The sequence below is a fragment of the Providencia heimbachae ATCC 35613 genome (assembly GCF_001655055.1).
GTDB classification, from domain to species: Bacteria; Pseudomonadota; Gammaproteobacteria; order Enterobacterales; family Enterobacteriaceae; genus Providencia; species Providencia heimbachae.
Window position 1 is genome coordinate 1 of the sequence record NZ_LXEW01000047.1, and the last position, 57,671, is coordinate 57,671.

The following is a 57,671-nucleotide window of genomic DNA, read 5'->3' on the forward strand; positions in this document are numbered from 1 at the left end:
CGGATGCATAAAGATGATATTGCAAAAATGCTAGGAATTAAAATTCGTAAGCAAAGAGAAAGTCATAAAATGACACTAAAACAAACGGCTAGCTTGATTGGTGTTTCAGAGGATGAAATGAACCGCTTTGAAAGTGGGGAAAGCTGTATTGATGTAGACTCATTATTTCAGTTTGCACATCTATTTAATTTAGAACCAACAATATTTTTGTATGGTGTTGTTAATATCAATAGTGGTACTCGTAATACCATTCATTAAAAGAATAATTGATTAAAAACAACGTGTAATTAATGACTTGTTTAATAGTAGTTACTACCGTTATTATTTTAATTAAAAGGCAGGCTATTGAAATTTATTCGAAGAGCGTTCAAGCACAAAAGAGACATTATGAACATATTGATTTAACTGGAAGGATAATTTAATCATAATATAGATCATTTTACCTTCCAGTTTTCATACTTAACCATTTAATATAATTAAATAAAACTCTCAGTTTTTAGCTGTTCTAACAAACCTTCAGTTATCCGATTTGTATCCATAAAATGAGATGTTTTCGCTAATTTATTTTCGCTGTGTAATTGTAAAATAAACTGGTCTAATTGCTTGATGACGGGATCCTCTTCTGAAAGCACAGGAGACGTTTGCTCTATAATGAGGTGGCTTTCTAATTGAAAGTGATGGTTCCGTTGCTTAAGCGATAATTTATCTGAGATATTTCCAGTATTAAAAAACAGCTCGAAAGAAATCAGTAATCCATTTTTATTGCGTAGATTAATGATAAGAATATCGGCATCTTCCCGTTTTGAAAAAGGGTGTGAATACTGAATAGACGCTGTGTTTAAGGAAAAGTCAGGTTGTATAGTCAATAATAGTGAGACTTTTTCTGCAATAGCGGCTCTTAATGTATTGAATGGAATACGATCTTCTTTTTCTATAGTACGATGAGCTGTTAATCTTAATAAACCAGTATCTGGGCCATTTTCTGAGAATAAGATATCGCTTAAATCTTTAAATTGATTTTCAAAACTAAGGGTTGGGGTGTAACTAATATTAACTTCATTATATTTAGCCAGTTTGAATAAATCAGCTAACTCCTCTTCGCTATAGTTTGGAATATTATTGAGTAATACATTTTTTCCTGCATCCACAGCACTATAAACAGCATATTTGAGTAAGTCATCACTGCAAACCGATGTGATGATAACACTGCTAATATCTTCATTATTAATCAGATTTTCAATTTTTCTTTTTTGACACATAAAATAAGATGCAGATGGAATAGGGGAGTCAATATCACAAACTGACTTTAATTCACAATGATGCGAACTGTAATCAATCGCCTGCATATAGCGCTGGTTATAAATGGGTGAGCCGATTAATCCGATCCCTGCTCGATTGAGTGAGACAATGGAATGTTGCTCTTCCAATAAGCGAAGATGGCCTATTAGGTAGAGAAAGTGGGTGTTTATCATTATCGTTCCTTATACCCTTCATTCTTCAAGTTGCAGGGGTGTTGGCTTCACTGTGCTACTCAGGTCACATACTTATGTATGCTCCCCGAGCTATCTTCGTTTGCCGCCTACCTGCCACTCGAATTATTTTGGGTATCCATTCGCCATTCTTCAAGTTGCAGGGGAGTTGGCATTACGGTGCTATTTCAGATCACAAATTCACATAATCTCAACATAGCAGGATGAAATGATAATTTCATTCTGTAATTTTATTGAAATTTGTATTTTCTGATGTCACTCACAAATTGGAGAAAATGATAGAATGAAATGGTCTATTGAGTGTCGGATTGCGAGTTACACAATAATGGTGTCAATATTGAGGGGAAAGTAGACTCTGTTATAACGGAGGTGTTTATATTAACAGAGTCTTATACAGACAATAGCTATGTTGCTAAACGAGCTTACGCCCTTGTCGATATGCTAGCGCTACAGTGAGTGATTGAGCCAAGCACAGTGTTGCAGATTGCGAACGAAATGCATCGACCTGAGCTTCTTTTATAACAAAACAGACATCACTAAAACTGGCTAATGGACTTATTTGGCTATCAGTAATGACAATTTGTTTTGCGCCTGTTTGAGCCGCTTTTTCGCTGATCATAACGGTTTCGGCTGCATAAGGTGTAAAGCTAATCGAAATAACCACATCATTCTCGCTGATACGGCTGATTTGTTCTTTAAACATACCGCCAAGACCGTCAATTAATACCGGGTGGCACTCTAAGTGACTTAAGGCATAGCTTAAATATGTTGCTACACTGAACGAGCGACGCAAACCAATAATGTAGACATTTTGCGCATCAGCGAGCAGAGATACCGCTTTTTCCATATCTTCTTTCGGGGTTCTTGCTGCCATTTGTTGTAATGCTTGGGCATTTGAATGGGCGAACTCTTTCAAAATTTGAATAGGATCATCGCTGAGTTCTTGGCCACTATCCATTTCGCGAAACAATCTTGCTCTGTCGGTATAGCTAGCAGTTTCTTCAACTAGATTCATTCGAAATAACTGTTTCATCTCATTGAAACCGCTAAAGTTAAATGCATTAGCAAAACGGATTAACGTTGAAGGTGGAACATCTGCTTCTTTTGCAATAACAGCAACAGTATCGAATGCCACACTATTAGTGTTGTCGAGTACATAGCGAGCAACTTGTTGTAACCGTTTACTTAACTCATCATAACGGGAGCGAACTTGCTCCTGAAATTCATTTAAATTTGATGCTGTTGACATATAACCTCCGTAAATTGGCTATTAATTGTAGTTGTTTTCAGCAGTTAGTCGAATCTTTTTGAAACATATAGTTCAAAAAAGTCTGTGTTCTTTTTTTATGCTCGAAATAGATCGAATTTTTATTTGCAGATCAACACCCATACAGATCTATAACAGCCTGTACAGGCGCTATCATTAACACCGATAGCACATGAGTTGCAGATGAAAATGCTTTTGAAGCTAAAGTGGTTTTATTGAATTATTAGTTTCATAAAAGTTCTGTCTGGATCACATAAATTGAATGTCATTTCAATTTAAGTTGAAAATGAAATGAATATTTCATATATCTATTACTAATAAAGTAACTCTATCAGCTAAAGAGAGGCAACATGAAACAGATTCAGAATTTCATTGGTGGCAAAACAGTATCCAGTCAAAGTGGGCGTTTTGCGCCAGTGTTTAACCCTGCAACGGGCGAACAGATTGCACAAGTGGTACTGAGTAGCGCTGATGAAACGAAAAAGGCAATAGAAGTTGCTCATAAAGCATTCCCTAAATGGTCTAAACTTTCACCGCTTAAGCGCTCTCGTGTCCTATTCAAATTTAAAGCATTGTTAGAAACGAACATGGATGAGCTTGCTCGGTTAATTTCAACGGAACACGGTAAAGTTTTCTCTGATGCGGTAGGTGAAATAACGCGTGGACTTGAAGTTGTTGAATTTGCATGTGGTATTCCACATTTGCAAAAAGGTGAGCATTCTGCAAACGTCGCAACGGGCGTTGATAGCCATTCATTAATGCAACCACTAGGTGTTTGCGCGGGTATTACGCCATTTAATTTCCCAGCGATGGTACCGATGTGGATGTTCCCTGTCGCGATTGCAACTGGGAATACCTTTATTTTAAAACCATCTGAAAAAGATCCTTCTTTAGCATTAGCTCTTGCTGAGTTACTAAAAGAAGCTGGCTTGCCTGACGGTGTTTTTAACGTTGTACAAGGTGATAAAGAATCGGTTGATGTCTTATTAACAGCACCTGAAGTTCAAGCGGTAAGCTTTGTTGGCTCAACACCCATCGCAGAATATATTTATTCGACGGCATCTGCACACGGTAAGCGTTGCCAAGCCCTTGGCGGTGCAAAAAACCATTGTATCTTAATGCCTGATGCTGATATGGGGCAGGCCGCTAATGCCATTATGGGTGCCGCATTTGGTGCCGCGGGTGAACGTTGTATGGCACTCTCTGTCGTATTAGCCGTCGGTGATGAAACCGCAGATGCTCTGATTGCCAATCTTAAAGGTCAAATCGCGAAAATGACGATAGGCCCGGGTATCAAAGAAGGTAAAGAGAATGATATGGGGCCGGTTATTTCTGCTCAGCACAAAGCGAAAATTTGTGATTACATCACGAGCGGTGAAAAACAAGGTGCTAACCTTTTAGTTGATGGTCGTGATTTTAAAGTCACGGGTTTTGAAAATGGTTATTTTGTTGGTCCAACATTATTTGACAATGTCACACCTGAAATGGCTATTTATCAAGAAGAAATTTTTGGTCCAGTACTTGCAGTTGTGCGTGTTCCCGATTTTGAGACCGGACTAAAACTGATTAATAAACACGAGTATGGTAATGGGACGGCTATTTTCACACGTGACGGCGAAACAGCACGTGAATTCCAAGAAAATGTGCAGGCAGGCATGGTTGGTATCAATATCCCAATCCCTGTGCCAATGGCATTTCATAGCTTCGGTGGCTGGAAGCGTTCTATCTTTGGTCCCTTAAATGTTCACGGCAATGATGGCGTTCGCTTTTATACTCGCATGAAAACGGTAACGAGCCGTTGGCCTGCCAGTGTACGTTTAGAGCACCACGAAAGCAGTTTCACAATGCCGACCATGGAATAATTGGAGAACCCGTATGAATAAGCAGAAAATGACAACAGCTCAGGCGTTAGTTAAATTTCTTAATCAGCAATATGTTGACGTCGATGGTGAGCAGTATCCGTTTATTCAGGGAGTATTTACGATTTTTGGTCATGGCAACGTGGTTGGATTAGGTCAGGCACTTGAAGAAGCGCCTGGTCACTTACGCGTTTATCAAGGGTGTAATGAGCAAGGTATGGCGCATATTGCGACGGGCTTTGCGAAGCAAAAAAAGCGTAAACAAATTTTTGCTGTTACTTCCTCTGTCGGTCCTGGTGCGGCGAATATGATCACCGCAGCGGCGACTGCCACGGCTAACCGTATCCCTCTATTATTATTACCCGGTGATACTTTTGCCTCACGACAACCAGACCCTGTATTACAGCAGGTAGAGCAATATGGTGATGGTACGCTCAGTACCAATGATTGCTTTCGACCCGTTTCAAGGTATTGGGATAGGGTATCGCGCCCTGAACAATTAATGGCAGCAATGATTAATGCCATGCGTGTTTTAACCGACCCTGCGGACACTGGGGCTGTGACCATTTGTTTACCTCAAGATGTTCAAGGGGAAGCTTGGGATTATCCAGATTACTTCTTTGAAAAACGCGTGCATCGTATTGAGCGTCGTCCAGCCACAACCGTGAGTTTGGAAGAGGCGGTTAGCCTTATCCGCAGTAAGAAAAAGCCATTATTAGTGTGTGGTGGTGGGGTTCGTTACTCTGAGGCACACACGGCTTTCCTTGAATTTGCAGAACATTACGGGATCCCTTTTGGTGAAACTCAGGCAGGAAAAAGTGCCGTTGTTGCCAGCCATCCATTAAATGTAGGCGGGATCGGTACAACGGGTGGACTCGCTGCAAACTTACTCGCCAAAGAAGCTGATCTTGTGATTGGGGTTGGAACACGCTTTACTGATTTTACCACGGCATCTAAATCTCTTTTTAGTCACCCTGATGTTAAGTTCTTAAATATTAATGTCGCTGAATTTGATGCTGGAAAATTAGATGCATTAAAAGTGGTTGCCGATGCTAAAGAAGGCTTATCTGCTATCGATAAATTAATGCACGATAGTGGCTATAAAACGCAGTGGGGCGATGCCATTGCACAGGCCAAACTACAATGGCAAAAAGAGTTAGAACGTTTATTTTCAATTCAATATAAGCCATTAGATTTTGTACCTGAAATAGCAGGGCATCTCGATGATAAATTTGAAGAATACAGGCGATTTTTAGGTACGGAACTGGCGCAAACTCGTGTTCTTGGGCTTATGCAACAGCATATGGAAGACGATGCGATTATTGTGGGGGCTGCGGGTTCTCTACCGGGAGACCTTCAACGAATATGGTTGCCAAAGTGCCCGGATACTTATCATCTTGAATATGGTTATTCCTGTATGGGCTATGAAATAGCCGCCGCCGTGGGGGCAAAAATAGCTGCACCTGAGCAGCCGGTTTATGCGATGGTGGGAGATGGCTCTTACCTAATGCTACACAGCGAGTTGCAAACGGCTATCCAAGAAAATCTTAAGATCACCATTTTATTATTTGATAACGCAGGTTTTGGTTGTATTAATAATCTGCAAATGAGCCAAGGAATGGGTAGTTTTGGAACAGAAAACCGACATCGAAACCCTCAAACAGGAATGATGGATGGGCCGTTAGTGAAAGTTGATTTTGCTAAAAATGCCGAGAGCTATGGCTGTAAGAGTTATCGAGTCAATGATGAGGTTCAGCTGATTGATGCGCTTAAAAAGGCAAAATTAGATTCAGGCTGTGTATTAATTGATATTAAGGTTTTACCTAAGACGATGACGAATGGCTATGAGGCATGGTGGCGTACTGGAACGGCTCAGGTTGCTAAAAATCCTGAGATAGTTGCAGCGGCGGACAAAATTAACGAAATGGTTAAGAACCACGCTCGTCAGTACTGATACATAGCTCATGATCCAAGTTACAGAATACAAGTCAGATTATGTACGGCCTGTATCTTGGATTATTGAGCATGTAGATAACCTAAATTCAAAACAGTATTAAATAGGATGGTTGTTAACTATATTAATTGGGAACTCGATGTGATTTTTCTTCGAGTAAGACCTGTTGTGTTTTGGATAGGTAGAAATACTGATAGGGATTGTATTAGGGTATTATTGGATCTGTTATGGCTAATTAATATGAATAGTTTATTATTTATCGCTCAGCTTATGCTGGGCTTTTTTATAGGTTCAAACAGTGCGTAAATTTAAAAAATGAAATAATTGTTTCGATTTATCACCAAAAATGATTGGAATGATGATGATTTATTTAAAGTGATTTTATGAAACACACGCTTTATTATTTAGTCTAAGCAGTTTTCATTATTATTTTGTGATCGAAATAACACTAAACATCCACTTTAATGTAACATTTGTTACCTAGCGCTCAAAAATATAATTTTCAAATAATTATAAATTGAAATGAATGTTTTATTTGGTATATTTCAACTATCCTAATAGTGGATTTTAAGTATCAAGGAGCATCTGAATGTTCAATATAGCACTATTTGGCGCAGGACGTATCGGACAGGTTCATGCTGTCAATATCGCCGCCCACAAAGAAACTTCGCTTTATTCTGTCATTGACCCCTATCAGCCTAATGCTGTCGCGCTAGCGGAAAAATATCAAGCCAAAGTACAGACCGCAGAAGAAGCAATGCAAGATCCTAATGTGCATGGTGTTCTGATTGCTTCGGCAACGGATACACACGCTAATTTAATTGAGCTTGCAGCACAACACAAAAAAGTTATTTTTTGTGAGAAGCCTGTTCATTTAGATCTTGAGCGTGTTAGGCAGTGTCTAAAAAGCGTAAAACAGCATAATGTTCCACTATTTATTGGTTTTAATCGCCGCTATGACCCTCAATTCCGTCACCTGAAAAATTTATTCGAACAAGGTGCAATTGGTAAAGCGGAGTCTTTGATTATCACGTCTCGTGACCCATCACCACCGCCTGCAGAATATGTCAAAGTCTCCGGTGGCATGTTCAGAGATATGACAATCCACGATTTTGATATGGCTCGCTTTATGATTGGTGAGGAGCCATGTTCAATCTTCGCTCAAGGTAGCAATGTGGTTGACCCTGCGATTGGCCAAGCGGGCGATATTGATACCGCGTTTATTATCTTAAAGTTCCCATCAGGGGCAATGGCAACCATTTCAAATAGTCGCCGTTCAGGCTATGGGTATGACCAGCGTATTGAGCTACACGGCGAAAAAGGTTTATTAACCGCAGGTAATATCAAAGAGAATAGTGTTGAGTTACTGAGTGATGTGGGCTGTTTGTCTGCTAAACCTGAGTACTTTTTCTTACAGCGTTACAATGAAGCCTATAAAGCAGAGTGGAATCACTTTGTTGATATCTTAGCTGGCCGAGCGGAATCTGAAACAACAGGAACTGATGGTGAGTTAGCGTTATACCTTGCCGATAAAGCCCTTGAGTCTTTAAAAACGGGTAAAGAAGTCAAATTATAATCGAGACCCAAGCAACTTGAATCATGACGAGTATAAAGTTTTAACTCGAATATATGAATGAGAGCTTAGGTTCTCATTCATAATACAAGTCTGTATGCATTAACTCTGTAATTTAAAGGAATTAAATTCGGAGAAACAATATAGCATTGTACTTAATTTATCTCGGTATGAAGTGGTTTATACATCAGTATAAGTCAAGGATTTCTACATTTTTAATTTAATAAAAATGATTAAAATTAAACATATGTGATTGTTTTTATGAAAAATAAATAGTGCGCTACATGATAGACATTTTTATTTCAGGCTTGAGCTTACCTAAACAACAATTCAAACCAGAGTGCCAAAAATTCATTATTTAATACCCTACGCGCTAAATAATTTTTAAATATTGTGACGTTTTTTTGGCAGACATAGTGATTCAGATAATAAGGTAATAATAATATGTCATTAATAATGAATCTCAATGAACAACAGAGAAAAAGGTTGCACCAAATAACATTGGTTGCAACCTTTGGCGGATTGCTTTTTGGTTATGACACCGGAGTTATCAATGGTGCTTTTTCATCTCTAAAAGAAAATATGGGATTAACACCAACAACAGAAGGCTTAGTGATGAGCGTTCTGTTAGTGGGAGCTGCATTGGGTAGCGTTTGCGGTGGGCGGGTTGCCGACTATATAGGGCGCCGTACTTATTTGCTGTATCTTTCATTTCTATTTCTTGCAGGTGCATTTTTATCGGCCGCTGCGCCTAATATTGAAATTCTACTCGTTGCACGTTTTCTTCTTGGATTTGCGGTCGGGGGGGCATCCGTCACCGCGCCCACTTTTATCTCTGAGGTCGCACCCACCGAGATGCGAGGGAAGCTGACAGGGCTAAATGAAGTTGCCATTGTTATCGGTCAGTTAGCGGCATTTGCGATTAATGCGGTTATTGGACTCGTTTGGGGACATTTACCTGAAGTCTGGCGTTATATGTTATTAGTGCAGGCAGTTCCAGCTCTGTGTTTGCTCTTCGGTATGTGGCGAGCACCTGAGAGCCCACGTTGGCTAATGAGTAAAAATCGTCGAGAAGAAGCGTTAAAAATCCTCAAGCAAATTCGCCCCGAAGAACGCGCCATTCAAGAATACCAAGATATTGTGACACTTCTTGATGTTGAAGCGGCAGAGCTCAAGAAAAATCCTGAAGCGCATAAAACAAATTTAGCACTGATTTTTAGTACTCCATGGATCTTCAAATTAGTTTTGATTGGTATGGTGTGGGCGGCATTGCAGCAAACCACCGGTGTTAACGTTATTATGTATTACGGTACTGAAATTCTTAAAACCGCAGGTTTCTCAGAACAAACCTCACTCGTTTTTAACGTGCTAAATGGTGTGTTCTCGGTTGGTGGTATGGTATTTGGGGTACTTTTCTTAGTTGACCGTTTTAAACGTAAAACGTTGATTGTCGGTGGTTTTGCCTTAATGGCTTCCTTACACTTATTGATTGCGGCAACTGACTACTTCTTAACCGGTGATGTAAAAGCGACATTAATTTGGTTACTCGGTGCGATTTTCGTTGGTGTAATGCAAGGTACGATGGGCTTCTTAACTTGGGTCGTGTTAGCTGAACTATTCCCGCTCAAAATTCGGGGCCTTTCAATGGGAATATCGGTGTTCTTTATGTGGATTATGAATGCGATTGTTAGTTATCTATTCCCGGTATTACAAGCTGAACTTGGTTTAGGTCCAGTATTCCTTATTTTCGCGGTGATAAACTATCTAGCCATTCTCTTTGTGGTGAAATTACTTCCCGAAACATCGAATAAATCATTGGAACAGCTGGAAGAAGAATTGTCATCAATGTAGCTATACCCGTCAGACTTCAAGTTGCTTGGGTGTTACCTTTAAAGAGGGTTGTATATGATTGAACAACTGACTGCAAGTAATCTTCACTTAGGTTGTCATGCAAAAAATAAAGCCGAAGTTTTAAAAATGGTCGGAAGTGAATTCAAAAATAAAGGATATGTAGACCAAGATTGTGTGCATTTTCTTAATGAAAGAGAATTACAGATCTCAACCTTTTTAGGAAATGGAATTACTTTACCTCACTTACCGAAGTCAGCTAACGATATTATTTTAAAGACCGGTGTGGAAATATTTCAGTTTCCAGATGGTGTAATTTGGGATAGAACCAATGTGATGTTTATTGCAATTGGCGTTATCGCAAAATCAAGAGAGCATATTGATGTTCTTAGAGAGGTTGCTGTCATTTTCAGTGATGAATTTATTGCAAATGCACTTTCTATCACATCAAGTGAGGAAGAGTTTCTCAGTATCCTACATCGCTAATACGAAAGCACAATGGGTACCATAAAGTATCCATTGTGCTTAATTCAGGTTATTCCATTTTAAAGCCATTTCATTTCATTAGTTTCCTTTTCATTCCATTTTTCATTTCATTTAATGGCTTCTCAGAGGTGATGGGAATAATTTATTTCTTTATATATTAAATGATTACAAAGAAAATTAACGCCAGATCACATAATGAAATTAATATTTCTTGTTTTGTTGAAAATGAAACAAATATTCCGTATAACATCAGTATCAAATTAAAAATATCAAGCACAGTTATCGGAAGCACAGGGTGTTAGAGATGACGAGCTTTATCTTCATGAGGGAGAGGACATAATGAAAGAAATCCGTATTGGTATGATTGGTACTGGTTATATAGGGCGTGCTCATGCCATTGCTTATGCACAAGCGTCGACCGTGTTCCCTCTACAAGGGAAGCTCATTCGTGAAATGATTGCAGAAATTACCCCTGAACTTGCGCAAGAGCGTGCAAAAGAGATGGGATTTAATCGTTCAACAGATGATTGGCGCAAACTGGTTGCGGATCCAAATATCGATGTGGTTGATATTTGTTCCCCTAATTTCCTTCATAAAGAAATGGCCATGGAAGCCATTAAACATGGAAAACATGTTTATTGTGAAAAGCCCTTAGCATTGAACTCAGCAGATGCCAAAGAAATGGTAGAAGCCGCTGAAAAAGCAGGTGTCAAAACACTGGTAGGCTTCAATTATATGAAAAACCCAACCGCGCAGTTAGCAAAAGAAATTATTGCTAACGGTGAAATTGGTGAGGTTATCCATTTTTACGGTACGCACAACGAAGATTATATGGCAGATCCTAACGCACCGATCCATTGGCATTGTTTTAAAGAAAAAGCAGGACTGGGTGCGCTTGGGGATTTATCCGCACACATTATTAATATGGCGCAATTCTTAGTCGGCGATATTGAAACGGTGTGTGGTGACATGGAGATTGTGATTAAACAACGTCCGGAAAAAGCCGGGTCTTCTGTGATGGTTGATGTTGAAAATGAAGACCAAGCACATGCCATGGTTCGTTTTGCGGGGGGGGCAATGGGGGTGATTGAAACATCTCGTATCGCATCTGGACGTAAAATGGGGCTGACTTATGTGGTGACGGGGACGAAAGGTACCTTATCTTTTACGCAAGAAAGAATGGCAGAGTTAAAACTCTATCGCCACGATGAGCCTTCAAATCGTCAGGGATTTAAAACAATTTTAGTTGGGCCGGAACATCCTGATTACGCACCATTTTGTAATGGGGCCGGCCATGGCATTGGATTTAACGATCAAAAAACAGTTGAAGTACGTGATTTAATTGATGGCGTAGCGGCAGACAAAAAAATGTGGCCAGATTTTGAAGAAGGCTGGAAAGTGTCGCGAATTTTAGATGCTATCGCCCGTTCTTATGAAGAACAACGCTGGGTTAAAGTAACTGAAATCAACTGATTTTGTTGTAGTTAAGGGGTAATTAATGGATAAGCAGAAGAAGTTAGATGTTATCTGTATGGGCCGTATTGCCGTTGACCTTTACGGACAACAGATAGGTTCTCGTTTAGAAGACATGAGCAGTTTTTCTAAGTATTTAGGCGGCTCATCTGGAAACGTTGCATTTGGTACCGCTATTCAAGGGTTGAAATCATCGATGCTGGCGCGTGTTGGCGATGAACATATGGGACGCTTTCTTCGTGAAGAGTTACAGCGAGTCGGATGTGATACTAGTCATTTGATCACCGATAAAGATCGTTTGACCGCATTGGTAATTTTAGGCATTAAAGACCAAGATACGTTCCCGCTCATTTTTTATCGTGAGAATTGTGCGGATATGGCCATCACACCGGATGATTTTACTGAAGAATTTATTGCTTCCGCTCGCTGCTTAGCCATCACGGGAACGCATTTATCGAATCCGAAAACACGAGCCGCAGTATTAAAAGCATTAGAGTATGCGAAACGTAACAATGTAAAAACAGCCATTGATATTGATTACCGCCCTGTATTGTGGGGATTGACCTCGCTCGGTGACGGGGAAACACGTTTTATTGCTTCAGAAAAAGTGACTGAAGAACTGCAAGAAGTATTATCAATGTTTGATCTGATTGTTGGCACCGAGGAAGAGTTCCATATTGCAGGCGGTACCACAGATACTATCCAAGCATTGAAAAATATTCGTAAAATCAGTAACGCCGAATTAGTTTGCAAGCGAGGTTCACTCGGTTGTTCAGTTTACAGTGCTGCAATCCCCGAAACATTAGATGAAGGGGTGACTGTGCACGGTGTTCGAGTTGAAGTACTCAATGTTTTAGGGGCTGGTGATGCCTTTATGTCAGGGCTATTACGGGGTTATCTGAACGGTGAAGGTTGGGAAAAAGCCTGTGCTTATGCAAATGCGTGTGGTGCTTTGGTGGTTTCTCGTCATGGTTGCGCTCCTGCAATGCCATCTAAAATTGAGTTAGATAACTACTTAGCCCGTGCAGCTGCCGTTCCCCGCCCAGACTTAGACCCAATGTTAAATCATTTGCACCGTGTGACAACCCGTTCTGTGCAGTGGGATGAGCTTTGTGTGATGGCGTTTGATCACCGTATTCAGTTTGTCGATATGGCGCGCACTGCTGGAGTGGATATTTCATGTATCCCACAATTGAAAAAGCTTATTTTCCGCGCTAGCCGCGAAGTTGCAGATGAAGCTAATCTACAAGGCAAGGCAGGGCTATTGTGTGATAGCACCTTCGGGCAGGATGTATTGAATGATGTGACTGGACGCGGCTGGTGGATTGGTCGTCCTATTGAATTACCCGCCTCAAGGCCATTACGCTTAGAGCACGGTAATATTGGTTCGCAATTAGTGAGCTGGCCGAAAGAACATATCGTGAAGTGTTTAGTGTTCTTCCATCCTGAAGATAACCATCCGTTGCGTCTTGAACAAGAAAAAACGGTTCAAGAAGTCTACAGCGCTTGTTGCCAATCGGGTCATGAATTACTGCTTGAAGTGATTTTACCGCCGAATATGGAGCGTAATGATGCACTTTATTTACGGGCAATAAAGCGTTTCTATAACCTTGGGATTAAACCCGATTGGTGGAAATTACCGCCATTAAAATCAGAGAATTGGGATGCGGTTGATCGCTTAATTCAAGAGCGTGACCCGTATTGCCGTGGTGTCGTTTTATTAGGCCTCGATGCGCCACAAGCTGAGCTTCAAGCTGGGTTTAATGCCGCAGCAGGTAAATCCATCGTTAAAGGATTTGCAGTAGGCCGTACATTGTTTGGCAAGCCTTCACTCGAGTGGATGCAAGGTGAGCTTACTGACGACGAACTGGTCCAAAAAATCAAAACCAATTACCTCAATCTGATCGCTTTATGGCGTCAGCGTAAATAATATTATTCTTACCTACATAGGAGCTTCATCATGGCAATCCAACTTGGTATTAACCCTTTGACATGGACGAATGATGATTTACCCACTCTGGGGGCAGAAACGTCCCTAGAAACGTGCTTAACAGAAGGCCGTCAGGCAGGTTTTGTTGGCTTTGAATTAGGCAATAAATTTCCACGTAAAGCGGAAATTCTAGGACCAATTTTAGAAAAGCATGATGTAAAACTGGTTTCAGGCTGGTATTCGGGCGAATTACTGACTCGCAGCGTGGAAGAAGAAATTGAAGCGGTACAAGGGCATTTGGCATTATTACGTGATCTCGGTGCTAAAGTGATGGTATTTGCGGAAGTCACTAATTGCATTCATGGGGATCAAGATAAGCCTGTTCATATGCGCCCCTTATTCCCAGCAGATAAGTGGGAAGAATACGGTAAAAAATTAACTGAATTCGCTAAATACACTTTATCTCAAGGGGTTAAAATTGCTTATCACCATCATATGGGAACGGTAATTGAATCAGCAGAGGATGTTGATAATCTGATGAAATATACCGGTGATGAAGTTGGTTTATTACTCGATACCGGTCACTTAACTTTTGCAGGCGCCGACCCAGTTGAAGTTGCGAAGCGTTGGGCAAAACGGATTAATCACGTCCACTGTAAAGATGTACGCCCTGATGTGCTGCAAGATGTGAAAAACCGTAAAACAAGTTTTTTAAATGCAGTATTAGCGGGCGTATTTACAGTACCGGGTGATGGCTGTGTGAATTATCCAGAAGTTTTTAAAGTGCTAAAAAATAGCCAATATGAAAATGGTTGGTTAGTGGTTGAAGCGGAGCAAGATCCTGCTATTGCACATCCATTAACATATGCAACACTGGGATATAATAATCTGCATAAATTCGCTAAAGATGCAGGATTAATTTAATTCGTTGAGTCATCAAACGTTATTAAAATCACATTAGTAAGCATAGCAGTTAACGTAATTTGAGTTGCATGTCGGTGACAAACCAAAATAAATGTCGTTAACATGCAACTCGAAGAATAAAGGAGATTGGAGGAAGAAAATGTCTAAATTATTATCAAAATACCATGCTCCAGATGCTCAAAAACGTACTCAACATATCACACCAAAATCTGCAAATTGGGGTTATGTGCATTTTGATGTATATGAATTACAGCAGGGTGAATCGATCTCGTTACCTGCAACAGATAATGAAATGTGTTTAGTCTTAGTGGCGGGTAAAGCGACCATTAAAACTCCCGCGCAGACATTTGAAAATATTGGCGATCGTATGGATCCATTCGAGCGCAAAAAACCCTACGCTGTTTATGTGACAGCACAAGAATTTGCAGAAGTCACCGCTGAAACTGCACTTGAATTAGCCGTTTGTCGAGCAAAAGGGAAGGGGACATACCCGACTCGTTTAATTGGGCCTGATGATATCGGTGCAGAGCAGCGTGGTCATGGATTTAATAAACGTTACGTTCATAATATTTTGCCCGATGATAAAGCCGCCGATAGTTTATTGGTTGTCGAAGTGTTTACCGATGAAGGTTGCACAAGTTCCTATCCGAGTCATAAACATGACACCGATAACGAACCAACAGAAACCTACCTGGAAGAAACGTATTATCATCGCCTGAATCCTTCTCGAGGATTTTGTATGCAACGCGTTTATACCGACGATCGAAAGTTAGACGAGTGTATGGCGGTTTATAATAAAGATGTTGTCATGGTACCAAAAGGGTATCACCCAATGGCGACCGTAGCAGGTTATGATAACTATTACCTCAATGTGATGGCAGGACCGACACGTAAATGGCTATTTACATGGGAAAAGGATCACAATTGGGTAAATAGCGAAGTGTATGCGGCTAAGCATCGTGAAAAGTAAGTCGTAAAAAAGTAAGTAATGAAGAGAACCAACCAAATCTGTTATCTATCTTTTGCCGGTAATCTATTTACCGGCTTTTTTCTTATCATAATCAAAGTATTTTAAGCTAGTAGGCTGCGGTAAATTGCTGCCGAATAAATTGCGCATGTTCAGCTTCATCAATAATTGCAACGGCAAGATCTTCAACAGAAATTTTTGCTGGTACATTACCATTCATCAGTAATTTTTTGCCACCCAGACGGAATGTTTCGGTTCTTTCTCCTGGTTCCAACACGGCAGCAGGAGAGACAAATGTCCAATCAAGATCGGAAATAGTTTCTAAGTGTCTTTTTAATTCTCTCACCGCTTGTGCCCCAGGTTTAATCGCTGCGGGGAAATCGGGGGAATCGATCAATTCCATTCCTGGTGCAATTTCAAGACTACCTGCGCCCCCCACGACAATAAAGCGTCTTACCTTAGCATTTTGCACGGCTTGTAAAATAGCGTGGTTACCCGCAACGGTATCTTGATAAAGATTCGGGTTTTGCCAGCCGCCATTAAAGGCGCTAATCACCACATCTTGCCCTTTCAATCGAGAGGTTAACCAAGAAATATCGGTGATATCTCCAGTCACTGTAATCAGGTGGGCATGTTGTGCTAATTGATTACTATGCCGAGAGATAGCAGTAACTTGATGACCGCGCAATAAAGCTTCATTAACTAATGCTTTGCCTACAAAACCTGTTGCACCAATGATTGATATTTTCATTTTTAGCTCCGCTTCGTTTTCGCATTTTTAGTTATAGTCTATAAAAGTATAGACCCATCATTCTTCTCATTGCAGATTTTGTGTTGTAAATATCGGTATGACATTTAACGACCCCTATTTTGCATCTCTAAATAGCTTCAAAATAATACTCGTTACAATGGCAATCGCACCACCAATAGCGGTTTCTGTCACTCTATCAAATAATAGGACATAGGCAGGGTGGCGCCAGTAAATTACTTGCTCGAGTATGGATAATATTAAGCTGGTGACAATAAAGGTCATAAAGGTATAGCCATGATGAAAACTCATCGGCATCAGAAAGGCAAAAATAACAATCGCAACTAACCCTACATAAGGCATGAATGGCGTATTAAATAAGAAATAAAGAAGCAAAACAGAGATTAAGCTTCCTGCTACTCTTTGTAATGTGATGCGAATAATACTTTGCGATTTAGGGTGTAAAACGAAAACGAAAGTCAGTAGCGTCCAATAAAAATGGCCAAGATCCAACATGCGAGGAATGGCTAATGTTAATAATAAGCCGATAGTATAGGTCATCGAGCGGGGAATAATATGTTTTCGCAAAGTAAATAAATTTTGCTCAACCAGTGCGCTTGTAATGATGGCATGCCGATAAACTTTATGGCTAAGAACATAGTTTGTGATGAGTGTAATTCCACTGCCAATGACAAAACCAAGGGCCAAACTTTTTGAAATATCAGGCAGTATTGTGCCGATAGTTGACATAATTATCATAAACTTCATGGTTAAATCCATCACAGGATCAGTACCATAGAGTTGATAATAAATAAAAGAAAATATAGCGAGATAAATATAAAATCCCGTGCCTAAACGCAGTGTGTCGCCGATAAGAATTGCGACCAAAATCATCACTAACCAAAAAGCAGTATAAAAATAGTTTTTATACTCTTTTGCGGCATTGAATAAATTGAACGAATATAGAGTTGAAAATGCCGCCCACATGGCAGCTTGGACATCTAAAATTGCAAAAGCTGCGCCCGCACTAAGCAACATGCAGCTACTGAAAATGATCCCATCATGGATACCCGGTACCTTTCTCATAATAAAATGCTCATAATTAGATGCTCGAAAATTGTATTGTAACTCATTAATTAATAAGAGTATTTGATGATAGCATACATATTATCATCATACTTCAAGTTGTCGGGAATGGCTGAAACTTGAATTATTTTAAGTATAATTAAGTCATATGAAATTGGGTTGTTGGTAAATGAACAATTTTATTCAGTCACTTAGTAGTAAGATATTGTTATTCAGGCCATTGTATTTTTATGACGTAAAAAATGCATAATGGTTATCGATGTCGTAGATATGAAATTTATTGTGGAAACAATGGAAGAAAAAATGCAAATAATAAATCCTCACGATTTTGTTTGGGTCGGTAGCACTAGCGACGTGCCCATCGAATCACTTCCTGAATGGGTGCGTTCTCAATGGAATCATCGCCTCCCACTAACGGTTTATAGAGAAAAAGCGGAAGAAAATAAATTAACCGTCGCGATTAGAGGCATTAAATCTTTTCAGCGAGTCACTACACAAATCGATAAATCTGCGATCACGCATATTATGAATATTGAATCTTTAGTGGCAAACTCGATTGAATTACAACGCTCTATGTTTATCGCATTACCCCCTGTACAAGTTTTATTATTAATCTCACAGCATAATTGGCCGTGGAAGTGGGGGGTGACTGGGAGCTGCGCTTATACATTGGCAACGGATATTCAGAGCATGCTTTCCGATGGCGATCTTGATGTGGTGATCAAATGCCCAACTCGCCATCAAAAAGAAGATTTTGCTGAATTTGCCATTAAAGCCAATACCCCTTATTGCCCAATTGATATCTATGTTGAAACGCCAAAAGGTGGCTTCTCTTTAGCTGAATGGTTCAAAAATGAGCAAGTTACCTTACATACCCCTGATGGGGAGGTAATGACGGCAGACCCTTGGGATGAGAGCTTATAAGACTTAAATTGAATATTGAATGAACGGTTATTGATTGAAAGCTAATCTTATTGTTCGAAAAGTAATTTTGATGTTCGAGCAGGTGATTTTTTACTAATCGATTATGACCGATACAGTGAATTAAAATAGTCGGGCTACTGATAGCGCGACTATTTTAGGTTAAGTGATGTGAAGCTGTATTATATGTCGCTGTACCGCTTAAAATTAAACCCGATAGCACGATTATGGATGTTCATGAATGAACATGTCCTAAATAATCACTATGTTATCAATAAACATGAATTTCGTGACAAAATATTTCAATTTATCACGATAATATTATTTCATATCTCTGGTTCACTTAAGCAGGAAATTAATGACAATTTTAGATACTGAAAACTATATCTTGAGGTTTATTGGATATTTTAAATAAACACAAGAGCTAACATGGCATTTTTAGACATGAAGTATTTATATTTTATATAAACAAATCAAATAAAATTGAATAAAAAAACTGGTTATGTAAAACAAAAAACCAAAATAAAAGAATGCTTAATAATTTATAGTAAATGATTAATTTTATTTAGTTATTTTTAATTTGCCGTTTGATTTAAACGCATAATATGAATATCAAATAATCAACTTGTATTTAAATTATTTTATATGATAGAGTCGAAAAATACTTACAATTGTAGGTATCCTACATGTGAATATTTCACACTATAGTGAAGTTATATATTGAATCATTAATTTAGGTTAAGTTATTTTGTGGCATTAGATACTAGTAAGGGCGATGGAAATGCTTACAACAATGATTAGATAAGTTTAATTAAATAATTTAGTTAAAATTTCATCTAGTGCATACATATTCATTTCATTTAAAGAAAAATAGATTTGCTTATATTGCACTTATTCTGAATTTTACTTCTTAATGTAATGTCCACGTAGAACATTATAAAAACAGATAAATTAACGACAAACACAATATAGGAATCCATTATGACTAATCAATTTTTAGAACACGAACCGGCCATGCTAAAACTACTGGAATATGTTGTGAATATCGAATCAGGCTCTTATGATAAAACTGGAGTCGATAACCATGCTGCAGTTTGGTGTGAAAAGTACCGTGAAATGGGGTTTGAAATTGAAGTCATTGAAAATGAATCATTAGGCAATAACTACCGTATTTATTACCCGTCTGTTAAGGCTGATATCTTAATTTTACTGCACTTAGATACTGTTTTTCCTAAAGGCACTGTTGCAGAACGCCCATTTAGTATCGAAGGTAATAGAGCCTATGGTCCAGGTGTAATCGATATGAAAGGTAGCCATGTCATGGTGTACCAAGTCATGAAACAATTGTATGACAATCAAGATACTCGTTATAAAAATATCGAAATATTGCTTAATTGTGACGAAGAAATCGGCTCTATTTCATCTCGAGAGGTGATTGAGAAATGTGCATTGGGCAAACGTTACGCATTGGTTATGGAGCCTGCTCGTGCTAATGGTGCTATTGTCAGTGCGCGCCGCGGTGTCGGTACCTATGTATTAAACATCGAAGGCAAAGCATCCCACTCAGGGATCGCCCCAGAAGCCGGCATTAGTGCCATTCAAGAGTTATCCCATAAAATCCAAAGCCTGCATTCCCTTTCCGCTCATGACAAAGGTTTGTCCGTTAATGTCGGTTTAATTTCAGGTGGAACCTCAGTCAATACCGTTGCACCGAATGCAAGAGCAGAAATTGATGTGCGGATCTCCTCTGAAGAACAGGGTATTGAGATCGATAAAAAAGTCAGAGAAGTGTGCAGCGAACCAGTATTAGATGGCATCAAGTTGACACTAACGGGTGGTATCAATCGCCCGCCGATGGCGAAAACCGATGAAAGTACCGTACTTATCGACATCATCAAGCAAGAAGCGACGAAATTAGATATCGAGTTAATCGATGTTTCAACCGGTGGTGGTTCAGACGCTTCCTTTACTGCAGGTGTTGGCACTGCCACTGTCGATGGTTTAGGCCCAATTGGCGGCTACCAACACAGTGATAAAGAATATTTAGAAATTCCATCATTAACTGAGCGAGCGCAGTTATTTTTCAATGTATTACAACGCATTACACAATAAATAATAATCCAACAGGATAATAATATGGCAACAACGTCAACAACACCAACAAAAAAACGGTCGGAAGGTTTAAATCCTTACGTTTTATTGTTTTTTATTTTAGTCATCGCGGGTATTGCCACGTGGATCGTTCCAGCTGGGCAATATGCATCAGAAACCAAAGTCATTACCATGGTCAAAGATGGTATTGAAACTAAAGTTTCTAGCTCTTATACCATACCGGGCAGTTATGAGCGATTGCCAGAACAACACGGCATTTTACCGGGGCAAATTTTCACTTCTATTGCCGATGGCTTAGTTAAAGCCGCCCCAATTATCTTTTTAATTATTTTTACTGGTGGCGCGTTATATCTTCTCGAAGAAACTGGTGCTATCAAAAAAGTATTGAATAACATTTCGCGCAGTAAAAAGCTAAATGATTTCCTGTTAATTACGATTTTCTTTGTGGTGTTTTCTATTTTAGGTACCACAGGTATTGTCGTTAACTCAATCATTGCATTTGTTCCTATCGGGTTGCTAGTCGCAAAATCCGTCGGGATGGACGATAAATTTGGTGCTGCATTAGTCTATGTTGCTGCCTACGCTGGCTTTAATGCCTCAATTATGGCACCTATGACTGTTGGCTTATCGCAAGGCTTAGCGGATGTTCCACTGCTATCTGGCCTTGGTTTTCGAATGGTGATTTATATCGCCTTCGTTATTGCGGGTATCTTATTTTTAACTTTCTATACCAAAATATGCCGTAATCAAGGCATGGTACGTCCTGAAATTGCTGCCGATGATTCTGAGCACCAAACGTCAAAAATTTCGGCTCTACACATCATCACCTTGTCATATAGTGCATTCTGCTTAGTCGGCTTTATTTTTGGTGCTGTTGAGTGGGGCTGGGGTGAAAAAGAGATGATGGCGATGTTTATCATCTTAGGCGTTGGTGTAGGTGTGTTAAACCGTATGTCACCAAATAGCATTGCAATAGGCTTTTTAAAAGGCTGTGCGGGTATGGTTGGCGGTGCATTTATCGTTGGTATGGCACGTGCAATTGCGATTGTGTTATCTGATGGCATGATCTTAGACACTATTGTTAATGCAATTATTTCGATGATGGATGGTTTACCAAAAACGCTTTCAGCGCTATCAATGTTTGGAACTGCTGCCATTATGCACTTCTTTATTTCTTCTGGTTCTGGTGAAGCCGCAGTATTAGTGCCAATCTTTACACCTATGGGCGATCTGTTAGAAATTACCCGCCAAACTACGGTACAAACTGTTCTGTTAGGTGAAGGTGTAGTGAATTGTATTAACCCAACATCTGGGATTTTAATGGCGGTATTGGCTACGGCAAAAATCCCTTATACCAAGTGGGTGAAATTTATCTGGCCATTAGTATTTACATGGATTGTTATTTCTATTGTGGCATTAGTTTATGCCGTAATAACCAATTTAGGGCCGATTTAACCCTTTAAATAATAGCCAATGACACTGAAATAACACCACCTTACGCGGTGGTGTTATTTTTTATAGCTTTAGCTAGTTTAAGTCGCGTTAGCGTCTTAAGTATAACCCCACAGAGCGGTTGGTTATGATTGCTTAGTGTTCAATATGAGGCTCTTCTAAACTGGCTTCACGCCATGCTTTCATCGCAGGCAGCGTTAAAATACGGTCAACCCATTGTTTAACCATATTATTAACCGGTAGCTGGTAGCCGTAGATTCTAAATGCGACAGGTGCATAAAATGCGTCAACAGCGGTGAATTCATTGCCTGCCAGCCATGGGCCTCCGAAAGCTTCAAATCCTTCTTGCCATAATTGCTGTAGGCGATTTAAATTGTCTTGTAATTCAGGCGAAATTACCGCTAAAGGTGCTTGCCTTGATACATCCATTGGGCATTGCTGACGTAAGGCCATAAAACCAGAGTGCATTTCAGCGCTTGCGCTACGAGCCCATGCTCTTGCCCGTTTTTCTTGTGGCCAAACTTGAGGAAACTCTTCGGCGACATATTCACAAATAGCCAAAGAATCCCAGACGGTTTGTTGACCATCAACAAGACAAGGGACTAAACCTGATGGTGAAAAATGTCTAAATTTATCATGGCTACTTTTACCATTTTCAAAAAAACAGAGATTTTCTTCAAAAGGAATATTTAAAGTTTTTAGAAGAATCCAAGGGCGTAAAGACCATGAAGAGTAGTTTTTATTTGCTATCCAAAGTGTATACATAGAGTTAAACCTGCCAATTGGTTGAGAAAGTACGCAAGGAATAGATTATCAATCTAAAGTGGATAAAGCAGGTCGACAAATGTTTTTTGAAAAAACAAGTGAAAATCTATATTGTTATATCTTAAATATCAATATTTCTGACTGTTTTTTAGTTATTAAATCCATATAAAGAGTGATGTTGGAGAACATATTTCTATCATTTAATTATAATTTGATGAGTATGGAGCATATAAAAATTAATTATAAGATAGACTTTATTGGAATTAAGAAAAATAAATATTTCTACGGTGATGACTATTTACAAAACTGTAGGAATCTTTATTAAACTTTGATTGTTTTTGATGGACAAAATCGAATTTTCATCTATTTGTTTAATATGTTGATACTATTTGAATATCTTCAACAAAATATTTGTTTAACTTTGGGATAGGAATAAAAGAAATTTCACCTTATCATTGTTACGGCTTAGTTAATTAAATAATTACCTTTAAATCTAAATGGTTTTTTATCATGCAATGGAAAAATAATTCAACTCGCTATGGGCATTTATCTTTGCTCATACACTGGTTGGTCGCAATCGTCGTATATGGAATGTTTGCATTAGGTTTATGGATGGTCTCTTTGGGTTACTATGACAGTTGGTATCACCAAGCACCTGAAATTCACAAGAGTATAGGAATATTATTATTTATTGTTATGGCATTTCGTGTGATTTGGCGATTTATTTCCCCACCACCGAAGCCATTAGCAAGCTATAGTAAATTAACTAAGATCAGTTCCATTATTGTTCAAATTTTAATTTATATTATTTTGTTCAGTATTTTGATCAGTGGTTACTTAATTTCAACCGCTGATGGAGACCCCATTAGTGTATTTGGTTGGTTTGATGTTCCTGCCTTGTTTACGGGTGCAGCAACACAAGCGGATACCGCAGGTGAAATTCATCTGTACTTAGCTTGGGCAGTTGTTTTGTTATCAGTACTGCACGCTTTTGCGGCATTTAAACATCACTTTTTTGATCGTGATATCACTTTAAAAAGAATATTAGGGTTTAACCCTGACAAGTAATTTGGAGATAGTTATGTTGAAGAAAACAGTTCTTGGTCTGGCTTCCGGTGCTTTATTATTATCAGCAACCTCAGCATTAGCAGCAACTTATCAATTTGATAAACAAGGTCAGCATGCTTTTATTGAGTTTCGTATTCAGCATTTAGGTTATAGCTGGGTCTACGGCAGCTTTAAAGATTTCGATGGTAACTTTACTTATGATGAAAAAGATCCATCAAAAGATAAAGTTGAAGTGACTATCAAAACTGGCAGTATTGATACTAACCACGCAGAACGTGATAAGCACTTACGTAGTGGTGATTTCTTAAACGCAGCTAAATTCCCTGAAGCAAAATTTGTTTCGACTGAAGTGAAAAAAGAAGGCGAAGCGTATAAAATTACGGGTGATTTCACCTTAAATGGCGTAACTAAACCAATTACTTTAGATGCGAAATTAATGGGTGAAGGAAAAGATCCATGGGGTGGCTACCGTGCTGGTTTCGAAGCACAAGGTAATATTAAGCTAAAAGACTTTAATATTAAGTCTGACCTTGGACCTAAATCCCAAGAAGCTGAACTGTTAATTTCTGTTGAAGGTGTACAAGCTAAATAAATCAATGATTAATTAACAGACAATCCTCGATGTTTTTTACATCGGGGATTTTTTGTTTGTGTACTCCAATTAAGGAATTACCTTTATTCCTATAGCTAGACGGCTTTGTTACAGGATAAAATAGCTTTTATTTTCTATGGTGGCTCAGTAACTTCATGACATGATGGCTTGAAGTATCATAGTGGTTACTTGTTATATCGATAAAGGCAGGGCAATCTTGAATACAAATAGTTCACGTAAAACAGCATTGATTGTAATCATTGTTTTCATTGCATTTGCAGTGGGTTTTTACTGGTTGAGTAAAGATAATAATGAATTATCAACAAACAATAATGCAGTTATTCACTCAGAAGCGCTTGCTCAAGTTGAAAAAGAATTACCAATCATCGCAACGGTTAAAAAAATAAGTCCAGAAACCTACCAAAGTTTTGAGCATTTAATTACTCAATATGATCCTGATAATGTGGATTTGCGTCGACAGCTTTTTGACCAAGTTGTTGGTAACGTGATGAAGTTAGTTTTAGAGCGTATGGAATATGCGTCAGACGAATCGGTCATTAATTTCACCGCTCGGGTCAATGATTATTTAAAAGTATTACTTGAAGAAGACCCTTCAGGTAAAACGTGTTTTTATTCTTTATTTCCTCATATGAGAGAAACCGCTGAGATTATTCCACCACAAAAAAGCCAAACGGTTTTGCTTAAACAAATTCAAGCGACAAACGAATTATTAATTTCGAGCGAAGCCGGAGTAAAACAATCACTATTATCTGAATCAGAATATAAGAATATTTTGACTCAATTAGGTTCTGGCTTAGTTGAAAAGTATGGCAATGATGCGGGAATATTAGGGAATTTACAGGCAGGTAAGAAAGCGCCAGCAACAGCATGCCGTATTTCAATTAGCTTTTATGATGAAATATTAGCCATGCCTGATAATGATAAAAAAGCAGCATTGTTGCGTTCTTTATTTTCCTCTGCTAATAATTAATCCTAATATTCTGCGTAAGAATAATGGCCAGTGATAAAAGCACCCTATAGGGTGCTTTTATTTTATAACATCAACAAGACAGGTATTGTTGTAAGATACCGTAACATTCACAGATCACCAATTGGAGATAACATGCAATTAATCAAAAAAAGCATTGTGACATTATTAACCATCGCGGCGGTATATATCCCAGCGATGGTTTCTCAAGCTTGCACCCGAGTTGTGTATCTTGGTGAAAATGAACAAGTGATGACTGGACGCACCATGGATTGGAAATATGATATTGGTACCAATTTATGGATATTTCCACGTGGTATGGAAAGAGACGGTATCGCAGGGCCTCATTCTTTAAAATGGAAGTCAAAATACGGTAGTGTTATTGCATCGGGATATGATATTTCAACGACTGACGGTATTAATGAAGAAGGATTAGTTGCTAACTTATTATGGTTAGCTGAATCAGAATATCCGCAATTAAATGATAAACAGCCGGCGCTTTCTATCTCTTTATGGGCGCAATATATGTTAGATAATTATGCGACGGTGGCTGAAGCAGTAGCGGCATTGGAAAAAACACCATTATTGGTTGTTACGGATAATGTGCCGGGACAAGATCGTTTAGCAACACTGCATTTATCACTATCAGATGCGAGTGGTGATAGTGCGATCGTTGAATATATCGATGGTAAACAAGTTATTCACCATAGCCGAAAATATCAGGTGATGACTAACTCACCGGCTTATGAAAAGCAACTTGCGATGCAGGAATATTGGCAAGGAATTGGTGGAACAGTGATGCTACCGGGAACAAACCGCTCTGCAGATAGGTTTGCTCGTGCCCAGTTTTATATTAATGCTATCCCTCAACAAACAACAGCCAATAAAGCTGTCGCTAGCGTTTTCGGGGTTATTCGTAATGTTTCAGTTCCTTATGGGTTAACCTCTGAAGCATCACCTGAAATATCCTCAACCCGTTGGAGAACCTTGGTTGATCATAAACGCCAACTCTACTTCTTTGAATCAGCATTAACGCCAAATATTTTTTGGACAGATTTGACTAAAATCGATTTTTCACAACAAAGCGGTAAAGTAAAAAAATTAGATTTGGGTGAAGAGCAAAGCCATATTTATTCAGGTGATGCGACAAATAGCTATGTCACAGCAGAACCATTTGAGTTTTTAGGTTTGAGTGCTAAGCAATTAGGCTATTAAGTCTTTATTATTTTATCTCCTGCATGGCAGGAGATTGACTATGATTAAAGTATTTTTTTAGGCATATCTGGCAATGAAAGCTTTGCAGATTTCAAATTAACGTTATAAGATTCATTTAAAATGCAACTTAATGGTGATGCTATGAATGAGTTAGTGAGTTATAAAACAATGCCTGTTTGGAACAAAGCCTCTCTTCCTTTGATGTTTCAAGAACGCCATAACACGAAAGAAGATACTTATGCTCAACTGCGTGTTTTACAAGGATCATTAGATTTTATTATTTTTAATGATGATGGCAGTGAACAGCATTTTACTTTTGATGTTAACAATCAACCGCCTATCCTTGAACCTCAAGTTTGGCATCGAATTTCATCTTGTAGCGATGACATGCAATGCCAGCTTTCATTCTTGTGTCAGCCAGAAATGAAGTTTTATAAAGAGCATGGGTTAACGATCCCACATTCTGAAGTGCGTTATTTATGTGAGCAACAGCTTGCAAAACCTTGTAAGGTGCTTGATTTAGGCTCAGGCAGAGGACGTAATAGTTTCTATCTTGCTTTACAAGGCTATGATGTTACAGCGGTTGATATTAACGAACAACACATTCAAGCTATCGAATTTGTTAAAAAACAATCAGGTGTTGAAAATATTCAGACGGCGCTATATGACATTAACCGTCACCAAATTGAAGGTGAATATGGGTTAATTATCTCAACTGTAGTATTGATGTTTTTGCAAAGAGAAAAAGTGGCAGATGTTGTGACAAATATGCAAGAACATACGGTGTCTGGTGGGATTAACGTGATTGTTTGTGCTGTTGAAACACCAGATGTCCCACTCGATTTAGTGCCATTTAAGTGCTTCTTAAAACCAGATGAATTACAAAATTATTATAAGGACTGGGATATTTTAAAATACAATGAAAATCCAGGCCACTTACATAGAACAGATGCACAAGGTAACCGAATAAAACTTAATTTTGCGACCTTAATAGCTAAAAAGAAATAGACTGGCCATATTGATGGTTGTAGGTAAAAATAGGTTGCATGAGCAACCTATTTTTATTTTATGCTTAATTTTAATTGGTTGTATTAGTGGCAGTTTGCTCCGCTGATTTATCTTTCGCACTACGTTGAAGTGTTTTCTCTAATAGGACGGAATAAAGCGGTCTACCGCCTAAGAATTGAGCCACCATTGTTGCGCCGATACAGGTAATAATCATCGGTAAAATAAGCTGGTAATTACTCGTCATTTCAAGAACTAATACAATACCAGTGAGTGGCGCTCGTACGGTTGCAGCAAATAATGCGCCCATCCCCGCAATGGCAAAAGTGCCTACCTCAATATGATACTCGGGAAAAATTTCTAAAACGGTATAGCCATAAATTCCACCAAATAATGTCCCTAATGCTAATAAAGGCGAAAAAATACCCCCCGCAGCACCAGAACTAAAACTAATCGTCGACGTTAGAAAGCGTAATGCAAAAAAGACTAATAACAATGTGACGGTAAAGCTGTTGGCTACCATTTGATGAATAACTGAATAACCGCCACCTACAATTTCAGGGGTATAGACGCCGATCGCGCCACAAGCACCACCGATCAATCCGCCCATTAAAACGAATCGAGAGATTTTATTTTGATAAAAGGCAAGGAACTTATCTTGTAAAAATAATAAAAAACGGTTGAAGCAAATACCGACAATACCAAATAACAACCCTAAGACTAAATAGAGCCAAAGTGTATTCATTGGTGCCGAGGAAAATTGGCCGATATTTAATAGCGCGGCTTCGCCATTTATTAGCCTAAATACGATAGTCGCTGTTACTGCGCCGATAAATACAGCTTTAATCGAAATTAAGCTGTATTTAAATTGAGGTCTCATTTCTTCAATAATAAATAAGATACCAGCAAGGGGGGCATTAAATGCAGTCGATAAACCGGCAGCTGCACCCGCAGCTAATAAGGTATGCCTTGATTCATTATCTTTTAGGCGGAAAATATCATAGAACATCTGGCTAATATTTGCGCCCAACTGAACCGTTGGGCCTTCTCGTCCCAATACCATCCCAGATCCAAGTGTCCCTAAGCCACCAATAAATTTTACTGGAATGACTCGCCACCATCTGACTGGGCGTAGGTCTTGTAATGCACCTTCAATTTCAGGGATCCCAGATCCGCCTGACTCCGGTGAAAAACGTTTAACAAGGTAATAGCCGATCATAGCAAGGATAGCGGAGATAACAAACATGGCCGGAACAGCCAGCCATTTATCGACAACAAGATCCCCGACAGACTGAACGCGATAGCTGTTAATCCAAGTGGTAGCTAACATAAATAGAGAGCCAACAAGCCCGACAGCAGCACCAATAATCGCAGCTAATAATAGGATCTTGAGAGGTGTCTTATCAGATTCTTTTAACCGTCTAAGTACTCCGAAACGATATTTCATTGCGGATTTACTTGCTGAGTTTTCCTGCATCATCTTTATTTGACTCTCTTTTTGCGATTAAATAACAACAGCTTACACCTACAGTATAGCAAGGGATAAAACAAACCTTATCATAGGAAAATTATATTGAAATAAATAGTGATTATTTTTCAAAAATAAAGTGGATAGGCTTATTTATATTGGAAATAGTAATAACACTGCAATGACGACGGTTGACGATTTAGCATACTTTTAATATTGATAATAGTTCTCATTTATATAAAACATTAATATAGATCAATAAATGGTTAGATAGCCTTTAAATCCGCTTTTCTATTCTATAGAAAGCGGTAATCTTAATGATGTATATAAAATACAACTTTAAGAGGCAAGCAACATGTACTGTGTGCAATGTGAACAAACAATGAAAACTCCAGCTGGTAATGGCTGTGCATACGCGCAGGGTATGTGCGGTAAAACAGCAGAAACATCTGACCTACAAGATCTACTCGTTGCTGTACTGCAAAGCTTATCAGCGAGCGCGGTGACTGCACGTGAACTTGGTATTATTGATCATGATGTTGATAGTTTTGCGCCACGCGCATTTTTTTCAACTCTCACCAATGTCAACTTCGATTCAGAACGTATTATTGGCTATGCACGTGAAGCTATTTATTTACGTGACAAGCTCATTAATCAATGCCAATCAGTCAATAGTGCGGTTGCATTTAATCATCCACTGATTAATTTGCAATTAGAAGGGCTCGATATTCCAACGTTACAAAAACAAGCGGCTAAATTTGGTCTTGATATTGATAAAGCACAGATTGGTGAAGATATTCACGGTCTACGCATGCTTTGTCTTTATGGTTTAAAAGGCGCAGCTGCTTATATGGAGCATGCCCATGTATTAGGCCAATATGATAATGCAGTGTATGGGCAATATCATGAAATTATGGCATGGCTGGGCACATTACCTGCGGATATGAATGAGTTACTTGAAAAATCCATGGCGATTGGCTTGATGAACTTCAAAATCATGGAAATATTAGATGCAGGGGAAACCGGAGAATTTGGTCACCCAGCACCGACTCAAGTGAATGTTCGCCCTGTTGCAGGTAAATGTATTTTGATTTCAGGCCATGACCTAAAAGACCTGAAAATGTTGCTAGAGCAAACCGAAGGCAAAGGTATCAACATTTATACCCACGGTGAAATGTTGCCTGCGCATGGTTATCCAGAACTTAAAAAATATGCACACTTAGTCGGTAACTACGGTAGTGGTTGGCAAAATCAGCAAGTGGAATTCGCTAAATTTCCCGGTTCTGTTTTGATGACGTCCAACTGTATCATTGACCCAGATGTTGGCCAATATAAAGAGCGGATTTGGACGCGTAGTATTGTCGGCTGGCCGGGCGCTAAACATCTTGAGGGTGATGATTTTACCCCGATGATTGAGCAAGCACTTGCGCTGGATGGTTTCCCGTACACTGAAATTGAACATAAAATTACGGTTGGTTTTGGTCGCCAAACTTTATTAGGTGCAGCGGATACGGTTATTGACTTAGTTTCACAGAAAAAACTGCGTCACGTATTCTTAGTGGGTGGATGTGATGGTAGCCGTGGTGAAAGAAGCTATTACACTGATTTTGCACGTAGCGTCCCTCAAGATTGTCTGATCTTAACCTTGGCATGTGGCAAATACCGTTTCAATAAATTGGATTTCGGTACGCTTGAAGGTTTGCCTCGTCTTCTTGATGTTGGTCAATGTAACGATGCCTACTCAGCGATTATGTTAGCGGTTAATTTATCTCAAAAACTCGGTTGTGGGATCAACGACTTACCACTTAGCCTAATACTATCTTGGTTCGAACAAAAAGCGATAGTGATCTTACTGACATTATTAGCGCTTGGTGTGAAGAACATTTATACCGGTCCAACTGCACCGGCATTCTTAACAGAAAATTTATTAAATGTTCTGAATGAGAAATTTGGTATGCGTAGTATCACCACAGTTGAGCAAGATTTGGCAGAAATCCTGCCTGCATAATTTTGATTTAAAATATAGCCAAGATAATGAGCGAGGGGAGGAAACTCCCCAGTAAAGGAGTGATGCGATGACCATGCCAAGTAACTTATGTCCAAATAGAATGCAGGTGCATTCAGTAGTGCAAGAAACGTCAGATGTTTGGACAATCAATTTAATCAATCATGATTTTTATACGTATTCACCGGGGCAATATGCCTTGGTCAGTATTAAAAATAGTGATGATGTTATGCGGGCATACACATTATCGTCATCTCCGGGGCAAAGTCCTTTTATCTCGATTACTGTCAGGCGATTAGAAGATGGAACTGGTTCAAACTGGTTAACTCGAGCAGTAAAACCGGGTGATTACCTGTGGCTTTCCGAAGCGCAAGGGGAGTTTACTTGTGCGAATGTTAGCAGTAATCAATATTTAATGTTGGCAGCAGGTTGTGGTGTTACCCCTATCATGTCAATGACGCGTTGGTTGATGGCTAACCGACCAGAAACTAACGTGAAAGTATTATTTAACGTCCGTGATGATAAGCAGGTTATATTTGCTGAGGAATGGCAGCAGTTAGCTAAGCAGTTCCCACATAGACTACAACTGTGTGTGATGGCAGAGACGCCGGATAACGGAAGTATTGCACAAGGGCGCTTAGATGAAGACAAACTTATTGCTCTCGTTCCAGATATTAGTTCACGCGTTGTAATGACGTGTGGTCCAGTACCTTATATGCAAAATGCCCAAAAATTTGCGGCTAATTTAGGTGTGCCGGCTGAACATTTCTTTATGGAGCGCTTTTCAACAGAGCCTGAAGCTGTTGATAGCGCAGATATACTTACACTAAAAATTCGCCATCGCTTGGTTGATTTTAACGTCCCTGTAGGAACGTCTTTGTTATCGGCGCTAGAACAAAATAAGCAACCGATAATTGCGGCGTGTCGTGCGGGTGTCTGCGGTAGTTGCAAAACAAAAGTATTATCAGGCAATTATACAACGACCAGTACCGCGACGTTAACTAACGACGAAATAGCAGCAGGTTATGTTCTTGCCTGTAGTTGTCAATTACAAGGTAATGTTGAAATCGCTTAAAATAAAACTGATATAAATTACTGTCTCATTATTTAATATAGCGAGGCAGTAATACTAGGGGCTGTTGATCTTTAAAGGTCAATTTTTATTCGAATTAAAGACCTTTTAGGCAAGGCGAGAGGTTCGCCGCTTAGTGAACTAAGCAAGAGCCACTCAACGTAGAATAAAATGAGTGAAACGTTCTTTAATCGAACCCGGAGGGCAGCTTTTGGTGTCCTTTTTTAGTTGAAGAAGTGATTATTGTTAATAATCAATATAAACCTTAGTTTAATTGGTTTTTTATTGCTTTTTTATGCTGTAAAAATAAGCAGCAAAGATCAACAGCCCCTAATCATTAATGTTCTGACAGATATTCCGGAATAAAATAAACAGACAATTTACTGAGCGTATTAATTGCGGAAACAGCCACTTCTTTATTAGGATCTTGGCATAAGTCAATAATTCTAACAATAGCATCATTGTATTCGATGGTAGCTTTAAAATCTCCCAAAGCAGAAATTGCAGCAATTTTTATTTCATCATTCACTCTGAATGTTAAGCTTGTTAACATACCAACAATTACTTTATCCATAATAAAAACTTCACTGTTAAGTTAATTAGTATATATTCTAAGTGAATTACGCTGATATTTAATTTCAAATTAACGTTTTGAAATGATATTTTTCGTGGCTTTAATGTTGTATTGACGTATTTTTAGTATTAAATATTAACATAAGTAAACTTCCCTATTGATTGTAAATAAATAATCACCCTTTAAAGGGGTAAATTTTTGAATTCAAATGGCGATTTGCCTTTTATTTACCCTGAAAATATGTATGAATTTTATTTTATTATTCTTTTATATGAAAATATTTGATTTAATTTTTATTGATCATTCAAATATTTTCTTTGAATGGATATCGACAATATGGCTAATCTATTATTTTAAATGCAATTTAAAATTTGAATGAAATAATCATTTGATTAACTATTTAATTACTCTTTGGAAGGGCTGTATATTAGCATTACATTTTGTTACATGGTGTATTTTTATTACATATTAACTTAAACAAAAGCTAAACAAAAAAGTCTCCTGCGTAAAATGACTTATTTAAAGAGTGGTAATTAATTCCTCAATGGGTATAATTCGCGCCGCATCCAAAGTGCAGTAACTCGTTAGGCGAGGCTCCTATACAAACATAGGTTACTGATCTGACGACGTCGAGAGACGCCCAAGATCAGGACAGGATATATCGACCGAAGGTATATCCCCATGTAACTTCCTGTATTAAACAGGATACGTTGTATAGTGCTAAAACCGAGACGAAGAGATCGCAATCGCATTCTCTCATCTGGTTTCGCCCCTATGTGAGTACTGTTTGAGTAACCAACAGTAATAGGGACTAAAAAATGACATTCACTTCCCAGAACAAAGCGGGCGCTGTAGCTATTGCACAGTCCGCAATGAAAGGCTCACGCCTCAAAGATAACAATACACAGCAACCAAAAATTGATGATGCAACCGTCAGCGCTTATATGAGCCAATCATATTTGCCTGTCTCCGTTGCCGATTCTGTTAATTGTGTGAAAAGAAACTTAATTGAACATCTAGAGGGTGAGCAAATTCCAACCTATTTATTCGTTGTTGATAGCGACAACTATTTAAATGGTATTCTTTCCGTTAAATCACTCCTCGCCGCATCCGAAGATTTGCTGGTGTCCGATATTATGCGACACAATTACTTTTCTGTTGCGCCAGTGCAATCGCGTCATGATGTTTATGACCTGATTAATCATAGTGGTTTAGATATGATACCGGTTGTTCAATTTGGCAAATTAATGGGTGTTTTGCGTCCGCAAGATATCGCAGAACTGATCGAAGATGAGAATACCCTTGATGCACAATTACAAGGTGCAACAACGCCACTTGATGAACCGTATTTAACCACAAGCCCAGTAACGTTATGGCGTAAGCGTGTGGTTTGGCTGCTGATGTTATTTGTTGCCGAAGCTTATACTGGTACGGTTTTAAAAGCATTCGAAGAACAATTAGAAGCGGCGATTTCACTCGCATTCTTCATACCATTATTGATCGGAACGGGTGGTAACAGCGGTACACAAATTACGTCTACTTTAGTCAGAGCAATGGCGCTGGGCGAAGTTAGCTTGCGCAACCTTGGAACTGTACTGAAAAAAGAAGTTTCTACTTCATTTTTAGTGGCGATTACTATCGGTGGAGCAGCGCTTATCCGCGCTTGGATCTTAGGGGTTGGGCATGAAGTTACGATTGTTGTTAGCTTAACAATTGTTGCAATTACGGTTTGGAGTGCCATTGTTTCTTCCATTATTCCAATGGTATTGCAAAAATTGAAAGTAGATCCAGCGGTTGTTTCTGCACCGTTTATCGCAACGTTCATTGATGGTACAGGTTTGATAATTTACTTTGAAATCGCTAAATCAGTGATGACGGAGTTTGCTTAAAGACACACCTCAAACTTGATGCGGCAGGAAATTAACCTTCTGCCGCAGCGATATTTTCCCACTTTAGAATTTCCCCGCATTTCCTGCACAAATATTGATTTTCCCCCCGAATTATCTTGTTATGCCTTCTAATCGTTAATTCATGTGTTGAAGAACAAGCACAATGATAGATAAATGTACGGCTTTTTACTGTACTGACAGAAAAGTTATGGGTGCGACTCGCGGTGACTTCGAGAACGTGCTGCATCATCCACTTCCATTCACTGCCGTGAGGGGCGATGCCTTTACGGCCGAAAACACGATAGACCAATAAATGTGCCAGTTCATGGGGGACAACTTCATCGACAAACGTTTCTGTATTTTCTATCAATAAAGTTGGATTGATACGAATTTCCCATTCTTTTAGGTATGCACTGCCCGCAGTTGTACCCCGTTGCTTGTAGCTAATCGACGGTTCTGGGAATTTTTGCTCTAGTTTTTGTTCCGCTAAGGCCAGTTTTTCACGCAGCGTACGCATAACGTTTTGTTGTAAAAAGATAGGGACTCGAATTGTTTTCATCATTGTTTTCATATTCATAATAGAGAGAATACGCGATACAAACTAACACAAGCAATAATTGACTTACATTATATTAAATAATATATTGTGTTTGAGTATATTATGGTCAATTATTAGTGAATAAAATGAATAATAACACATCAGAAGCATTACTTTTAGCAATGAAGCAAGCAGCAACACAAACCGCATCACTATTAAAAACACTCGGCAATCCAGATAGATTAATTCTCCTATGCCAACTGACGCAAGGGGAAGCTTGTGTCAGTGAGCTAGAAGAGAGTTTAGGGATCCAGCAACCCACATTATCGCAACAACTCACGGTGTTACGAAATGAAGGTTTGGTGACAACTCGTCGTGAAGGAAAACGTATTTACTATGCAATAGCAGATGAAAAACTATTTACCTTATTAAATACGCTTTATCAGCTCTATTGCCCTGCTAAGGAGAAATAAAATGGTCATTGATTGGATGAATTTTACCCCTTGGTCTGCTGCGATAGGGGGGGTATTGATTGGTTTAGCGGTGGCATTACTATTGGTATTCAATGGCCGTATTGCTGGGATCAGTGGCATATTAGCGGGAATACTGAAACCACTAAAAGGTGACACAGCTTGGAAAATTGCCTTTGTCTTAGGTATTATTGTTGCGCCATTATTGTTTACTTTTTTTGTGTATAGCCCAGAAGTTAAAATTACCACGAGTATACCGGTACTTATTGTCGCAGGATTATTTGTTGGTTTTGGTACTCGCTTAGGAGGAGGCTGTACTAGCGGTCATGGTATTTGCGGTATGGCGCGATTTTCCCGACGTTCAATTGTCGCGGTATTGATTTTTATGGTTGTCGCCTTCATCACTGTGGCGCTTTCCAACCTATATGGATTAAGGGGGTAAACGCTATGCCAATACTTATTGCGCTTATTTCAGGTTTATTATTTGGTTTTGGATTGATTGTTGCGGGGATGGGAAATCCAGCCAAAATTCTCGCTTTTTTAGATATTACAGGTCATTGGGATCCATCACTGCTAGTCACGATGGCCGTGGCGATGGTAATAAGTGGGATCGCTTTTTTATGTGTGAAAAAACGTAAAGTGAGTGTTTTAAAGTGCCAGATGCAAATACCTACGACTCAAAAAATTGATAAAAAATTAGTCACAGGGAGTTTACTTTTTGGCGTAGGTTGGGGACTTGCCGGCATTTGCCCAGGCCCTGCATTGGTATTGACTGGTCTGGGAATTATACCGGGCATAATATTTACGTTAGCAATGATAGCAGGGATGTCTATTTTTCAGTTCACCCAAAAAACATAGGTATACCTGTCATACTTCAAGTTGAAAAGGCATTGAATAAATATGAGCGACAAAAAGCCCTTCAATTTGAAGGGCTTTTGTTAGGCAGCAAAATAAAATGGCGACTCGATATAGCTCAGTTTTATAAGCCGGCTGCCGAACGTAAAATTTCTGCTTTATCTGTTTTTTCCCAAGGGAATTGGGAGCGACCAAAGTGGCCGTATGAAGCGGTTTGCTTATATATTGGGTGTAATAAATCCAACATTTTAATTAAGCCGTAAGGGCGTAAGTCAAAGAATTCGCGTACCAGTTTCACTAGCTGCGCTTCTGATACTTTACCTGTACCGAAAGTTTCAACCATGATTGAGGTTGGCTCAGCAACACCGATAGCATAAGAAACTTGGATTTCACAACGGTCAGCAAGACCCGCGGCAACAATGTTTTTAGCCACATAACGTGCCGCATAAGCCGCAGAACGGTCAACTTTTGATGGATCTTTACCTGAAAATGCCCCACCACCATGACGAGCCATACCGCCGTAAGTATCAACGATAATTTTACGACCCGTTAAACCGCAATCACCCATTGGCCCGCCGATAACAAAACGGCCTGTTGGGTTAATAAAGTATTTGGTCGCAGAAGAGAGCCATTCAGCAGGAAGAACCGGTTTGATGATTTCTTCCATGACCGCTTCATGTAAATCTTTTTGATGAATATCTTCAGAATGCTGGGTGGATAAAACAACCGCATCGATACCAACAACTTTGTTGTCATCATATTGGAAAGTGACTTGGCTTTTTGCATCAGGACGTAACCAAGGTAGCGTCCCATTTTTACGGACTTCAGCTTGGCGCTGTACTAGACGATGTGCAAATGTAATCGGTGCAGGCATTAAAACGTCAGTTTCATTGGTTGCATAACCAAACATTATACCTTGGTCACCAGCGCCTTGCTCTAATGGGTCAGCACGGTCAACACCTTGGTTGATATCAGGGGATTGTTTACCAATCGCACTTAATACCGCACAAGAATTGGCATCAAAGCCCATATCAGAACTGGTATAACCGATTTCACGAACGGTTTGACGTGTAATTTCTTCAATATCAACCCAAGCGCTGGTGGTGATTTCTCCCCCAACCATCACCATGCCTGTTTTGACGTAGGTTTCGCAGGCAACGCGAGCTTTTGGGTCTTGTTCAAGAATCGCATCAAGCACTGCGTCAGAGATCTGGTCCGCAATCTTATCCGGATGCCCTTCCGATACAGACTCAGAAGTAAATAGGTGTGTAGCCATGAGATTAATTCCTTAAAAATTCGCAGAATTATAATTGGATGTTTTAACATCTAGACGTCTATTTTAGTCTCATAATGTAAAAAATTCTACCTGTTTTTATACTAAAAACGAAGTGAGGCATAAAACGACAATTAACAAAATATTATCGCAATTACGGTAATTTGGTTTTGCATTTTTGGTGCAATAGATGTATAAACTGCCACCGTAACGGATGCTTCTTTTTTCCCGTTATATACCAGCAGATCCAACTTACAATCTGCTATCTATCAGGAATGTTTATAAGCTATTGAATTTCAATTAATAATGAAGTGGTAAAGCGTTACCTAAACGGTAAATTAGCTATATACAACGCTGCTAAATTGAGGTTTTGAAGCATAAACAGTTATATTGGGGGTTAATGGGCTATGATCCATAATCTACTGAATAACAGTATCCAACCGTCATATGCGGATCGCCGCGTGACTTTGGCTTTTACTTTCCTATCTTTCTTTACTTCATCACGAAGTTACCGTCACATCTATAGTACGCCCTTGAACCTGAGCCATTAATTTGCCAGTTTCAGGCTGTATATTGTCACCGTTTAGACATTCTAAGCACTTTAAATTTAAATCTGAGTATAGCTGTTTCCCTGACAATCACGTCTTTGACTGATATTTGTCTGCAAGAATAATGCGTCACTCACCCCTCCATACTAGGAGTTTATTATGAATGATAATATCGCTCGCAAAATGCGCCAGACGTACAACATCGCGTATTGGGGCGGAGGTTACTATCAGGTGAATGAGCGCGGAAATGTCTGTGTTTGCCCAAATCCTGAAAGCCCTGATACCTTTGTTGATTTAGCGGATCTTGTTTACCAGGTTAAAGAAGAACAAGAACATTTGCGTCTACCTGCGTTATTTTGTTTTCCTCAAATCTTGCAGCACCGTTTACGTTCGATTAACGCAGCATTTAAACGTGCTCGTGAATCTTATGGTTATAAAGGGGATTACTTTCTGGTTTATCCCATTAAAGTTAACCAGCAGCGTCGCGTGATTGAATCTTTAGTCAACTCGGGAGAACCTTTAGGACTGGAGGCTGGTTCTAAAGCTGAGTTGATGGCAGTTTTAGCCAACGCCGGACGTACGCAGACCGTGATTGTTTGTAATGGTTATAAAGACCGTGAATACATTAGATTGGCGCTTATCGGTGAAAAATTAGGTCACAAGGTTTATCTTGTTATCGAAAAAATGTCCGAAATTGAAATGGTGCTAAAAGAAGCTGAAAGCTTGAATGTAACGCCTCGCTTAGGCGTTAGAGCGCGCTTAGCATCTCAAGGTTCAGGAAAATGGCAAGCCAGTGGCGGTGAAAAATCAAAATTTGGTTTGGCGGCGACACAAGTTTTACAATTGGTTGAAATTTTACGTAATGCTAATCGTTTAGATAGCCTGCAATTACTGCATTTCCATCTGGGATCTCAGATGGCGAATATTCGTGATATCGCGACTGGTGTTCGTGAGTCGGCACGTTTTTACGTTGAATTGCATCGTATCGGTGTGAATATTCAGTGTTTTGATGTGGGCGGGGGACTTGGTGTTGACTACGAGGGAACGCGATCGCAATCCGATTGTTCAGTGAATTACGGGTTAAACGAATATGCCAATAACGTGATTTGGGCGATTGGTGATGCGTGTGAAGAATTTAATTTACCCCATCCAACGGTGATTACGGAATCAGGCCGCGCATTAACCGCACATCACACAGTATTAGTGTCTAATGTGATTGGTGTTGAGCGTAATGAATTTACTAAAACCACGCCACCACATGAAGATGCACCGCGTTCGCTGGTTTCATTGTGGGAAACTTGGGAGTCTATGCAGCATCAAGGTAACAGCCGTTCTTTGCGTGAATGGTTGCATGATAGCCAGTTCGACTTACAAGAAGCTCATACACAATATGCACATGGTGTATTGGATTTGACACAACGTGCGTGGGCGGAAGAACTGTATTTAAATATTTGCCGTCGTATTCAGCAGGATTTAGACCCAAGTAATCGCGCTCATCGCCCGATTATTGACGAATTACAAGAGCGTATGGCCGATAAATTCTATGTGAATTTCTCATTATTCCAATCGTTGCCAGATTCATGGGGAATTGACCAAATATTCCCGGTACTGCCGATTGAAGGCTTAGATAAACCTTTAGATAGACGTGCGGTTGTTCTCGATATTACTTGTGATTCTGATGGTATTATTGATCACTATATTGATGGTGACGGTGTTGAAACAACTATGCCAATGCCAGCGTATGATCCTGAAAACCCACCGATGATTGGTTTCTTTATGATTGGTGCGTATCAAGAAATTTTGGGTAATATGCATAACTTATTTGGTGATACAGCCGCAATTGATGTGTGGGTCGATAGCCAAGGTAACGTGCGCTATCTGCAAAGTGAAGAGGGTGACTCAGTTGCTGACATGCTGCAATACGTTAAACTGGTTCCAGAAGTGTTATTAGAAAGCTTCACTGAGCAAGTTAAAGGTACTGGGCTGAGTGAGCAACTGCAAAAAGACTTTGTTGAAGAGTTTGAAAACGGTTTGTATGGCTATACTTATTTAGAAGATGAGTAGGCGATTAATTAAATAGAAATTTAATTAAGCCGAGGTTTGCAATAGGTAAACTTCGGCTGAGGAAGAGTGATGATTAATAGTACATTAGGCAATCAAGTTGATAATTCATTGGTTTCTAACGCATTTGGTTTTTTACGTTTTCCATTGAATTTTCAGCCATACAGCTCAGATGCAGAATGGGTGATTACAGGTGTTCCTTTTGATATGGCAACATCAGGGCGTGCAGGAAGCCGTCATGGGCCAGCCGCTATTCGCCAAGTTTCCACTAACCTTGCATGGGAAAGTCACCGCTGGCCGTGGGATTTTAAACTTACTGAACGCTTAAATGTTGTTGATTGCGGTGATGTAGTCTTTGCTTTTGGTGACGCGCAAGATATGTGCGATAAACTTCAAGCACATACTGAAAAATTATTGGAATCAGGCAAACGCTGTTTAACTTTTGGTGGGGATCATTTTGTCACTCTACCTTTGCTTCGCGCTCATGCGAAACACTTTGGTAAAATGGCGCTGGTTCACTTTGATGCGCATACTGACACCTACGGTAATGGTAGTCAGTATGATCATGGTACGATGTTTTATCATGCACCAAAAGAAGGGCTGATTGATCCAAACCACTCAGTCCAAATTGGTATTCGTACTGAGCATGATAGTGACAATGGTTTTACGGTATTAGATGCAGGTCAGGTTAACGACCGTGGCGTAGAAGATATGGTTGCTCAAATCAAACAAATCGTTGGGGACATGCCTGTTTATCTGACATTTGATATTGATTGCCTTGATCCTGCTTTCGCTCCGGGGACAGGAACACCGGTTATTGGTGGTTTAACCTCAGATAGAGCATTGAAATTGCTACGTGGTATTCAGTCACTGAATATTGTTGGGATGGATCTGGTCGAAGTGGCACCCGCTTATGATCAATCTGAAATCACTGCATTGGCAGCAGCATCAATTGCATTAGAAATGCTGTATATCCAAGCGTCTAAAAAATAACTGAAATAGCGCTATTTTTTCGATATTTGAACGATAAATAGTGATAAAGCGCCAGATTCATTTTATCTGGCGCTTATTTTTAAAGCGTGAAATTGATTTTTGGTAAGATCTCACGTTAGATAAGCAATAGAGAACCAATCATTATCACAAAATAGAATTAGGATGCATTTGTATGATGGAACCCTTTAAGGTCACGTTAGATCGCAAAGAATTTATACGTTTCAATAATTATTGTTATAAAAACAATTATTTTTATAACAGCAAAACGTGGAATCCATCAGTTGCTATCATGTTTGCCGTTTTTGTAATTGCCTTCGTGATGGCATTCCAATTTTTTAATATCACACTGGCTCAGCTATCGATTGCTTTTATTATTTCATTATTTCTCTTTTTATTTGTTGCTGCACGGATACTACAGACTTTTAGCCGAGCAATACCAGATGTGGATAGCTATCTTTTATCTGAAAAAGAGTATCGTATAGATGAGCAGGGGCTTCATGAAACAACAAAGTTTGGGTATGCGTTTTTTAAATGGGATGCTTTTAAATTAATCAAAACAGAGGGTGATTTGATGTACCTTTTTATTGATCGTGTCTCCGCTATTATTATTCCGGCACGTAGTTTTAACTCTGCTCAAGATAGACAGCAGTTTATTCAAACAGTAAAAAGAGAAGCGATCAATTTAGTTGAATAGTTTGCTTTCAAAGTCGCAGCAACAAAGGAATTAAGTGGTGATTTAATACGCAAAATTCACTGCGACTTACGCTAAAAACAGATAAACGCATTTTTTGTCCATATTTATTCTCCCTATTTTTAAGCTGTTCTGCTTCTGATTTGATTCTTTTGTCATTTTTCTGTTGAAAATAAAATTATTTATAATGAAAAATAGTGAAATATTTCTTATTAATTAACAATTATAGTTAAAAATCATTGTTTTGTAACTGATTGTTATTATTGTTAACTTACTATTAAGTATTAATTAGTCATTTTGGCTATTATTCAGAGGGAGAGATAAATGAGATTAAATAACAAAGTTATTTTAGTGACGGGTGCGGCTCAAGGTATTGGCCGTGGGATTGCATTACGTTTGGCGAAAGAAGGTGCGGATATTGCACTGGTTGATCTAAAAAAAGATAAATTGCATGATGTTGCCAAAGAGATTGAAGCGCTTGGACGTAAAGCCTCTGTATTTGCAGCTGATATCAGCCAACGAGAGCAAGTTTTTGCTGCTGTTGACCATGCAGAAGCAGAATTAGGTGGTTTTGATGTCATGATCAACAATGCGGGTATTGCTCAGGTGAAACCGATTGCTGATGTTCGTCAAGAAGACATGGATTTGATTTTCAAAATCAACGTTGACGGTACTATGTGGGGTATTCAAGCTGCTAGTGAAAAATTCCAACAACGTAAGCAAAAAGGCAAAATTATCAATGCCTCTTCTATTGCAGGGCATGATGGCTTTGCAATGCTAGGCGTCTATTCTGCAACTAAATTTGCGGTTAGAGCGCTAACACAAGCCGCTGCAAAAGAGTATGCAAGCTCGGGCATCACCGTGAACTCTTACTGTCCTGGTATTGTGGGAACCGATATGTGGGTCGAGATTGATGAGCGTTTTTCTGAAATCACAGGCACCCCAAAAGGTGAAACCTATAAAAAATATGTTGAGGGTATTGCATTAGGTCGTGCGCAAACTCCTGAAGATGTTGCTGGGTTAGTGGCGTTTTTGGCTAGTGATGATTCAGACTATATTACGGGTCAATCTATTTTGACGGATGGCGGGATTGTTTACCGTTAATTGATGATCATTTTATATTCAAAAGAATTCAATTTGTCTGTTGAGGCAGAGTGAATATAACCTCCAGAAATTTGAATCATTAAGAGTATATAAAGGCATTAAACATATTGCTGTTTGATGCCTTTTTATCTACATAGATATAGATAATGTTAAGCCGTGGCCTGTTGTTTTATATCATTTAAAATAGTATCGGCTTGGGTCCACAATAATGAGCCCCCTTCATTTGCAAACAAATGGTATTCACAATTTGGAAAGCGTGTTGCCAGTGTTCTACCAAAATCAGGTGAGTGAACGGTACTCAAATCTAATTCACCATACCAAAGGGATACAGGGCAACGAATGTCTTCGGGTTTAAATAACCAATCTTGCAGGGCAATGATTAAGTCTTGCACATAGCCTTGATTACCTTGGATAAATGCGCGCTCCATACAGCCACTATAGGCTTCTAAAAATTGCTCTTCACTGTAAATTTGCTGATCGATTTCTGCGCTACAATTTAAAATAAAAGCGAGTAACCACTGACACGTGACATTCCTCAGTAACCAATCGGATAAATCATTTGGGGTATCAATAGCTTGGCGCTGCATACTAATAATATCTGCTTTTAATAACGCTTTTGTGGCTGGGTACTCGAATTGGTCTTGACCCGAAATAATTGACAAAGCAATGGGTGAACAATAATAGGCTAATGCCATTGCGAATACAGCACCTTGGGAAAAACCGCTGACAGAAAACCGCTCAATCTGCTGGTGGTTTAATAGTGCTTGGATATCATCAGCAAAGCTTTTCAGGGTTTTATGCGGATGTTGCGAGGAACAACCTAGCCCTGCACGCTCAGGAACAATTAATCGAATATTGAGTGCATCAAGTTGTTCAAGACCGAAACCCAGAGAGCCACTCATTCCTGCGCCTGTACAAAAAATAACGGGAAAGCCATTTTCAGGTCCCGATTCAAACCAACACAAATGACGGCCATCATCAAGGGTGATAGAAAGTTGGCGAGCATTGGTCAGAGTGTTGCTGTACATGGTTAATTCCTAAAATAGCGCTGACAGAGACAGAGTGATTAATGAGATCAATTTATAATTATTTAAACTTACAGTGTAATAACCACGATATTAAAGTAATAAATAGGTAAAATGCAAAAAATAAGCACGATAATCGTGAAATGATAAATAAAAAGAGGTTGTCATGGCATTTTCTGAATCTGAAAAACAGCTATTACTATCAGTTAAAGGTGTGGGCCCAATGGTCATTAGCCGCTTAGAACAAATGGGTTTTAGTTCTCTCGCCCAACTCAGTGAAGCTTCCTATGATGAAATATTAATTTCGGGTGCGGCACTTACGGGGTCAAGTTGTTGGAAAAATAGCCCCCAAGCGAAGAAAGCGGTTGAAGGCGCGATAGCCGCAGCAAAACAAGCCTCTACACCATCTCCGATTTGATTATTTTAGCGTTACGAGTGCTTGGATTTCCATTTTTTACTGCGTAAAATATTCAGTACTTGTACTGCCATAGAGAAGAACATCGCAAAATAAATATAGCCTTTAGATACATGGATTTGCACGCTTTCGAGCAATAAAGTAAAGCCAATTAATATTAAGAACGAAAGGGCTAATATTTTGATTGATGGGTAACGTTCAACAAAATCACCAATCGATTTGGCGGCGAACATCATAATCATCACTGCAATGATGACCGCCGCCATCATGATGAAAAGATGATCGGATAACCCGACGGCAGTAATCACGGAATCAAGGCTGAAAATTATATCAAGTAGTGCAATTTGTATGATTGCAGCCCAAAAAGAGCTTACCCGTTTCTGGATAAAACTATTCTCATCTTCCCCTTCGATGGTATCGAATATTTCTTGGCTAGCCTTCCAAATTAGAAATATTCCACCTGCACATAAAATTAAGTCTCGAGCGGAAACGACATGTTCTGCAACCGTAAATAAGGGAGTGGTTAAGCGTGCTAGCCACGCGATAGACGCCAATAATGCTAAACGCATCGCCATTGCCGCTATCAGCCCAATACGTCTTGCGCTGTTTTGTTGGTGTGCAGGAAGTTTACTCACCACAATACTGAGAAAAATAATATTATCGATACCTAAAACAACTTCAAGGATGGTTAATGTTGCTAATGCCATCCAAGCATTGGGATCGAGTAGCCAGTCAAACATCTTTGTACCTTCGAAATTAAATAGTGATACTTAGGGGCTGTTGTTTTGTATTACACATCAAATAATTATAAATGCATCTAATTAGTAAGCGCTTCATTATTCAAAATGTCGAGCTAATAACGGGGCAGTAAAATCTTTTTTCAGATAAAAACCACGAGGTAAAGTCATGATGGGTTGACCAAATTCACCAATGGCTTCAGTCAGGGCTTTATTATTTGCCGCTTTGGGGCGAATTTGCAGTACTTGACCATGACGGGCGGTAATTTTCTCGACTTTCCCAAGCACAATTAAGTCCATTAGCTCTTCCCAATCTTGTCGCAATAACTGCTCTTCAAGTGGGGAAGGGCTCCAAATTAGTGGGTTGGCTAAGCGCCTTTGTGATAATGGAATTTGTCGCTCCCCTTCGATGGGAAACCAAAGAATACGCGATAACTTACGACGCACATGGCTATTCTCCCACGTTAAACCGCTATTTCCCGTCAGTGGTGCGACAGAAACAAAGGTTGTTTCGAGAGGCCTTCCTTGTTGATCAATTGGGATGGTTTTAAGCTCTACACCAATATCGGCAAAATCTTGCTCGGCTTTGCTCCCAGCCGTTGCACCTAGGTAATATTCCAGTAGCATGCCAACCCAGCCTTTATCTCGTTTAAGATCAGCTGGAATAGGTAGTCCTGACATTTGCGCGAGTTCACCGAGGGTATATCCGGCAAGGGCTTGTGCTCTATCCATTAGGACAGCTTCATTTTCAGGCGGTGGTGGTGGTGGTGTAAAATGCATATGCGTCTAAATAATCTACTTGATTGAAGTGGTTACTGTGTTCAAAAAACAATCAAAAATAATTCACAGAATGGAAAGAGTATAACACTTTTTCATTATTATTTTTAACTGCATGATATATATTAAAATAATGATTTTTAAATAGGTGAGTAATTTATTTTATTTGGGGTTATTCAACTTCATCCCAAGATAATCACAGGATCTACCACAAGGTTATCCACAGGATTTCTGGATAACTGTGAAAAATAGTGATTACTGTGTGCATTTACAGGCTTGACGGATGTGATTATTTGAACCTCGTCACGAAAATTGGATAAGTTAAGCACATTACTTGTGGATAAATACGACATTGCTTGTTCTTTGCTCACTTGAACTCCTAGGGGGAATTGCTAAAAATATAAGCAGTGGATAACCCGGTAATTATTTACTTATTGAATTGATTTTCTTTGCTTTATTTTATTTTAACTTTAGAGACGGAAAATACTCATTTAGGATATACCCGTATTACTATCTGGTTGTTAACATAGATATCCACAGAAAAAGTGAATAACATCCTTATTATGTACTTTCACTGTTTATAACTATTACGGTTTCTGTGTATTATCTTCAGAAAGCTTGAACCAAGCAGATTTAAAATCAAACCAACCGAATGTATTCATCCTAACGCCACGCATTGTGCGTTGGCCTTGCAATTCAAGCCAATGGTGAAAGATGGGATGAAAGACATGTGAATCAATCAAACCTTCACACCATGCTTCAACGTCAAATTCGCGATCACGCCATTGTTGCAGCTCACTTTCTAATGTAACGCCTAAACATTTGCGTAATAAAGGCATTTCATACAAGGTGGCAAAAATTGAAAACTCAAGTGGTTTAAAAAAATTGGCGGTAGCTAGCCAAATATCACTTTCTGCGGCGCCATTGAACCAGTCATCATATTCAATAATATTAATTTTTAATTCAACACCTTGTGCTGCTAAAACACGTTTCATGATTTGGCTAATCGCAAAAAACTCATGATGCTGTCGATAAAATGTCACTGTAATTTCGGTTAAATCTTCAGGTTTAGGCAGTGCCGCAAGCATTTTACTATGATGCCAATGCAGCAGTAGCCCATAAGCTGGCGCCCAATGGCGTTGATAAAAGGTTTCACAATGTGCCAGTAAATTTACGGGGGTTAAAAAGCTACAGAGCCATTTACACACATCTTCTCGTTGAGACAGAGTTGAGCGCTGATCCATTAATAAAAAATAACAGCCTTCTTCCATACGGCTTTCGAGAGAGTCATTGTGGTGTTTATCACCATCCATCTTCAAAGTAGTACAGACCATTTGTTCTGAAAGTTCAGGAACAACCCAAATAGTGACCTCATCAAGTAGAGCACGAAAACCAAAATAGCGATCAAATGCGCTGATGGTCAGCTTTTGAGGTAAGTTTTTTTCAACATGATAAGGACCGGTGCCTATTGGCAGTTTATGAAAGTTTTCAATGCTTTTCCATTCTTTGGGAAGAATAGCGGCATGGGGGCTGCCCAATAACCAAGGAAACTGTTTATCAGGTTGATTTAATTTTATATCAATAACATAAGGTTGTGGGGATGTAACCGATTCGATATGTGAAAATAGAGGCCAGCAAGTGCTTAAACGGTGTAATGAATGAATAATATCATCTACTAGCATTTCACGGCCGTGATGAAAATAAATCGCAGGACGTAAATAGAAGCGCCACTCGCTATCGCTAATAGCTTGCCAATGATGGGCTAAGCCATCTTCAACTTCCCCTTTTTCCTCATTTATATGTGTTAATCCATTAAAAATTTGGCTCATTAAATGAATTTCAGAGCGTCGCATCGGCGCGCCTGGTAATAAAGTTGGAAAATCACGATAGTAAATAATTCGCAGTAAGTTTTTTCCTTGTCGATAACTGCGTTCGAGTTCAGATAGAACAAGCTGACGAATGGCTTCTTTATCACCAACCAAAGAGACTAATTTTTCAATACTTTCTTCTTTTAATAGGCGTTCTGCTTGGGCTTGCTGTAGTTCTAAGCCATTGACATGAAAAAGTAATGAGGAGCGCTTACCTCGACCGGCTTCCGCTTGCCAGCTAAGCCAACCTTCAGCCTGCATGTTATTAAGCAGGGTGCGAACATGACGTCTTGAGCAAAATAAAGTATCAGCAATGTGCTGTAAGTTAGTTTCGCTATCGAGTCCTTGAAAGTGTTGCCACAGTCGGACAAATTGTGTTTGTAAGCGTGCGCTGGACATAAAAGAGGAACTCCGGCAAAAAATACATCAATTTTAAATTCCTAATATCAAGGGATAATAGGCACCAGTAAGTAGCTCGTTTGCCTGTATTTTGCAGGCTTCCCCGATTATTGAGTAATGGTATATATCTTACCAGCCGGCTAGCCCGGCTTTTTTTTCTTCATATTTTGAGCTGTAGGTGTGTTGGATGCTCTCGGCTACTCGAGTCACATACTGATGTATGCTCCCCGAGATATCCTCGATTTCCGCCTACCTACAACTCAAATTATTTCGAAAAACACTAAATTTAAATAAACCCTTTAGTCTAAGATGGCAAGAGCGCTCATCAGCCGCCTAGCTGTGACTTGAACTATTTAGGGGATGGATTAACTATTTTTTAGTTTTAGTTTTAGTTTTAGTTTTAGCTTTAGTTTTAGCTCAGGTTAATTATACACAAAGAAATTAATGGGGAAGTTGTTATTGGTAACGAATTAATCAAGTAGAGGCTATTCCGCATTTTTGGCGTGAAAATCGAGGAATTGAGAGAGTAATTGAGGAAGTAAATAAGTTAAAACATTATTGATAAATATTTTTACTATAAATGCTTCAAGCTGGGGGATGCTAACACCCACACAGCTTGAAGTATGACGAGTATGATATTAGTTCATAAAAGCAGGGATCTTCTGCTCAAACTCTTTGATTTGATCAACATGTTGTAACGTTAGACCAATACTGTCTAAACCATTCATCATGCAATGGCGACGGAAGCCATCTATTTCAAAGTGATAGATTTTATCGCCAGCAGTAACGGTTTGTGCCGCTAAGTCCACCGTAAATTTACAGCCTTGATGGTTGTTGACGTAAGTGAACATTTCATCCACTTGCTGTTCACTTAATTTAATGGGTAACAGCTGATTGTTGAATGAGTTACCATAAAAAATATCCGCAAAGCTTGGGGCGATCACTACTTGAATGCCAAAGTCGGTCAATGCCCAAGGTGCATGTTCACGAGATGAGCCGCAACCAAAGTTTTCACGCGCTAATAAAATGCTTGCGCCTTTGAAAACCGGCTTGTTCAGGACAAAATCAGGATTAGGCTGTTGCCCATCTTCATCCAAAAAACGCCAGTCATTGAACAGATGCTGACCAAAGCCAGTACGGGTGACTTTCTGTAAAAATTGCTTTGGAATGATGGCGTCGGTATCAACGTTTGCTGCATCTAAAGGAGCCACAACCCCCACATGGGTAACTAACTTTTCCATTTTATTCTCCTTTAAATCTGAATGTCGCGAACATCAGCAAAGTGGCCATTGATAGCAGCAGCAGCTGCCATCGCAGGGCTAACCAAGTGAGTACGACCAGCGCGGCCTTGGCGACCTTCAAAGTTACGATTACTGGTTGATGCACAGCGTTCACCCGGATTTAAACGGTCATTATTCATTGCTAAACACATTGAGCAGCCCGGTAAACGCCATTCAAAGCCGGCTTCAATAAAAATTTTATCTAAGCCTTCTTGTTCCGCCTGTGCTTTTACCGGACCAGAACCCGGCACAACGATAGCTTGTACACCAGAAGCGACTTTTTTACCTTTTGCAATTGCCGCTGCAGCACGTAAATCTTCAATACGTGAGTTAGTGCATGAGCCAATAAACACTTTGTCAATTTTGACGTCAGATAACTTAATGCCAGCCTCTAACCCCATATAGGCCAACGCTTTTTCTGCGGAAGCACGTTCGACAGGGTCGGAAAAGGATTCAGGAGCCGGGATCAATTGATTAATCGCGATAACTTGTCCTGGATTGGTACCCCAAGTGACTTGAGGTGCAATGCTATTGGCTTGGATGGTGATAGTTTTATCAAACGTTGCATCGTCATCCGTTTTCAGTGTTTTCCAATAAGCAACGGCGTCATCCCATTGTGGGCCTTTTGGTGCAAACTGGCGTCCCTTCATATAATTAAAGGTGGTTTCATCTGGCGCGATAATACCAGCCTTTGCACCCAGTTCGATAGCCATGTTACAGACGGTCATACGACCTTCCATCGTTAAGTTTTCAATCGCTTCACCACAAAACTCAACAATATAACCCGTACCACCTGCACTGCCTGTTGTACCTATAATCGCTAACACAATATCTTTTGCGGTGATACCCGCAGGCGCTTTACCGACAACTTCGATCTTCATGGTCTTTGCACGAGCTTGCTTCAACGTTTGAGTTGCCATTACATGCTCAACTTCAGATGTACCAATACCAAACGCTAAAGCACCGAATGCGCCGTGAGTTGCCGTGTGTGAGTCACCACAGACAATCGTCATCCCGGGTAAGGTGATGCCTTGTTCTGGCCCCATCACATGGACAATACCTTGGAATGGGTGGTTTAAGTCATACAAGGTGACGCCAAATTCTTGGCAGTTTTTCATCAACTCTTGCATCTGAATACGTGCCATATCACCACAGGCATTGATATCTTTAGTTTGTGTTGAAACGTTGTGATCCATGGTGGCGAACGTCTTGCCCGGTTGATGCAACGGACGATTTTTGGTTCTCAACCCGTCAAATGCTTGCGGAGAAGTCACTTCATGAACCAAATGGCGGTCGATATAAATTAATGGGATTTCGTTATCGATTTCACGTACTACGTGAGCATCATATAATTTTTGATATAAGGTCTTGGCCATGTTAAACCCCTTCTGCAATATAACGAGCAATAATATCGCCCATTTCACTGGTGCTGATTGAAACACCATCACCGGCTAAATCACCCGTACGGTAGCCATTTTCTAAGGCTTTATTCACTGCACGTTCAATCGCATCAGCCGCATCAACTTGATTTAAACTAAATCTTAATAACATGGATGCAGAAAGAATTTGTGCGATTGGGTTGGCAATGTTTTTTCCTGCAATATCAGGAGCAGAGCCACCGGCAGGTTCATACAAACCAAAGCCTTCAGCATTTAAACTAGCAGAAGGCAACATCCCCATAGAGCCAGTGATCATTGCGCATTCATCGGAAATAATATCCCCAAATAAATTTGAGCACAGTACGACATCAAATTGGGATGGTGCTTTAATCATCTGCATTGCTGCGTTATCAATGTATATATGATTGACTTCAACATCGGGGTATTCTTTTGCGATCCCATTAACCACTTCACGCCATAAAACAGAACTTTGCAGTACGTTAGCTTTATCAATCGACGTCACTTTATGGCGACGTTTGCGTGCGGATTCAAATGCAATACGCGCAATACGTTCAATCTCATAGCGATGATACACTTCGGTATCAAATGCATATTCTTCATCGCCTTCACCTTTACGGCCTTTTGGTTGACCGAAATAGATACCGCCAGTTAATTCACGGACACAAAGAATATCAAAACCTTGCGCGGCGATATCTGCGCGTAATGGGCAAAATGCTTCTAATGCTTGATAAAGGCGAGCAGGGCGCAAGTTACTGAATAATTTAAAGTGTTTACGCAAAGGCAATAATGCACCACGCTCAGGCTGGCTGTCGGGTGGCAAGTGTTCCCATTTAGGACCACCAACAGAGCCAAACAACACAGCATCCGCGTCTTCACAACCTTTAACTGTCGCTTGTGGCAGTGGTTCCCCGTGACGATCAATGGCTGCACCGCCTACGTCATATTCTTTAGTTGTAATGGATACCGCAAAGCGTTTGCCGATGGCATCTAATACTTTGTGTGCTTGAGCCATAACTTCTGGCCCAATTCCATCTCCGGGTAATACGGCAATATGATAGCTCTTAGACATTGTTAAACCGCTTCCTTTGTGTTTGATTGTGATTCTTGTTGGTTTATTTTTTGTTTTTCTTTTTCGACTTGTTCTGAGCGCCAGATACTATTTAAAACATGCACCATGGCTTTGGCTGAGGATTCAACGATATCGGTCGCTAACCCCATGCCATGAAAACGACGATTGAAACATTCCACGACTATATCCACTTGGCCTAAAGCATTTTCCCCATGACCTTTGGCAGATAATTGATAAGAAACCAATTTTATTGGGTAGCCCGTGATATTACTAATCGCTTGATAGATTGCATCAACAGGGCCATTTCCGGTTGCAGCTTCAGATTTTACTTCTGTACCGCACTGCATTTTGACTGTGGCAGTGGCTACAATGCTTGATCCTGACTGAGTGCTGAAGTAATCCATTACAAAATGATCGGTTTCATCGGTTTGTTTCGTAAAGAAAGCCAATGCCTCTAAGTCATAGTCAAAAACTTGGCCTTTCTTATCGGCTAAATTTAAGAATGCGGTATATAAATCATCCAGTTTGAAATCTTTCCCTTCTTGATAACCCATCTCTTCCATGCGATGTTTAACTGCGGCGCGGCCTGAACGTGAAGTTAAATTCAACTGCGCTGCTTTTAAGCCGATGGATTCAGGCGTCATGATTTCGTAGGTTTCACGATTTTTCAATACGCCATCTTGGTGGATACCAGAAGAGTGGGTGAATGCATTGCTACCAACAACGGCTTTATTAGCTGGGATTGGGGTATTGCATAATTGGCTAACTAATTGGCTGGTACGATAAATTTCTTTGTGATTTATATTGGTATGAACATTCAGCATTTGTTCACGTAATTTAATCGCCATAATCACTTCTTCTAACGCGGTGTTCCCTGCACGTTCACCTAAACCATTAATGGTTCCTTCAACTTGGCGAGCACCCGCTTGCACTGCACTAATTGAGTTAGCCACTGACATGCCCAAGTCATCATGGCAGTGGACTGAAATAATGGCTTTATCGATGTTTGGTACACGATTAAATAAATCTTTGATAATGCCACCAAATTGATAAGGTGTTGTATAACCAACGGTATCAGGAATATTAACTGTTGTTGCGCCGGCTTTAATCGCTTCTTCAACAATGCGACATAAATGGTCAGGGTCAGTACGGCCTGCGTCTTCACAAGAAAACTCAATATCGTCAGTAAAACGGCGAGCGTGTTTGATAGATCCTACCGCCATATCAACGATATCGTCGAAAGTTTTGCGTAATTTTTTTTCAACATGCAATGCAGATGTTGCCAATACCATATGCAAGCGGAAGGCTTCAGCAACCTTTAATGATTCTGCGGCAACGTCGATATCATTGATAACGCAGCGAGATAATGCACAAATACGGCTGTTCTTAATTTCACGCGCAATAGTTTGCACAGACTCGAAATCACCTGGGGAGGAAACAGGGAAACCCGCTTCAATCACGTCAACACCAAGGCGCTCTAACGCAAATGCGATTTGCAATTTTTCTTTAACGGATAAACTTGCTTGTAATGCCTGCTCGCCGTCACGTAATGTGGTATCGAAAATGATGACTTGGTTGCTCATATTGTGTTCCTCATAACCTATATTTTATATTTATTAATATGCTATTCGTGTTCCCTTCGGGTCGCAGGCATAAAAAAACCCGCGATTTGCGCGGGTTTCTTATGTTTGAAGACAGTGTGTTTATTTTCCGTCCATAAGCTTACCGCGCAAATTTAATGCGAGTAGTAGGCTTAGTAGGCGGATAGAAAATGTCATAATTCACTGTCTCTCGGTTGTTTTTAATTAATCTGTATTTATTGATACGTGATCTTGATATTAATGTCAATCTTAGATTTTTTACATATTTTACCAATTATGAATCATTGCTTTAACTTAGGTGTTATGACTAATTTCTATAGTTTTAGTAATGTTTTTGTCTATATTTCGCCATAAAAATAAGAGTAAAATACTTTTTAAGCGTTTGTTTAGATAAGGATGTTATCTAATGCTTTGATTTTTAATGTTTTTGTTGTTTTGTTATGCATTGGCTAAATGGAAGGACAGGTATGGATTTGTAGAAGTAATGGTTTTAATTAAGTTAATTATCTAATAAATGAATAATTAAAAATTAATCCGATAATGACAGGATTTAATGAATCAAGAAGATATTTATTATGATTTCTTCCTGAAATTGTTTTATTATTTTTATGCGAGTAATAGTTAACTAAATGAATAGCAATTACTTATTACCTTGATGAATGTTTTCGTTTTATGATGATATCTATACTGTCAATATAATTAATGGGTAAATAATAGAAACGTCGTTTTAATAAATGCAGGGAAAGCGAAATAACTTATCATCGATAAGTTATTTTAAAAATAATATTTAATGAATTTATGATTGCCTCAATGTTGATTTGATGAATTGTTTTTCATTAATCAAAAATGATAAATATATTAGTGGAGTAAAAAATGACTGATTTTGATACGATTTCAACAGCAAAAAAAGAAAGCAGCGATATTCATCTACGTAATGTTGACTTAAATTTATTAACAGTTTTCGATGTTGTTATGCAAATGCAGAATGTAACAAGAGCAGCGCAAGTCTTAGGGATGTCACAGCCTGCGGTGAGTAACGCGGTATCACGTTTAAAATCGATGTTTAATGATGAGTTATTTGTGCGATACGGTAGAGGAATACAGCCAACCTCTCGTGCTAAACAATTATTTGGCCCCGTTAGGCAAGCGCTTCAATTAGTGCATAATGAATTACCCGGTGCGGGTTTTGATCCTAAACAAAGTGAGCGCGCATTTAATTTATCAATTTGTTCACCATTAGATATTCGTCTGGCGGCTATAATTGTTGATAAATTTAAAATAGCCTCACCCAATATTAATGTCTTTATTCATTCATTCTTGGATAACAATATTGCACACCAATTAAAATACCAAGAAATAGATTTTTTCCTTGGTTATAATCAATTCGAAAAATCCGAGTATCAACATCATGTTTTATTTAATGATGATTTAGTTTTAGTTGCTGCCAATAATCACCCAAGAATTGAAGGTGCCGTGACTCAAGATATATTAATTAATGAACGGCACGCCATTATGTCAATGGATAACATGGGTTCATTTAGTAAACTTTATTATCATAATACTGAATTATCTCATACCGTCAGTTATCAAGGAACTGACCTAAATAGTGTCCTAAATATTGTTTCTCAAACAGACTTGGTCGCGATTGCCCCTAAATGGCTAGCTGAGCATTATGCAGATCAACTTAATCTACGTTCAATTTCATTACCTTGGAGTGATACGACACGCCCATGTTACTTAACATGGCATGAATCTACTGCACGTGATAAAGGACATCAGTGGATGAAAGGGCAATTTTGCCAAATGATTGCAGAGCTTGCGGATTAATTACTCACGTTGTGGTTCCCTCAATAGTATTAACTCATCATGGTGAAAACCATGGTGAGTTTTGTAACTGACATAACATTTGCATAAAATTTACATATTATTCCTTTCCTAGATCCTTTTTAGTGGATACACTCCGGATATTCAGCTAACACCTGTAAGCTGAAATAATTAACTGGTTAAGTTATTTGTGGGTTTACCGAATGGCTTAAGTCGATATTTATTTATACCCTAAATAATTTGAGGTGCTTGTAGGTGGCAACATAAGCTAGCTTAAGGAACATTGATACGAATGTAACTTAACGCACTGAGCCGATAACTAACAAGCACATAACTTGAAGTATGACCGGTATATAAGGGAATACACTTTGATTACTGAAAATCTATATCCATACCACTTAGTTAATCGCTTACGCAGCATGATTGATGCGCAAGGATCAGCGAAAAGGATAGCTTTCAGTCAATGGGATAATGGGCACCAAAGCGAATTGACGTGGGAAGAGGTTGGTGTACGTACATCGGCTATCGCCCGTCACCTTCTTGCCCTTGATGTCGGTGCACAAGAAAATGTTGGGCTATTCGCTCAAAACAGCATGAACTGGTCTTTAGTTGATCTTGCCACCTTACAGATTAGAGCCGTTAGTGTTCCTCTATATGCAACAAGTAGTGTTGAACAGTCTGCTTATATTATTAATGATGCCAACATCAAAATTTTGTTTGTTGGGGCTCAGGCGCAATATGATATTGCTTGTCAGTTGGAGCCACTGTGTCCACAGCTTTCGACTATCGTCGTACTCAATGATGATGTAGAACTGATTGAAGGTCGTATGACTTCAATGGCTCTATCAACATTTATGGCGTTAGCACAACCTCAATATCAATCTGAGTTAGATGCGCGAATTGCAGCACATAACCTGGGTGATTTATTTACTATTATTTATACATCAGGAACAACAGGTGAACCAAAAGGTGTGATGCTTGATTATTACAATATGGCCTCGCAACTTTACCTGCATGATAATCGATTAAAACTCACTTCCGATGATGTTTCTTTAAGTTTTCTGCCTCTTTCCCATGTTTTTGAAAGAGCGTGGAGTTTCTATGTCATGCATACTGGGGCACTGAACGTTTATTTAACGGATACCAATTTAGTTAAAGAAGCGCTAGCGGATGTAAAACCTACTGTAATGTGCGCTGTTCCTCGTTTCTATGAGAAAGTTTATAGTGCCGTGCAAAGCAAAGTATCAAAAGCGTCGTTTGCGCGTAGAACATTATTTCAATGGTCAATTTCTTTAGGTAAGCATCGAATAAAAGCGCTAGCTAAAGGGCATACGCCGTCATGGATAAACCGTACTTTTTATCCTTTAGCTGACAAGTTGGTGTTGAGCAAAATTCGTCAAGGGCTTGGTGGGCGAATTCGTTTTATGCCCGCTGCAGGTGCACGTCTTGATGATGATGTTATCGCCTTTTTCCTTGCTGCCGGTGTGAATATCAAATACGGCTATGGCATGACAGAGACTTGTGCCACCGTTTCTTGCTGGGAAGAGGGTAAATACCCGCTAGGCTCTATTGGAACACCGCTACCTGGCGTTTCGGTTCGAATTGGTAAAGAGGATGAAATCCAGGTCAAGGGCCCTGTTGTGATGAAAGGTTACTATAATCGCCCACAAGAAACCCTTGATACTTTTACCTCCGATGGTTGGCTAAAAACCGGAGATGCAGGAAAAATAGATGCGGAGGGTAATTTATATATTACCGATAGGTTAAAAGACTTGATGAAAACGTCGAACGGTAAATATATCGCTCCTCAAGTTATCGAAGGTGTTTTAGGACAAGATAAATTTATCGAGCACATTGCCGTAATTGCAGATGCACGCAAGTTTGTCTCCGCGCTGATTGTTCCTTGTTATGACAGCCTAGAAGAATATGCTAATTCAATTAATTTAAAATATCGTGACCGTCTTGAGCTACTGAAAGACTCTAATATTGTTGCGTTATTTGAAAGCCGTTTA

Annotated in this window: 49 protein-coding genes and 1 riboswitch (1 of these 50 running past the window's edge); of the genes, 31 read left to right on the forward strand and 18 right to left on the reverse strand. The window is 39.4% G+C overall.

Translation table 11 applies throughout. From position 1 onward, the window contains the following. Window positions 1–258: helix-turn-helix domain-containing protein (locus M998_RS16255; RefSeq protein ID WP_248846448.1), on the forward strand; the 258-nt coding region annotated here is incomplete at its 5' end. A gap of 218 nt (window positions 259–476) precedes the next feature. Here the strand turns inward: M998_RS16255 and M998_RS16260 are convergent. Then, the gene (locus M998_RS16260; protein WP_232007539.1) at window positions 477–1,472 is read right to left on the reverse strand and encodes a hypothetical protein; all 996 of its coding nucleotides are present in this window, start codon (window positions 1,470–1,472) and stop codon (window positions 477–479) included. A 430-nt stretch (window positions 1,473–1,902) separates the two neighbouring features. After that, on the reverse strand, window positions 1,903–2,739 hold the full coding sequence (locus M998_RS16265) for a MurR/RpiR family transcriptional regulator (protein ID WP_068445790.1): 837 nt from the start codon (window positions 2,737–2,739) through the stop codon (window positions 1,903–1,905). A gap of 368 nt (window positions 2,740–3,107) precedes the next feature. Between M998_RS16265 and M998_RS16270 the strand changes: the two genes are divergently transcribed. The 9 genes from M998_RS16270 to iolB all read left to right on the forward strand — a co-directional run bounded on the left by M998_RS16270 (window position 3,108) and on the right by iolB (window position 15,774). After that, complete coding sequence (locus M998_RS16270) at window positions 3,108–4,619, forward strand: CoA-acylating methylmalonate-semialdehyde dehydrogenase (protein ID WP_068445788.1); 1,512 nt, start codon at window positions 3,108–3,110, stop codon at window positions 4,617–4,619. A gap of 13 nt (window positions 4,620–4,632) precedes the next feature. Then, a complete protein-coding gene (iolD, locus tag M998_RS16275) occupies window positions 4,633–6,570 on the forward strand; it encodes a 3D-(3,5/4)-trihydroxycyclohexane-1,2-dione acylhydrolase (decyclizing) (protein WP_068909837.1) in 1,938 nt (645 codons plus the stop codon). A gap of 589 nt (window positions 6,571–7,159) precedes the next feature. Beyond that, window positions 7,160–8,146, forward strand: a complete 987-nt coding sequence (gene iolG, locus M998_RS16280) for an inositol 2-dehydrogenase (protein ID WP_068445784.1) — start codon at window positions 7,160–7,162, stop codon at window positions 8,144–8,146. A gap of 441 nt (window positions 8,147–8,587) precedes the next feature. After that, window positions 8,588–9,994, forward strand: a complete 1,407-nt coding sequence (locus tag M998_RS16285) for a sugar porter family MFS transporter (RefSeq protein WP_111750931.1) — start codon at window positions 8,588–8,590, stop codon at window positions 9,992–9,994. Window positions 9,995–10,048: 54 nt separating this feature from the next. Next, window positions 10,049–10,477 carry a PTS mannitol transporter subunit IIA gene (locus M998_RS16290; protein WP_068909839.1) on the forward strand — a complete coding sequence of 143 codons (429 nt, stop codon included), beginning with the start codon at window positions 10,049–10,051 and terminating at the stop codon, window positions 10,475–10,477. Between the two features lie 339 nt (window positions 10,478–10,816). Further along, complete coding sequence (locus M998_RS16295; RefSeq protein ID WP_068909840.1) at window positions 10,817–11,950, forward strand: Gfo/Idh/MocA family protein; 1,134 nt, start codon at window positions 10,817–10,819, stop codon at window positions 11,948–11,950. Between the two features lie 25 nt (window positions 11,951–11,975). Next, window positions 11,976–13,880, forward strand: a complete 1,905-nt coding sequence (locus M998_RS16300) for a bifunctional 5-dehydro-2-deoxygluconokinase/5-dehydro-2-deoxyphosphogluconate aldolase (protein ID WP_068909842.1) — start codon at window positions 11,976–11,978, stop codon at window positions 13,878–13,880. Window positions 13,881–13,910: 30 nt separating this feature from the next. Beyond that, window positions 13,911–14,804, forward strand: coding sequence for a myo-inosose-2 dehydratase (gene iolE, locus M998_RS16305; RefSeq protein WP_068445777.1), 894 nt, complete (start codon window positions 13,911–13,913; stop codon window positions 14,802–14,804). Window positions 14,805–14,943: 139 nt separating this feature from the next. Further along, window positions 14,944–15,774 (forward strand): 5-deoxy-glucuronate isomerase, encoded by an 831-nt coding sequence (gene iolB, locus M998_RS16310; protein ID WP_068909844.1) that lies wholly within the window; start codon window positions 14,944–14,946, stop codon window positions 15,772–15,774. A gap of 106 nt (window positions 15,775–15,880) precedes the next feature. On the opposite strand, the gene M998_RS16315 is transcribed toward iolB, so the two are convergent. Together M998_RS16315 and M998_RS16320 are read right to left on the reverse strand one after the other, a co-directional pair. Then, on the reverse strand, window positions 15,881–16,522 hold the full coding sequence (locus M998_RS16315) for an NAD(P)-dependent oxidoreductase (protein WP_068909845.1): 642 nt from the start codon (window positions 16,520–16,522) through the stop codon (window positions 15,881–15,883). Window positions 16,523–16,636: 114 nt separating this feature from the next. After that, window positions 16,637–17,605, reverse strand: coding sequence for an FUSC family protein (locus M998_RS16320; protein ID WP_068909847.1), 969 nt, complete (start codon window positions 17,603–17,605; stop codon window positions 16,637–16,639). A gap of 303 nt (window positions 17,606–17,908) precedes the next feature. On the opposite strand from M998_RS16320, the gene M998_RS16325 reads away from it, so the two are divergent. From M998_RS16325 to M998_RS16335, 3 genes are all read left to right on the forward strand, one after another. Beyond that, entirely contained in the window at window positions 17,909–18,529 is a 621-nt protein-coding gene (locus M998_RS16325; protein ID WP_068446586.1) for a malonate decarboxylase holo-ACP synthase, read from the forward strand. Window positions 18,530–19,507: 978 nt separating this feature from the next. Further along, complete coding sequence (locus tag M998_RS16330; protein ID WP_068909848.1) at window positions 19,508–20,638, forward strand: M20 family metallopeptidase; 1,131 nt, start codon at window positions 19,508–19,510, stop codon at window positions 20,636–20,638. A 24-nt stretch (window positions 20,639–20,662) separates the two neighbouring features. After that, the gene (locus M998_RS16335) at window positions 20,663–22,093 is read left to right on the forward strand and encodes a YfcC family protein (protein WP_068909850.1); all 1,431 of its coding nucleotides are present in this window, start codon (window positions 20,663–20,665) and stop codon (window positions 22,091–22,093) included. 132 nt (window positions 22,094–22,225) lie between these two features. On the opposite strand, the gene M998_RS16340 is transcribed toward M998_RS16335, so the two are convergent. Next, complete coding sequence (locus tag M998_RS16340; RefSeq protein ID WP_068909852.1) at window positions 22,226–22,855, reverse strand: glutathione S-transferase family protein; 630 nt, start codon at window positions 22,853–22,855, stop codon at window positions 22,226–22,228. 510 nt (window positions 22,856–23,365) lie between these two features. Here M998_RS16340 and M998_RS16345 point away from each other — a divergent pair. The 5 genes from M998_RS16345 (at window position 23,366) to tehB (ending at window position 27,726) form a co-directional block, all read left to right on the forward strand. After that, window positions 23,366–23,923: a cytochrome b gene (locus M998_RS16345; RefSeq protein WP_068445763.1), complete on the forward strand. Its 558-nt coding sequence runs from the start codon at window positions 23,366–23,368 to the stop codon at window positions 23,921–23,923. Between the two features lie 13 nt (window positions 23,924–23,936). Beyond that, on the forward strand, window positions 23,937–24,515 hold the full coding sequence (locus M998_RS16350) for a YceI family protein (RefSeq protein WP_068445761.1): 579 nt from the start codon (window positions 23,937–23,939) through the stop codon (window positions 24,513–24,515). A 217-nt stretch (window positions 24,516–24,732) separates the two neighbouring features. Then, on the forward strand, window positions 24,733–25,506 hold the full coding sequence (locus tag M998_RS16355) for a topoisomerase IV (RefSeq protein ID WP_068446584.1): 774 nt from the start codon (window positions 24,733–24,735) through the stop codon (window positions 25,504–25,506). 132 nt (window positions 25,507–25,638) lie between these two features. Further along, window positions 25,639–26,718, forward strand: a complete 1,080-nt coding sequence (locus M998_RS16360) for a linear amide C-N hydrolase (protein ID WP_068909853.1) — start codon at window positions 25,639–25,641, stop codon at window positions 26,716–26,718. A gap of 120 nt (window positions 26,719–26,838) precedes the next feature. Continuing rightward, window positions 26,839–27,726 (forward strand): SAM-dependent methyltransferase TehB, encoded by an 888-nt coding sequence (gene tehB / locus M998_RS16365; RefSeq protein WP_068445757.1) that lies wholly within the window; start codon window positions 26,839–26,841, stop codon window positions 27,724–27,726. Window positions 27,727–27,796: 70 nt separating this feature from the next. On the opposite strand, the gene clcA is transcribed toward tehB, so the two are convergent. Next, complete coding sequence (clcA, locus tag M998_RS16370; RefSeq protein WP_068909855.1) at window positions 27,797–29,203, reverse strand: H(+)/Cl(-) exchange transporter ClcA; 1,407 nt, start codon at window positions 29,201–29,203, stop codon at window positions 27,797–27,799. A 343-nt stretch (window positions 29,204–29,546) separates the two neighbouring features. Here clcA and hcp point away from each other — a divergent pair, with 343 nt between their 5' ends. Both hcp and hcr read left to right on the forward strand, forming a co-directional pair. Further along, window positions 29,547–31,199 (forward strand): hydroxylamine reductase, encoded by a 1,653-nt coding sequence (gene hcp / locus M998_RS16375; protein WP_068445754.1) that lies wholly within the window; start codon window positions 29,547–29,549, stop codon window positions 31,197–31,199. A gap of 67 nt (window positions 31,200–31,266) precedes the next feature. Continuing rightward, entirely contained in the window at window positions 31,267–32,271 is a 1,005-nt protein-coding gene (gene hcr, locus M998_RS16380) for an NADH oxidoreductase (RefSeq protein ID WP_068909857.1), read from the forward strand. 334 nt (window positions 32,272–32,605) lie between these two features. Here hcr and M998_RS16385 read toward each other — a convergent pair whose 3' ends face one another. Then, window positions 32,606–32,842: a HEAT repeat domain-containing protein gene (locus tag M998_RS16385; RefSeq protein WP_068445750.1), complete on the reverse strand. Its 237-nt coding sequence runs from the start codon at window positions 32,840–32,842 to the stop codon at window positions 32,606–32,608. Window positions 32,843–33,415: 573 nt separating this feature from the next. Continuing rightward, window positions 33,416–33,588: riboswitch (M-box (ykoK) riboswitch) on the forward strand. 72 nt (window positions 33,589–33,660) lie between these two features. On the opposite strand from M998_RS16385, the gene M998_RS16390 reads away from it, so the two are divergent. Next, window positions 33,661–34,731 carry a magnesium transporter gene (locus tag M998_RS16390; protein WP_068445749.1) on the forward strand — a complete coding sequence of 357 codons (1,071 nt, stop codon included), beginning with the start codon at window positions 33,661–33,663 and terminating at the stop codon, window positions 34,729–34,731. 31 nt (window positions 34,732–34,762) lie between these two features. Here M998_RS16390 and M998_RS16395 read toward each other — a convergent pair whose 3' ends face one another. Then, window positions 34,763–35,290, reverse strand: coding sequence for a SprT family zinc-dependent metalloprotease (locus M998_RS16395; RefSeq protein WP_068445747.1), 528 nt, complete (start codon window positions 35,288–35,290; stop codon window positions 34,763–34,765). Window positions 35,291–35,415: 125 nt separating this feature from the next. Between M998_RS16395 and M998_RS16400 the strand changes: the two genes are divergently transcribed. Genes M998_RS16400 through M998_RS16410 form a run of 3 tightly spaced genes read left to right on the forward strand, consistent with a single transcriptional unit; the run spans window position 35,416 to window position 36,597 of the window. Next, window positions 35,416–35,742: an ArsR/SmtB family transcription factor gene (locus M998_RS16400; RefSeq protein WP_068445745.1), complete on the forward strand. Its 327-nt coding sequence runs from the start codon at window positions 35,416–35,418 to the stop codon at window positions 35,740–35,742. 1 nt (window position 35,743) lies between these two features. Continuing rightward, a complete protein-coding gene (locus tag M998_RS16405) occupies window positions 35,744–36,181 on the forward strand; it encodes a YeeE/YedE family protein (protein ID WP_068445743.1) in 438 nt (145 codons plus the stop codon). 5 nt (window positions 36,182–36,186) lie between these two features. Continuing rightward, on the forward strand, window positions 36,187–36,597 hold the full coding sequence (locus tag M998_RS16410; RefSeq protein ID WP_068445741.1) for a DUF6691 family protein: 411 nt from the start codon (window positions 36,187–36,189) through the stop codon (window positions 36,595–36,597). A gap of 121 nt (window positions 36,598–36,718) precedes the next feature. Here the strand turns inward: M998_RS16410 and metK are convergent, their stop codons facing one another. Beyond that, window positions 36,719–37,870 carry a methionine adenosyltransferase gene (metK, locus tag M998_RS16415; protein ID WP_068445739.1) on the reverse strand — a complete coding sequence of 384 codons (1,152 nt, stop codon included), beginning with the start codon at window positions 37,868–37,870 and terminating at the stop codon, window positions 36,719–36,721. Window positions 37,871–38,574: 704 nt separating this feature from the next. On the opposite strand from metK, the gene speA reads away from it, so the two are divergent. From speA to M998_RS16435, 4 genes are all read left to right on the forward strand, one after another. Then, window positions 38,575–40,479: a biosynthetic arginine decarboxylase gene (gene speA, locus M998_RS16420; RefSeq protein ID WP_068909858.1), complete on the forward strand. Its 1,905-nt coding sequence runs from the start codon at window positions 38,575–38,577 to the stop codon at window positions 40,477–40,479. Window positions 40,480–40,548: 69 nt separating this feature from the next. Next, on the forward strand, window positions 40,549–41,469 hold the full coding sequence (speB, locus tag M998_RS16425) for an agmatinase (protein ID WP_068445737.1): 921 nt from the start codon (window positions 40,549–40,551) through the stop codon (window positions 41,467–41,469). 172 nt (window positions 41,470–41,641) lie between these two features. Then, a complete protein-coding gene (locus tag M998_RS16430) occupies window positions 41,642–42,163 on the forward strand; it encodes a YcxB family protein (protein ID WP_068445736.1) in 522 nt (173 codons plus the stop codon). Between the two features lie 321 nt (window positions 42,164–42,484). After that, a complete protein-coding gene (locus tag M998_RS16435) occupies window positions 42,485–43,264 on the forward strand; it encodes an acetoin reductase (RefSeq protein ID WP_068445734.1) in 780 nt (259 codons plus the stop codon). A 149-nt stretch (window positions 43,265–43,413) separates the two neighbouring features. Here M998_RS16435 and M998_RS16440 read toward each other — a convergent pair whose 3' ends face one another. Next, window positions 43,414–44,292, reverse strand: coding sequence for an alpha/beta fold hydrolase (locus M998_RS16440; RefSeq protein WP_068445732.1), 879 nt, complete (start codon window positions 44,290–44,292; stop codon window positions 43,414–43,416). Between the two features lie 163 nt (window positions 44,293–44,455). Between M998_RS16440 and M998_RS16445 the strand changes: the two genes are divergently transcribed. Continuing rightward, complete coding sequence (locus M998_RS16445) at window positions 44,456–44,707, forward strand: Pathogenicity locus (protein ID WP_068909860.1); 252 nt, start codon at window positions 44,456–44,458, stop codon at window positions 44,705–44,707. Window positions 44,708–44,718: 11 nt separating this feature from the next. On the opposite strand, the gene M998_RS16450 is transcribed toward M998_RS16445, so the two are convergent. The 8 genes from M998_RS16450 to leuA all read right to left on the reverse strand — a co-directional run bounded on the left by M998_RS16450 (window position 44,719) and on the right by leuA (window position 53,817). Continuing rightward, the gene (locus M998_RS16450) at window positions 44,719–45,444 is read right to left on the reverse strand and encodes a TerC family protein (RefSeq protein WP_068909862.1); all 726 of its coding nucleotides are present in this window, start codon (window positions 45,442–45,444) and stop codon (window positions 44,719–44,721) included. Window positions 45,445–45,540: 96 nt separating this feature from the next. Further along, window positions 45,541–46,221 (reverse strand): DNA mismatch repair endonuclease MutH, encoded by a 681-nt coding sequence (gene mutH / locus M998_RS16455; protein WP_068909864.1) that lies wholly within the window; start codon window positions 46,219–46,221, stop codon window positions 45,541–45,543. Window positions 46,222–46,400: 179 nt separating this feature from the next. Further along, entirely contained in the window at window positions 46,401–46,589 is a 189-nt protein-coding gene (locus M998_RS20120) for a hypothetical protein (RefSeq protein WP_156510943.1), read from the reverse strand. Window positions 46,590–46,805: 216 nt separating this feature from the next. Continuing rightward, window positions 46,806–48,485, reverse strand: coding sequence for an HTH-type transcriptional regulator SgrR (gene sgrR, locus M998_RS16460; RefSeq protein WP_068909865.1), 1,680 nt, complete (start codon window positions 48,483–48,485; stop codon window positions 46,806–46,808). A 638-nt stretch (window positions 48,486–49,123) separates the two neighbouring features. After that, window positions 49,124–49,726 carry a 3-isopropylmalate dehydratase small subunit gene (gene leuD / locus M998_RS16465; protein WP_068445722.1) on the reverse strand — a complete coding sequence of 201 codons (603 nt, stop codon included), beginning with the start codon at window positions 49,724–49,726 and terminating at the stop codon, window positions 49,124–49,126. Window positions 49,727–49,737: 11 nt separating this feature from the next. Next, complete coding sequence (gene leuC / locus M998_RS16470) at window positions 49,738–51,141, reverse strand: 3-isopropylmalate dehydratase large subunit (protein WP_068445720.1); 1,404 nt, start codon at window positions 51,139–51,141, stop codon at window positions 49,738–49,740. Between the two features lies 1 nt (window position 51,142). After that, window positions 51,143–52,234 (reverse strand): 3-isopropylmalate dehydrogenase, encoded by a 1,092-nt coding sequence (leuB, locus tag M998_RS16475; protein WP_068909867.1) that lies wholly within the window; start codon window positions 52,232–52,234, stop codon window positions 51,143–51,145. Between the two features lie 2 nt (window positions 52,235–52,236). Then, complete coding sequence (leuA, locus tag M998_RS16480) at window positions 52,237–53,817, reverse strand: 2-isopropylmalate synthase (RefSeq protein ID WP_068445717.1); 1,581 nt, start codon at window positions 53,815–53,817, stop codon at window positions 52,237–52,239. 891 nt (window positions 53,818–54,708) lie between these two features. Between leuA and leuO the strand changes: the two genes are divergently transcribed. Next, window positions 54,709–55,662, forward strand: coding sequence for a transcriptional regulator LeuO (gene leuO, locus M998_RS16485; protein WP_068445715.1), 954 nt, complete (start codon window positions 54,709–54,711; stop codon window positions 55,660–55,662). Window positions 55,663–56,078: 416 nt separating this feature from the next. Further along, window positions 56,079–57,671 carry the 5' portion of an AMP-dependent synthetase/ligase gene (locus M998_RS16490; protein ID WP_068909920.1) on the forward strand. Its footprint extends 168 nt past the window's final position, so 1,593 of the gene's 1,761 nt are visible here — the first part of the coding sequence; it begins with the start codon at window positions 56,079–56,081; the stop codon falls past the right edge of the window.

Bases quoted from the DNA above. Each gene is read 5' to 3' on its own strand.
- M998_RS16335 (WP_068909850.1), top strand. From the start codon at position 20,663: ATGGCAACAACGTCAACAACACCAACAAAAAAACGGTCGGAAGGTTTA.
- M998_RS16265 (WP_068445790.1), bottom strand. From the start codon at position 2,739: ATGTCAACAGCATCAAATTTAAATGAATTTCAGGAGCAAGTTCGCTCC.
- tehB (WP_068445757.1), top strand. From the start codon at position 26,839: ATGCAACTTAATGGTGATGCTATGAATGAGTTAGTGAGTTATAAAACA.
- M998_RS16450 (WP_068909862.1), bottom strand. From the start codon at position 45,444: ATGTTTGACTGGCTACTCGATCCCAATGCTTGGATGGCATTAGCAACA.
- M998_RS16270 (WP_068445788.1), top strand. From the start codon at position 3,108: ATGAAACAGATTCAGAATTTCATTGGTGGCAAAACAGTATCCAGTCAA.
- M998_RS16290 (WP_068909839.1), top strand. From the start codon at position 10,049: ATGATTGAACAACTGACTGCAAGTAATCTTCACTTAGGTTGTCATGCA.
- leuB (WP_068909867.1), bottom strand. From the start codon at position 52,234: ATGTCTAAGAGCTATCATATTGCCGTATTACCCGGAGATGGAATTGGG.
- leuC (WP_068445720.1), bottom strand. From the start codon at position 51,141: ATGGCCAAGACCTTATATCAAAAATTATATGATGCTCACGTAGTACGT.
- sgrR (WP_068909865.1), bottom strand. From the start codon at position 48,485: ATGTCCAGCGCACGCTTACAAACACAATTTGTCCGACTGTGGCAACAC.
- iolD (WP_068909837.1), top strand. From the start codon at position 4,633: ATGAATAAGCAGAAAATGACAACAGCTCAGGCGTTAGTTAAATTTCTT.
- iolB (WP_068909844.1), top strand. From the start codon at position 14,944: ATGTCTAAATTATTATCAAAATACCATGCTCCAGATGCTCAAAAACGT.
- M998_RS16340 (WP_068909852.1), bottom strand. From the start codon at position 22,855: ATGTATACACTTTGGATAGCAAATAAAAACTACTCTTCATGGTCTTTA.
- M998_RS16345 (WP_068445763.1), top strand. From the start codon at position 23,366: ATGCAATGGAAAAATAATTCAACTCGCTATGGGCATTTATCTTTGCTC.
- M998_RS16445 (WP_068909860.1), top strand. From the start codon at position 44,456: ATGGCATTTTCTGAATCTGAAAAACAGCTATTACTATCAGTTAAAGGT.
- M998_RS16330 (WP_068909848.1), top strand. From the start codon at position 19,508: ATGACTAATCAATTTTTAGAACACGAACCGGCCATGCTAAAACTACTG.
- M998_RS16260 (WP_232007539.1), bottom strand. From the start codon at position 1,472: ATGATAAACACCCACTTTCTCTACCTAATAGGCCATCTTCGCTTATTG.
- leuA (WP_068445717.1), bottom strand. From the start codon at position 53,817: ATGAGCAACCAAGTCATCATTTTCGATACCACATTACGTGACGGCGAG.
- iolG (WP_068445784.1), top strand. From the start codon at position 7,160: ATGTTCAATATAGCACTATTTGGCGCAGGACGTATCGGACAGGTTCAT.
- M998_RS16410 (WP_068445741.1), top strand. From the start codon at position 36,187: ATGCCAATACTTATTGCGCTTATTTCAGGTTTATTATTTGGTTTTGGA.
- M998_RS16430 (WP_068445736.1), top strand. From the start codon at position 41,642: ATGATGGAACCCTTTAAGGTCACGTTAGATCGCAAAGAATTTATACGT.
- M998_RS16395 (WP_068445747.1), bottom strand. From the start codon at position 35,290: ATGAAAACAATTCGAGTCCCTATCTTTTTACAACAAAACGTTATGCGT.
- speA (WP_068909858.1), top strand. From the start codon at position 38,575: ATGAATGATAATATCGCTCGCAAAATGCGCCAGACGTACAACATCGCG.
- hcp (WP_068445754.1), top strand. From the start codon at position 29,547: ATGTACTGTGTGCAATGTGAACAAACAATGAAAACTCCAGCTGGTAAT.
- M998_RS16390 (WP_068445749.1), top strand. From the start codon at position 33,661: ATGACATTCACTTCCCAGAACAAAGCGGGCGCTGTAGCTATTGCACAG.
- M998_RS16325 (WP_068446586.1), top strand. From the start codon at position 17,909: ATGCAAATAATAAATCCTCACGATTTTGTTTGGGTCGGTAGCACTAGC.
- M998_RS16405 (WP_068445743.1), top strand. From the start codon at position 35,744: ATGGTCATTGATTGGATGAATTTTACCCCTTGGTCTGCTGCGATAGGG.
- leuD (WP_068445722.1), bottom strand. From the start codon at position 49,726: ATGGAAAAGTTAGTTACCCATGTGGGGGTTGTGGCTCCTTTAGATGCA.
- M998_RS16315 (WP_068909845.1), bottom strand. From the start codon at position 16,522: ATGAAAATATCAATCATTGGTGCAACAGGTTTTGTAGGCAAAGCATTA.
- leuO (WP_068445715.1), top strand. From the start codon at position 54,709: ATGACTGATTTTGATACGATTTCAACAGCAAAAAAAGAAAGCAGCGAT.
- M998_RS16295 (WP_068909840.1), top strand. From the start codon at position 10,817: ATGAAAGAAATCCGTATTGGTATGATTGGTACTGGTTATATAGGGCGT.
- M998_RS16435 (WP_068445734.1), top strand. From the start codon at position 42,485: ATGAGATTAAATAACAAAGTTATTTTAGTGACGGGTGCGGCTCAAGGT.
- mutH (WP_068909864.1), bottom strand. From the start codon at position 46,221: ATGCATTTTACACCACCACCACCACCGCCTGAAAATGAAGCTGTCCTA.
- metK (WP_068445739.1), bottom strand. From the start codon at position 37,870: ATGGCTACACACCTATTTACTTCTGAGTCTGTATCGGAAGGGCATCCG.
- speB (WP_068445737.1), top strand. From the start codon at position 40,549: ATGATTAATAGTACATTAGGCAATCAAGTTGATAATTCATTGGTTTCT.
- hcr (WP_068909857.1), top strand. From the start codon at position 31,267: ATGACCATGCCAAGTAACTTATGTCCAAATAGAATGCAGGTGCATTCA.
- M998_RS16360 (WP_068909853.1), top strand. From the start codon at position 25,639: ATGCAATTAATCAAAAAAAGCATTGTGACATTATTAACCATCGCGGCG.
- M998_RS16300 (WP_068909842.1), top strand. From the start codon at position 11,976: ATGGATAAGCAGAAGAAGTTAGATGTTATCTGTATGGGCCGTATTGCC.
- M998_RS16400 (WP_068445745.1), top strand. From the start codon at position 35,416: ATGAATAATAACACATCAGAAGCATTACTTTTAGCAATGAAGCAAGCA.
- M998_RS16440 (WP_068445732.1), bottom strand. From the start codon at position 44,292: ATGTACAGCAACACTCTGACCAATGCTCGCCAACTTTCTATCACCCTT.
- M998_RS16320 (WP_068909847.1), bottom strand. From the start codon at position 17,605: ATGAGAAAGGTACCGGGTATCCATGATGGGATCATTTTCAGTAGCTGC.
- iolE (WP_068445777.1), top strand. From the start codon at position 13,911: ATGGCAATCCAACTTGGTATTAACCCTTTGACATGGACGAATGATGAT.
- clcA (WP_068909855.1), bottom strand. From the start codon at position 29,203: ATGATGCAGGAAAACTCAGCAAGTAAATCCGCAATGAAATATCGTTTC.
- M998_RS16385 (WP_068445750.1), bottom strand. From the start codon at position 32,842: ATGGATAAAGTAATTGTTGGTATGTTAACAAGCTTAACATTCAGAGTG.
- M998_RS16350 (WP_068445761.1), top strand. From the start codon at position 23,937: ATGTTGAAGAAAACAGTTCTTGGTCTGGCTTCCGGTGCTTTATTATTA.
- M998_RS16285 (WP_111750931.1), top strand. From the start codon at position 8,588: ATGTCATTAATAATGAATCTCAATGAACAACAGAGAAAAAGGTTGCAC.